Below are 57,671 nucleotides of genomic sequence, written 5' to 3' on the forward strand. Positions count from 1 at the left end.
CCTTAGTATCTGGCTTAGAAACAATCAACTTAGCTGCTGGGGTTTCAAGATCTTGTTCAACAACTCTTCTCAATGGACGAGCACCAAATTCCTTGTCATAACCCTTCTTAGCCAAGTACTTCTTAGCATCATCAGTAACATGAAGCTTAATGTTTCTCTTAGCAAGAGACTTCTCCATCTTTACTAAGTAAAGGTCTAAGATCTTGAGCATATCTTCACTAGTTAAAGAATTAAATGGAACAATTGCGTCAAGACGGTTTAAGAATTCTGGTCTGAAGTAAACTTCAAGAGCTTTACGTAAAGCATCTTGATCGTCACCCTTAAGTAACTTGTCAGAGTATCCAGCATTTGAAGTCATGATAATGATTGTATCTTTGAAGGAAATTGTTCTACCTTGTGCATCAGTTAAACGACCATCATCCATGATTTGAAGCAAAGCATTGAAGACTTGAGGATTTGCTTTTTCAATTTCATCAAGCAAAATCAATGAATATGGTTGGTGACGAATCTTTTCAGTTAATTGACCACCTTCGCCATAGCCAACATAACCAGGTGCTGAACCGATCAACTTATTAACAGCCATTTGGTCTTGATATTCTGACATATCCAAACGTACCAATGCATCTGCCTTACCAAATAACTTAATTGCTAATTGCTTAGCTAATTCAGTCTTACCAACACCAGTAGGACCAGTAAGTAAGAATGAACCAGTTGGACGGTTAGAATCCTTAAATACTTGCTTACGTGCAATTGCATCAGTAATGATGTCAATGGCCTTGTCTTGGTCAATAACAACTTTCTTCAAGTCAGAAGCTAAGTTAGCATTCTTTTGAGCTTCATTTGCATTAATTTCACTCATTGGAATACCAGTCTTAGTTTGAATTAAAGCATACATATCTTCTGGTGTAACTTTAAGTTCACTAGCTTTGCCGGCATTCTTAAGATCTTTCTTAAGGTCTTCAATCTCTTTCTTAATCTTAGCAGCTTCATCATATTTTTCCTTCTTAGCTGCTTCTGCCTTTTTACCTTCTAAGGCATGAATCTTGTTCTTAATTGAAGTTTCATCTTTTTGATCCATACCTAAGGACTTCTTAGCACCAGCTTCGTCCATTAAGTCAATGGCCTTATCTGGTAAGTGACGATCATTAATGTAACGATTTGAAAGTTCTGCAGCAAGCTTCAAAGCTTCTGGATCATATTTAACATTGTGGTATTTTTCATATCTTGGAGCTAATCCCTTCAAAATTTGAATAGCATCCTTGATAGTTGGTTCTGGAACTTGAACTGGTTGGAATCTTCTAGCTAAAGCAGGGTCTTTTTCGATTTGTTGGTATTCACTAGTAGTAGTTGCACCAATAACACGAATTTCACCGCTAGCTAATGCTGGCTTTAAGATATTAGCAGCATCCCCAGAATTATTTTCTGAATCAGTAGAACCTGCACCAACAATATTATGTAATTCATCGATAAAGAGAATAACATTCTTGTCACCCTTAGCCTTATCGATAATCTTCTTTAGTTTTTCTTCAAAACTACCACGAAGAGAAGTACCTGCAACTAATTCATTAATATTTAACTCAATAATATGAGCATTCTTTAGTTTTTCAGGAACGTCTCCATCAACAATTCTTTGAGCTAATCCTTCAACTACCGAGGTTTTACCAACACCAGCAGGACCAGTCAAAACAGGATTGTTCTTTTTACGTCTACTCAAAATTTCAATAACTTGATCAATAACAGCGGTACGTCCAATGACAGGATCATATTTACCCTTCTTAGCTTGTTCAGTTAAATCAACACCAATTGGCTTTTCCTTTTGTTGGCCATTTTGAGCGCCTTGTTGAGGTGCTTGACCAGCACTATATCTCATTGGTTGTTGACCACTAGTCATTCTTCCATCATTGAAAAAATCTCTGTTTAATTCATTAAACAAATCATCAAAATTATAGTTTCCATTGTCAAAGTATGCCATGCTTTACACACTCCTCATATTCTCAAAAATTTTAGCACTCATAAGTTATAAGTGCTAACTACTCACATTTCTTATTATAGCAGGTTATCCACAGAAAGCAAAATATTATTTTCTCTTTTTCCACAGATTATTTTAATTTGTGAGCAAAATAAGCGTAAAGTGCTTAATAAAGCATTTTACGCTTAAAAAGTTTGTGAATTAATATTATGACATAGTTCTAAAATTATTTATTTTTATTAATTTTCAAATAATTTAATCATTTATTATCTTTTTCTTTTTATGCTTGTCCTGTGGTCTTTGATTATTGCCAGGAATATTGTTTCCATTATTGTTTTCAAGCAAATACTGCTTAATTAACTGAACTACTTGTTTATTTTGCGGAAGAGAAGAATGTTGTGCATCCGATCCTGTAACTGTCATCGTCGTATAGTGCTTTACCTGATTTTGAAAAATATATTTTCCTGCTGCCACACTACTTTCAGGTACTAACCCATCCGACTCATAATTCTCTCCCCCTGATACTGAATATACATCTAAATTCTTAGGAATTTTCTTTCGATTTTTAATAAAATCATTCAGCATTTCGGTTTTATGGTCAACATTACTCTCATTAAAGTTATAGGGTGTCCCGAGGGTCATCAATTTCTTTATTTTGATTTCATCACTATAATCTGCATAGTATTTTTCTAGCCAATATGTCCAAATCAATCCACCATTTGAATGTCCAAATGCCTTAAAATTATTAAATTTATATTGCTGACTAAGCTGAGCAAAAGCCTCATCAAACCAACCTGCTTGTTTCTTAATATTGGCGTAACCATCATGATTATTTTCAAATCCTACTACAATAAACGGTTCATTATCATTACGATTAATTTTACCGCTATACTTCAATGTACCATCTTTCTTCACTTGAATTTTTAATAGACTATGCTTTTTCAGAGTATCTTTATTTAGCAGATTAACCAATTCATTAAAACGCTCAGTAGTTGCACTTGATCCTGGAATCATAATTACAGGAGACATTTGTGACTTTCGTCTTTCAGCTAAATCATGATTAGCACTTTTAATCCAAAAAAATGTTGGAATAGATAAAACTATCAAAAAGATGAAGGTACCTAGCAAAAGCAAACGATTTTTCGATATCCTATCTTTATTTAACATATTCATAGCCAGCCTCCTCATCATTTAACAAATCAATTTCGTCTTGAACATCCTTGGCCATCTTCACAATTGGAAGATATAACAAAATATCGAATGCAAACAGCAGCATTGAGAAAATTAGCGCTTGCCAGTTTCCATTTGTAGCAATAAAGGCATACAAAGGTCCCGGAGTTCCAGATAATACATTGTAGGCTGAAGCCGGAATTAAATGTATTGCAATCATACTTGCAGCTAAAAGCATATTTACAACTGGTAAAAATATATAAGGCAGTAAGAATAATGGGTTAAGGATAATAGGAATACCAATTAAAGCCCCCTGATTAGAGCCAAATAGAGTTGGAATAAAACTCCAACGGGCAACTCTAGCAATATCATTTTTCTTAATAAAAATTAAAATGCCAATCAATATCACTAAGGTTAGGCCGTTACCACCAAATTTTCCATAAGATTGATATAAAGAATTTCCCACATATGGATTAGGTACATTCCAACTTGAGCCATGTGTCAAAGCATAGTTTAAATTAGCAACATTAGTCGCACTATCACCACCAGCAGTAAGAGATACTAAAGGCTGGCCAATGCCACACCAGTTTAACAACAATGCTAGAAGTAATAAGGGAATAAAAATACCCAGATTTAAATTATTCTGTCCTTGACTTTGGAAAAATTGATAAAAGTTTGTGGCGATCATTCGTACATGGACTAAACTAGCTAAAATCCCAATTACTAATCCAATTAACCAAGTAGCAAGCATCGGACGAAATGAATTAAAAGCTCTTTGCTTTATTACTTGGGCACTTTCTGCATGGCGATGATGATAGTCAGTTCCAAGAAATCTAAAAATGAGTCCCGTTCCAAAACCGATCAAGAGAGCAAATAAAAAACTATTAATATTCAAAAAACGCCAGTTAAAAGATAGTTGGAAATCTCTAATATCTCTAAAACGATATGCACATAACAGCAAAGCTAGCATTCCTGAAACACCAGCCATCTGGGCATCTTTTTGATATAAACGTGCAGTATATTGTGCTGAAAAATATGCAGTAAATAGTCCAAAAGTTCCAAATATTACACTGGTAACGCCCTGACAGGCATACCAGGATGCATTAAAAATCTGATCAGGTAACCACTTATCAAAATAAAAGATATTAGATATTAAACTCGTTGGAGAGAAAACACTCTGCCATAAAAACTGAAAAATACTTCCTACAACAGCAAGTGGCATTAGCATCATCAGAGTTCGATCAGTTACTCTAAAAAATGCTAATCTACGAAGTCGCACAATAGTTTTAAAAATAATTTTTTCCATAATTTAATCCTTACCTCTAATAATCTATTTCCTAGTTTAAATTAAATATTGTAAGAAACCTATTCTTTTTTATTAAAATACAGCTTAAATCGGACAAGCTTCTTTAAACCCAGATTAGACAAAGAACATGCTATAATGATGAGGAAAATAAAAAGGAGAAAAATTATGGCTAAACGAAGTTTTTCGATTAATGATGAAACTGACCGTCTACTCAACTACTATTTAAATCATTCAGATAAAGAATGGGACTTAGTAATTAATGAAGCAATTAAAAGCTATGTATGTGATCATTTAACTCAAAAGCAAGTTCATGAAGCAGTTAAACATACCGGAAAAGATGCCTTTCCAGCTAATGAAGTTCTTCGTACTTTCAATAGTAGCTGGATCAATGGCGAGTCTTAATATTCATTGCATAAAGTCATACCTTCCGGCAAAATAAAGGTAGCAATTCTACAAAATAAGCTGACACTTGTCAGCTTATTTTTATACAACTATTCTTGATTAAAAGGAGGAAAATACATGCTAAAAAAACATGCGCTAGATCCAATTAAGTTAATCTGGTTATTTGCTGGTTCTTTAATAATTAATACTGGTGTTAGTTTTATTTGGCCACTAACTACCATTTATATTCATAATTATCTTCATGAGACGCTTACAGTAGCTGGGATTGTTTTATTCATAAATTCAGCTTTTACAATGGTTGGAAATGCAGTTGGAGGCCTTTTATTTGATAAATGGCATCCTTACCAAACCCTTTTAACTGGTGTCAGTATTTCCACCTTATCCACTTTCTTGCTAGTGTTATTTCATGGCTGGCCAGCCTATCCAATTTTGTTAATTACTTTAGGCTTAGGCAACGGTATTGTAGTAACTGGCTTAAATTCAATTGCTACTTTAATTCAAAGTCGGAATGCCTCTTATGTGTTTAATGTCTTGTATTTCACTCAAAATTTAGGTTTAGTATTTGGGTCCCTAATGGTGGGATTCATTTTACCCTTTGGTATTACTTATATTTTCTTACTTGCTTTTATTATGTTTGCCTTTTTAAGCATTGTAATCTTTTTTGAATATCGTGGTTTAAACCAGGCTCATGCCTCTACAAATAAAAAAACGACTACAGCTGCCCATCAAGAAAAAATTCCTTACGGCGCAAAAAGAGCTATTTTCTCTATCTTAATTTGTGTTCTAGCTGCTTGGATTGCTTATGAACAATGGAATTCTAATATTTCCTCCTACATGCTTGGCTTACACATGAGCGTTCGGTTATATAGTTTACTTTGGACTCTAAATGCTATTTTAATTGTCCTTATTCAACCGCTATTAACTTACTTTGATGACTGGCTAACTGCACATCTTCATGGACGATTATATATTGGTTTTAGTCTGTTTGGGCTAGCATTCTTACTACTAATTGGAGCAACCCACTACTTTAACTTTGTTTTAGCCATGGCCGTTCTAACATGCGGAGAAATTTTAGCATTTCCTGCTGTTTCAACTTTTGTTAATGATCGTGCTAGTAATAAAGACAAGGGAAAATACCAAGGAATTGTTCAATCAGTTACATCAGCTGGTCGAGCTCTAGGACCGCTAATTGGAGCTTTAGTAATTGATAATTTTTCCTATTTGACCTTATTTGTAGTTTGCACTGTTTTGGTTTTAATTTCTGTCCTTCTATTTTCAATCATTAATGCTTATAACAAGAAAAAAATCGCTGAATAGCGATTTTTTATTTTCTCTAATTTACAAAAAAAGCCTAATTCCACCAACATCGGAATCAGGCTCACACAGTGTTAGGTACCGCTATTCTGACCAAATAAAAGATACATTTTCGCTACCGTAGAAAATGCACCTTGCTACAACGGTACAGGTAAATCTTAGCACAGCAGCCCTACTTGCACAACCGCTTTTAAGGAAGTCAAAATCATAAAAAAAGAGATAGAAAATATTATTTCCTATCTCTATGAAGGCGATTTTATTAAATTTTCCATGAGATCGTTACATATCTCTCTCACCTTAAAATAGTCCTTAACTGGATAATTAGACTGAACTACTAATACATCGCGCGTGTCATTTGATATGCGGTAGTAAGTTGTATATCCATCGCCTGAACCATTTGAGGAATGAAAATCAGGGAAATTATAAAAACCAGCATTATATTTAGCAGGATCAGCTGGAGCATAAACCGTTTGTATTGATGAAGGTTTTATGATTTCTCCATTTAAAATCGCACTTGTAGCTCGATATAAGTCACTATTTGACATTACTAGGCTTCCAGCGCCCAAATCTCCACGTACTCTATCTACGGAAACACTATGTGGTACTAAATATCCCTGAGAGTTTTTAGTGTACGGTACTGCAACCTTAATATGCCTATTCTTAGGAATGTCCCAATAAAATTCTGTTTCGGAAAGCCCTAATTTTTTAATATAGGTATCTTTCACCAAACTTTCATAAGATTTATGGGTTACTTTTTCTAAAACACCAGATAATAAAATATAGTTAATTGACGAGTAAAAGCGTTGATTGTACTGTTTCTTATCGAAAACTATATTATGCTTAATATCATATTTAATTCCAGCTTGATTATTTTTAAAGACTGGCGTTCCATAGCTCGATTCATCTTTTCCTTGTAATCCGGCTTCCATAGTTAGAAGCTGCCCAATCGTAATTTGATTAGCATGGGATACTTGAGGATAGAATTTCGATAATTTGTCATTAAGTTTAAGCTTTTTCTGCTCAACTTGTTTCATAACGAGGGCACCAGTAAAAACCTTATTAACTGAATTAATAAAAAAAGCTGTTTTGGGTGTATTATGCTCTTTTTTACTAACATTTGCATAGCCTGTAGACTCATTAAGAATTACTTTATTATTCTTAATCGCCAGGATATTACCTGTGATACCTGCTTGTGCTAGTTTTTTTTTATGTCTACTGCCGCCTTACTTTTAACATTAGGCATCTTTACATTAGTTTTATTGCCCCATGCCTTAGTAAAGTAGTAACTATTTAGCTTATAGTTGACTGGATGATTCTTTTCTTCCATAAATGGTTTCACATATTGATCCACCTTTAACCATCCATTCCAACCAAGGTGGATAGTATCTTCCATGAAGAATTTCTTTCCACCGTCTTTTGATAAGTTAGCTATATTATTGAAACCTTGAGATGTAAGCTGCTTGGTAATCTTAGCAACGCATTCTTGATACATTGTCTGAGATAAACCAGTGTACTTAGCCCACTTTTCATTAACTGGTGGAATAATGAACAAGACATTAACATGTTCATGCGCAAGTTCATTTAATACCAATTCAAAGTCTGCATATTCTGGTGACTGAGTATAATCAAAATCTCTTTGAGAATTCTTTAGGTGCTTTAAGTGCTTATTGTTTAACTTTTTGTCAAAGAAACCATTAGAAATACCAAACTTATTATTTGTTGTTCCCTGTTGTCCCTGTTCATTAGCAAATTGACGTAAGTTGTCATAGGCATAAGTACCTGGCAGTTTACCTGCTTCTTTTTGAATCTTAGGAATGTTATTAGTCATCCCAATAGATGAGAAGAAATTATCTTCATTAGCTAACATTCGACGTCTAGCTTTCAAATACAAAGTTTGATACTTAGACAATTTTTGTCCTGAAGCTAAAGTCATTAATGCATACTTTGTTGTCTCACTAGCAGTTCCAGCTGGCATATCTAATAAGCGTCGAGCAGCATAACGAGTAGCTACACTGTCCTTAGCAGTCAAAATCCAATCAACTGCTTGAAGTTGAGAAAAATACATCCCAAAAGCTGCTGGATTTTGACCTTGCTTAGTAAACCACTGTGGAGAAATAATAAAAACTGCTTTTTTATTAGAAAGCTGATTTACTGTTTCCTGCATAGTGAAAAAGTGAGTTAAGGATTGACTTCCCGGTCCTCCTAGTAAGAAAGGTCGATAATTTCTTTTATATTTATAAGCTAAGACACTTGGGTGCAAGGCATCCATTCTTGATAATTCACTAGAACCATAAAATGGAACATAGTTTTTCTCAAAAGCAGCTTGCTTAATCGATTGACCTTTAAAGACAGTTTGAGATTGTGAAACTGAAGCTTTAAAGAGAGCATTATCTGACTTTTCACCATTTTGCCATGGAATTAAAAATAAAATTATTAGCAAAATGAAAGCACAGAGAACTGGGCCGAAAATCTGCCACAGTTTACGTTTATTACTCATTTCTTAAGCTTTCTACCTTTGCAATGATTTTGTTTGGAGTATCCCAATCTTCACGGTGAAATTCTGATACTGGTGCAGTTACATCACACTTGTCTTGTAATTCAAGTAACATTTGAACAGTTGCCATGGAATCTAACAAACCATTTTCAAAAATGTTTTCATCCATTTGGTCACTTAAATCTTCACCAGTTAATTCATTTAAAATATCTAAAACAGCTTGCTTTGTATCCATAATAAGAAAATCCTTTCAAAAATAATAAACTACTTCCAGCCAAACCATAATGTACTCAAGAAACCTGAGAAAATTAGGAAACTGAAACAAACAACATTAAATGTTAAGAAAATCGCAAACCACTTTGTAAATTTATTATGTGGGATTTGCTTGCGGTGCTTACGCTTAAATCTTAACCAAATATCATTAATGATAATTGCCAAAGCATGGTAAATACCATATACGATATAGTACCACGTTAAGCCGTGCCAGAAACCCATAATTAAGAAATCTACAAAATATGCTAATTGCGACAATCTGATTCTATTTTTCACCAATTTATGCTTCATTGCAAAGAATGTAAAACGCATAAAGATAAAATCACGGAACCAGAAGGATAGAGTCATGTGCCATCTATTCCAGAAATCTTTAATATTTTGAGAAATAAATGGTTTATTAAAGTTCATAGGAGTTCTAATTCCCATAAAATATGACGTACCTACCGCAAACAAGGAGTATCCTGCAAAGTCAAAGAATAAATACATACTGTAGCAGTACATATAACCAAGCAGAGCCCAAGATAAGCGTAATCCCCCATTAGCTTGCCCATAAAAAATTGCATCTTTAGCTAATTGAGGAAGCCATAAGGTACCAAATACATATCCAATAATAAATTTATATAAGAATCCTTGAAAAATATATCTTGTACCAAACTTTAAATTTTCAATATACTTATCTCTTTCAGGGGCTTTATCGTAATCTTCTTTAAATCTTCGATAGCGGTCAATAGGACCTGATGAAATAGTTGGGAAGAAAAGTAAAAACCTTGCATAAGTAATTGGATCAACTTTCTTAATTGTTTTATCACGAAGTTCCATAATAACTTGTACTGTTTTGAAAGTTAAATATGAAATTCCGAAAAATCCAATCAAATCAGCAGTTTTATTTGGTACTAATGGTGCAATCTTTACTGCCGCTAGTGGCAAAATTGCTAGGATAACTGCTAAACAAAAGACAGAGGTTTTATTCCTTCCAGAATTAACATATTTTTGATAAGCAAAAGTAACTATAAATTGGAAAATGATGTATCCAATTAATTGAACTCCCTGTAGCCAGTCTTTACCATTAAACATTAAAAACAAGAATAGTAAGGAAACGAAAGCTTCGTATGTTTTAAAGCGCCGTCCATGATATAAACCAATAATTAATGGCAAAAGCGCAATAAAAAGAATAACAAAGTAACGCGGATTACTATAGGGTTGAATATTGATCACGCGTTATTTACCTCCTTAATTACTTGTTTAATATCTACTTTACCGTTTTGAGAGATTGGCATTTCATCACGGTAGATAAAGCGTTGAGGAAGCATATATGGCATAATATCTTGACTTAATGATTCGCGTAATTTCTTAGTTAGTTCAGCATCAGTATACTTCTCACGTACACCGTCTGCTAATTCTACTACAGCAACTAGTTGTTGAACTTTATGATCCTTATTGTATTTTGGAGCAACAACGCCATAACGCACTAATGGATTCTTAGCAAGATAGAAGTTAATTTCTTCAAGTTCAATTCGATAACCATTAAACTTAACCTGAAAATCAATTCTTCCACGGTAGAAAAGCATGTCGCCATCTAAAAATCCTAAGTCACCAGTACGATAACTTCCATGTTCACTTTCTTTAAAGAAAGCAGCCTCAGTCTTTTCTGGATTATTTAAGTATCCCTTAGAGACACTTGGACCTTCAATAACAACTTCGCCTTGGTTATCTTCTTCACCCTTGGAAGTATCAATTGAAATCTTTGTGTCATCTTTAGAAACACCAATTGGCAATCGATCATACTTATTTAAAATTTCATCAGTAATTTCTACCTGAGTAACAGCAACAGTTGTTTCAGTAGGGCCATAGGTATTAAAGATATGGCTATCTGGGAATTTCATCTTAAGCATTTTAGCTGTCTTATGACTTAATTCTTCACCACAGAATAAGAAGTGAGTTAATTCAGGATGATGCTTAGCATCAAAAGTAGGATCTAAGAAACTCATTTCTACAAATGATGGAGTTGAAACCCAAACATTGAATTTTAATTGAGGTAAAGTTTTGAAAAGCTGCCCGATATTTTCAGTTACATCATGAGGTAAAACTACTAACTTACCACCGGCAGTTAAAGCAGGATATAAACTCATTACAGATAAGTCAAAAGAATATGGTGCTTGAGCTAAGAAGCTAGGATGTTCTGGAAGTGAAAAGTCATTTAACTCCCAATTTACAAAACTAAGCAGATTATCATGACTAATTTGTACACCCTTAGGCTTACCTGTTGTCCCTGAGGTAAAGATAATGTAAAAATTGTCATCCCCACTTACAAACTTACTTTGATCAATTTCTGGATGATTATCAGAAACTTCTTCAGGAGTTAAAACTTTGATATTATCCATTTCAATAGGAAGTTTATCAATTGCAATTACCAAAGGAGCTTCAGAAACTTCTTGAATCATCAATAAACGTTCGCTATTAGAATAACTAGCAATCGGAATGTAAGCATGTCCTGCTTTAACAGCACCAATAAAACTAGCAATCATTTCAAAGTTTTGACCACCCCAAATCATTACTGGAGCTTTTTCAGGAAGATCTAGTTCGTTGATCTTAGCTGCATATGCATCTGATCTAGCCTTTAGATCTCCATAAGTATTAGTTTCGCCAAGATAATCATAAGCGATCCGTTGTGGATCTTCAGTAGCAATTTGATCGATTGTCTTGATTACATCTTTAATCATTTAATGCGACCCTTTCAGTTCTAGAAATCTTTATAAATAAATTTTGCAGCCCCAATGCCACTATATGAGTACAAGTAAACTAGCACTACAAGCACTGCAAAGTAAAAGAGAGTTTTAGCAATAAACAAGCCTACCTCTTTTTTCTTTGTATTGCTTTGTTTATCTTTATCTTCTGCCATGCTTACACCTCGTAATCTTTTTTCTAAATTTTACAACAATGTTATAAAATAGGTTATGATTTTTACTATTTCTTAGAAAAATAGCATGAACTGAAGTAATTATACCAAAAATAGCCGTAGTTATGGATAGTTCACTAATGTTGGTTACGTTTTCTTTCGATAAAATAACCTATCCCTAAGAAAATTGTCGGTAGAATTGAAACAAATACCAACACTATTAAAATAACTCGTAAAAGCCAATCAGTATTTGTCCACCTTTTATCATTAGCAGTAGCAAGAGCATATGCTGAAAATAAGATAATTGTAATTAAATTTATTAAGAACATAATATTGTGTGTATATTGATACAAGACCAACACACTACTACCGGATATCAAACCACTCCAACCTGCTAATCGTACCCAAAAAGATATTTTCTTAATCATTTTTAACCCCCTAATAAGGCATTTATATTCGCCGATAGAATTCGGTCAACAATCATTATTTGATCACGCGCATATGCTTTTGATCCTGATTCAAATAACATCAGTAGCTGCCCATTTTGAACATAAATTTGTTCTAGATATGGCGGCATAATAACAACTTTTTCCGCATTTCCTTCATCTAAGTTATTCAAAGCTGAAATTGGGAAAAAATACAACTTAGAATCTTTGCTTCCATAGGATTGACTTAAAATAATCCAATTCTGATAAAATGCAATTCCTTGAATCTGTCGGTCCATTGAAGCACTTCCTGAACCTAAGGCCCAAGATACTTGGCCTGTTACTGCTTTGATTTGATCACTAGTAATTGTTCCTTTAAAATTTCCCGAACGAGCAATAGGATAGCTAGCAATTTGCCCTTGTCCATCAGTATTAAAAAAGCCAACAAATAATTGATTATCATAATAAGTTACACAAGATGCTCTTTCAATTGTTGGTAAAGAAATTACATTATCATATTTAATAGGTTGCTTTTTCTTATTATAACTATACTTTTCCAATTTCTTTAACGAAAAAGACATTAGTGCCGATGAATCATCTTGACTACCCGTTACCCAAATATTTTTAGCAATTGGATCATAAGCAACCCCTCCTAAATGAGGTGCTCCCGGAACTTGAATAGTCTTTAAATATTTTCCCGTTTTTTTATCTAAACAATAAATGACCGAGCGATGATTATGAGTTGAATCGTAAGCCGAAATTAATAAATATTTTCCCGCTACAGTTAGGCCTTGCGGAGTCATTGAATCTGCATCAGTAATCTTCTTTTTATTAAAATCATAACTTGGCGTTACAACTTGGCCTGGTATTACTACACTACTGCCAATTTTACTTGCACGTGGCGTTTCATAAGCTGCACTATAAACATCAGGATATTTTTCATTTAATTGTCGTTTGAAATAAGCCAAATTATGATGACCAGGACTAATACTTGTTCCATCTTTTGCTTTTTCTACATCAGGTCTAGAAGTAAAAGTAGCTTTTGCCTGCTCCCGTTTTTGGTATTGTTGATAACCATAATATCCTCCGTATGCCGCTCCTGCAGCAATTCCGAGAATCAAAACCAACTTAAATAAAATCTTTAAAAATTTCTTCATTAGCTTTCCCTACCTAATAAATAATTTTCTCAATTCGATATTATACCTGAATCCTTTCCTTGCTACCGAAAATAAAAAATGAGTATCTCTCTTATATTTCTTTTGGTTTTGTACTATAATATATAAATTGTAGTAGTGGATTACTTATGATCCATTGCTATTAGCATTAACATCCAACTTTTTATTTTCATTCTTACTCCTCCAAGTAGATTGAATAATAACAAGATCAGCTTAACGCTGATTATCTATCTTTGAAAGAACCTATGCACTTCCCAGCATAGGTTTTTTCTTTTGCAATAAAAACAAAAAAAAGGTTCCTTTCACATTTGGATACCTCTTTTAATTGTCTGTTCATTTATCCCCAATGGATAAAGTCTAATGCATTTTTATCTTGAGTATATCTAGCATAAACTGAATTTCTTAATTGATTCCAGATCTTGCTTTGAAAATCATTTAACTTAAATTCATTTAGTGCCATCGAATTTTCAACTAGACTAACAACATTAAATAGTTCGGAAGTCAAAGCAACTGCATGATATTTTCCTGTTTTTAAATTAGTAATTGTTTTGTTTATTTGCTCAATAACTTGAATTTTCTCAGGTGACTTATTATCAGCTAAACTTAGTTTAAATGCTTCAAGTAAGCTGATATATTCTTGGATACTCATTTAATTACCAAACACCAAATTGATTAATTAATTTAAATATTATTTCGTTTTTTTGCAAATTTTTATCCGTTGGATGCAAAAATAAATTCCATGCTTCAGATTGTTTTTTAGAAAAACGCAATCCTCTAAAAGCAAGAGCATCATTGATATAACTCATCGTTTTTCCGACTCGAATAGATAAAGTTATTCCCTCATACTTTTTATTTTGTAAATCAAATAATGTTTCATCAATGACTTGATATAGTTCAGTAAAATTAGTGAATGTATTCAAATCACCATATGGTTCATGTTTTAGTTGATATTCTAAGTTTTTAAGTAATACAATTGCTTGTTTAACTTCTGATTCCATACTATCTTGGCCATCCTCTACCACCACTAATAAATCCCGTAGCAACACTATTAGCCATATTATTAATAGTGCTACTTACTACACCGCCCCAGTTAACTCTACATTTACCATTTTTTAGTGTAGCTGGTCCATACGAGTAGCCCTTTCTGCATTCCACATTAGATCCCCACGGCATAGGATCATACCAGCCAGGAGTAGCAGCAGAAGCCGTATTACTACTAAAGTATAAGGCAGCTCCTGTCATAACAGGAATAAATGCTGTTGCTAAGAATAATTTACCCTTTTTCATGATGTTTACCTCCAAGTTTAGAAAAAAATTTTTATTTTTTTGGAAAGCGTCTTCATCTAATTAAATTTTATCATACCAATTATAAATTTCAATTATTTTTCCAAATATATCTTAGTATTCATACAGCTAATGCATAAGAAGTTTACGTGTTAAGATCACATTTTAATGTTAGTGGTATACCAATTTTATATTTTTCAAAAAAATTGTATAAAGTATGCTTCCATAATACGATTATCTTACAGAAAATCATTTCTAAATTTATCGAAAGATCCAGAAGGTGAAAAAGATGGTTTCTAAAGATGAAATTATTACAATAATGTCTGAGTTAGTTAACTCACTTAATAATACAAATCCTCATTCAGAATTTACTAACTTCCTTACAGATAGTCTAAACACAATTAAATCTAGCAATGGTGTTGCTTTCACAGGTCAACTGCAATATTTTTTTAATCACGCCCCTGTTGTAAAGTTTTCCGATAATATCACATTTACTTCGCAAGAAGAAAAACTATGGAATAAACTCCTCTCTCTAAACGAGCTAGAAAATAATCTTTGGGGTGCAAGTTTATAATTCATTTCCAACTTCTTAATCAAATTTAACTTTTTTAATAAAAAACGTCACAATTTGTTCACATTTTCATTCTAATATATAAACCATAGCAACGGGGAAGACAAAACCCCATCGCTATTAGCATTAACATCCAACTTTTTATTTTCATTCTTACTCCTCCAAGTAGATTGAATACATTTATCAGTCTTTGACTGATCCTATACTTATATATTTTGAAATCCGCGTCTTTCCCAGCGCGGATTTTTTTGTGGGCTTATTTTCGAGACTTTCATATAATGATAATAGAATACAAAGTAATAAATTCAATTAACTTAGGAAGGATTATTATGTTTTCACCAGTGATTCAGTCTTTGATTGCAGAAAAAGCAGGTTCATTTATTATTCCTGCTTCTAGGATTGCATTTGTGGAAGACGAAAACCCACTCTACCATGCTTTTTTAGTTCTTACTAAAATGAAATATTCAAAAATTCCAGTTTTGGATAAAGAGCAAAAAGTAGTTGGCTTAATCAGCTTATCGATGATTACAGACACGATGCTGACGCCTGATAATATTGTGATTGAACCTCTATCGGACTTAAAAGTTAAAGATGTAATACAGACAAAATTTGAAACAATTAACTTTGCCCGCACTAATCTTGAGACGCAGCTCCATCTTCTAGTTGATAATCCTTTTATTCCAGTTGTAAATGACAATAATATTTTTCAGGGATTGCTGACTAGGCGAGAATGGATTAAGGCCTTTAATTATGTAACTCATTCAATTGAGGAAAAATACAACATTACTAAGAAAACTTTACAGAAAGAAAACCCAATAACTTAAATTCAATAAGTTAAGTTGTATAATAGTAATGTTTTAGTATTATTGATTAAATTAGTTGGAGGGAAAGCTAATGAGAAATCAATGGAAATTTTTCACAATCCTTGGGATTGGTGTTGTTGCAGCAATCTTAGACTTCCTATGTGGAGCACCTAAGATTGGTGGGTGGCCAATTTCCGGTATCTTAATTGATATCTTCGGAATTTTTATGGCTATTACCATGCTTCGAGAAATGATTGAAACCCTTGAATCTGGTCGTTGGGGCGTAGATATCTTGGCAATCATCGCTGTTGTTTCAACAATGATTGTCGGCGATTACTGGGCTGCTTGGATGATTTTAATCATGTTGACTGGTGGTGAATCACTTGAAGATTACGCTACAAGTCAAGCTGATAAAGAATTACGCTCTTTACTAAAAAATTCTCCAAGAATTGCTGATAAGTTAGTCGACGGTAAAATTGTAGAGGTTAAAGTTGATGAGTTAAAAATTGGCGATATCGTTTTAATTAAGCCTGGTAGTCAGGTGCCTGTCGATGGAGAAATTATTAAGGGAAACTCTAGTTTTGACCAATCTTCTTTGACAGGTGAATCAGTTCCTGTTGATAAAAAAGTTGGCGATGATTTAATGTCAGGATCAATTAATGGGGATGCAGCTGTAGAAATGAAAGTTACTAAGGCTGCTAAAGATTCTGAATATCAGTCAATTGTTGCTTTGGTTAAATCTTCTGAAGCTAAACCAGCTAAATTTGTTAAAATGGCTGATCGCTACGCTGTACCATTCACTATTGTTTCTTTAATCATTGGTATTGCTGCTATGATTACCTCAGCTGTAACTAATCCAGCTCTTGGCTGGCAAGCACACTTTTTACGTTTTGCTCAAGTTATGGTTGTTGCCTCTCCTTGCCCATTGCTAATTGCGGCACCAGTAGCAATGGTTTCAGGAATGAGCTCAATGTCAAGAAGCCACATTATTGTTAAATCTGGTACCACTCTTGAAAAGTTATCCCGTACCTTAACTTTTGCTTTTGATAAAACTGGAACCTTAACTGAAAATCAACTAGTTATTGATCAAGTTGTTTTACCAGAAAATAGTTCTATTTCAAAAGAAGAGTTACAAAGCTTGGCAGCTAGCGTTGAACAACAATCGAGTCATGTTATTGCTACTTCATTAGTTAAAAGTACCAATAAGGATTTAATTAAGCCAGTTACCAACTTAAAAGAAGCTACTGCTAAAGGAGTTAGCGGTGAAGTAGACGGTAAATTAGTTAAAGTTGGTAAGCTTTCTTATGTTGATCCGGATCAAGAAAAAATCACTGTTCAATCAACTGCTGTCTTTGTTTCAATTGATAATAAGTTCGCTGGATATATTACTTTCCAAGATCAAATTAGAAAGAATACACCAGAAACAATTGCTCGTTTGCGTCGTCAAGGTGTAAAGCAAATCATGATGTTAACTGGGGACCGTAGATCTGTCGCTGATAAAGTTGCCAAAGAAGCTGGAATTAAAGAAAGCGAAGTTCATGCAGACTTACTTCCAGCTCAAAAGATTCAAGCCATTAGAGATGTTAAACCTGACTTAAGACCGGTTGCAATGGTGGGTGACGGTGTTAATGATGCACCAAGTTTAATGGCTGCTGATGTTGGTATCGCTATGGGTGCTAAAGGAGCAACTGCAGCTAGTGAAAGTGCGGATGCTGTTATTATGGTTAACGACATTTCTAAAGTTAATGATGCTGTTGCTATCTCTAAGCACACAATGAAAGTAGCACACGTTGATATTATTACGGCTATTTGTATTGTTATCTTGATTGAATTAATCGCCTTCACAGGTATAATTCCAGCATTTTGGGGAGCAATTTTACAAGAAGTAGTTGATTTAATCACCATTTTATTAGCTCTTCTTGCTAAAACTAAGCCAACTAATCCTAAACAAACAGGACTAGAAAAATAATAACTTAATTTGCAACTAACCATATTTTTAGCTAAACTAATTTTTAGTTAAATATTTTTATTAGTGGTTGGGTTTTATAAAAACTTTCAAGATTTGCTTATTTGGGTCAATAAGTGCTTGAAAGTTTTTTTATTTTGTCACAAAGTTATAGAAAGCTGGAAGAAAATGCACTTTTTAGGAGAATTAATTTTAATTCTGCTGGCTACAACGTTATTAGGACAATTATTTTCACGTCTTAATATGCCAGCAGTTATTGGACAATTATTATCAGGAATTTTACTCGGACCGGCAATTCTAGGCTGGGTTAAGCCAAATGAAATTGTCTCCCTCTTTTCAGAGTTTGGAGTAATTCTATTAATGTTTTTAGCTGGTTTAGAGAGTGATTTAGACTTATTAAAGAAGTATTTTAAATTAAGTTTTACTGTCGCTGGCATCGGGGTTGTTTTACCTGTATTTTTCACGGGGATAGCCAGTTACTTATTTGGGATGCAGTTCCTCGAAGCACTATTCATCGGAATTGTTTTTGCCGCTACTAGTGTTTCAATTTCCGTTGTAGTTTTACAAGAAGCTAACCAAATCCATACTCGTGCTGGTACTGCTATCTTAGGAGCAGCAGTTGTTGATGATATCTTAGCAGTTATTGTTTTAAGTTTATTTACTACTTTTAGTCATGAAGGTGGAAAAAGTGGTTTAACGAATAACTTTTTCCTCAATTTACTTATTGAAGTAATATACTTTGTTGCCGTTTGGGTTGTCTTCAAATTCATTGCACCACATTTTATGAAACTAGCTGAAAAAGTGGAAGTCGATTATGCAGTAGTTATAGGCTCCCTAGTTCTAGCCCTCTTAATGGCCTGGGCAGCAGATTTTGTAGGCTTAAGTGCTGTTGTTGGAGCATTCTTTGGTGGTTTAGCAATTAGACAAACTCCACAATATAAGGAAGTCCAATCTTCTGTTAGTGCAATTGGTTACTCCATTTTTATCCCTGTTTTCTTTGTAAATATTGGACTATCCATGACATTTGCTAGCTTTATCAAAGATATCTGGTTCATTATTGTTATGACTATCCTAGCCGTATTATCGAAATTCTGGGCTGGTAAATATTCAAGTGAATTATTTGGTTTTACCAAGAATGAAGGAAATATTGTCGGAGCAGGGATGGTATCACGTGGTGAAGTAGCGCTGATTGTAGCACAAATTGGAATTACTCATCACTTATTCCCAGAAGACATTTATTCAAGTTTGATTTTGGTAATTATTATTACCACAGTGCTTTCACCATTTATTTTGAACTACTATATTAAGCGTGAAGTAAAGAAGAACTAATAAAAACGAGGTCATCATGACCTCGTTTTTTTGTATTTAATTTACTTTAATACTTCCTAGAGATGTATTGGCTTCTAATACATTTTCAGTGTTACTGTTATTCTCAAAAGAATCTCCCCGCTTTTTGCCACCAACCGTAATTTTACCCAAAGAAGTATCTAAATCATATCCACTTGCATTACATTTATTAACCTCAATGTTTCCCTTAGCGGTATCAAAACTGACTCCTTTTCGTGTCTTTAATTCTTTAATAGAAATATTTCCATTGGCTAAATCAATATCTCCATTCTTAGTTGCCAAATAATCAGCACTGACATTGCCATTTGCACTCTCAATATTTAAATCAGTCAACTCTTCTTTTGGCATTTCAATTATAATTTTAGAATTTAACTGCTTAAGATTAAACACATTTACATGAACACCAACTTTAGAAAATGAAATCTTTAAATTTCCGTTCTTTACTTTAACGTCAGGAGCAATTTTTTCTAAGCCAGAATAACTAACACTATATTTACTACTAGTTTTAAAAATTATATCTCCTGTTGGAATATCTACACTTACCTTATTAAATTTATTAAAAGAATAAGCGTAATTCACTATTTTTTTATTTGTCCTATTAAACATTACTATCCCTCCGCCTACAATTACGGCAGTAATGATTATAATTAAAAATATTTTTTTCCAATTCATTAAATATAGTCCTCTAAATCTAATATTTTGTCGTATCTATTTAAATCATCTTTTTCATAATGATAAATCACTTCAATAAAAGTTAGGTTTGAATTTAATAAGTACTGATGAATAAGCTCAGACGTTTTTTTATCAAGAGAAGCATTAATCTCGTCAAGTAATAAAACAGGACGAGCCATCAAAATTGCCCTTGCTAATTCAATCCGCGCTAGCTGTCCACCCGACAATTTATCTGCTTCTTCACCCAATTGATAATTGAGTCCTTTTTCTTTAATGAGATTTTTCAAATCTAACTTATTGCAAATTTTCTCTACCTTTTCCCAGGAAATACTTTCTCCTAAAGTTAGATTAAACAACAAACTATCAGCAAAAATCACTGGTGCTTGACTTGCATATGAAAACAAGCCCGAAAAGTTACCTGCATTTGTCTTTTTGCCGTTTAGTTTAATTTCTTTTGCTTGTCCATATTTTCCATATAATAAAAATTGTAACAAGGTTGATTTTCCGGTTCCAGACGGTCCAATAATCGCAATCTTCTCTCCTGATTTAATCTCTATATTAACCCCAGTAGCTAACTGCTTTCCATCCCTCTTTAAAGTTAAATTTTCTATACTCAAATCCTGCAAACGTACTGTTTTGCTACCTTTATGATCTTTTTCATTATTTAAAAAGTGATCTACATTCTCAACTATTTTTTTAGTAGTAGCTAGCTTATTTCGATCATCTAAAATGTATAAAATTGGATTTACAAAAGAATTGGCAAGTTGCACAATAGCAAACAATGCTCCTAAAGTTGTTTGTCTTTTTACAACTAAATATATTCCAAATAAGAATGGCATCAAAAAAGTAATGATATGTGCAATAAAGTTGATCCATGAATTAGTATCAAGATTCAATAAATTCATTCTGCTTAATTCTTGTTCTAATCTTGCTACAGTTTGCTTATTCTTCAATACTGCTTGCCTTTGACCACCATATAGCTTTAGAGTTTCAACACCAGCCAAAAAATTCTTTGTTTGATTAACATATCTACTATTTGCCTTAGTCCACTTTTCAGAAGATTCTTGAATTGGTTTTTGAAAAATATTGGAAACAAACATCGGAACAAAAGAACCAAATAAGAATAAAAGAGTAATTAACCAATTAACAGCTAGAGCATATCCTAGGGCTAAGATCAAAGAAAAACTTTGCATAATAATTTCAATCTGCGCATCAAAACGATTAGTTTCTAGCAATTTAAAATCATTAGTTAGAAATCCTAAGCTATTATTATTTTTATCTTTGTCTTCTTCTAACATACCACCAAAAATACGAGTTCTAAGATAAATATTTACCTCTTTAATAATAGTTGTTTTTAAGCGATTAAATGATAAACTCGCAACTAATGTAACAGTTAAGGCGGTTACAATCACGACTAAAAACTGTGTAATCTTATCCCAGCTCTTATTGCTAGCAATATTAGTCAGAGTTTGAACAATGTTGGCCATAATAATATTTTGAAAACTGGCAATCAAACCTAAGACAATCATCAAGATAAACTTGAATTTATTTGAATACCTAAATAGCATTTAATTATCTCCCATCAATTAAATTTGTTGATAAGAGTATATGATGAGATAATACTTAAAAATAAATCTCTTGCAGATCTGCAAGTTAAATTTCGAGGTAAAAAATGTACGGTCATGAATTTAAAGAATTACGTTTAGAACAAGGTATTACACAAAAAGAAGCTTGCAAAGGTATTTGTTCCGAATCAAAATTATCTCGCTGGGAAAATGATCAAATTGAAGTTGCGTTCAGTACAGCAATGAGGTTATTGAACAGGATTCACATTACTAGTCATGAATTTATGGGATGGTCAAAATTTTCACCTCAACCTGAAACAGACAAAGAAGTAACTGAGGCCTGGCACAAAGAAGAGATTCCTTTGATTAAACATGTTGCTAAAAAGCAGCTCGATAAATACCACCAATCAAAAAATCCTTTTGATCTTTTATCAACCGTAGCTTTATTTAACCAGCTGGTAATTTTAGAAAATCATAATTATCTTCCCGAAGTTGATCAAATTAAATTAGCTAATATTTTTTCGAAGGTGGTAATTTGGTCAGAATATTATTTAGCACTTTTCGGGAGTTCAATCTTTCTTTTAACTCCCAAACAAGTATATGGAATTTCTAAACTAGTTTTAAAAGATGTTAGCCGAATTACTGAAGCTAATACAACCTATGACTTAGAGGTAATGCTTGGTGTTCTGGGGGACGCTACTATTAAATTAATTCTAAGTAATGATATTAAACATGCTACTTCACTAATTAAAGAGATCAAAAAAATTGAGCTTCCGCATTATATGATGTTTTTCACTCTAACATTTAATTATTTAGACAAGATTGCAAATTATGTTACCACGAAAAATGAACAACCTATTTTAAATTTGATCAATACGATGGTTCAAATAGGTTGCCCGATTCAAGCAGAAATATATTTAGATGTATTTAAACAAGTTAAAAACAATTTGGATAGAAAAACGAGGTCATGATGACCTCGTTTTTTACTATTCTACTTAAAAGTAACGGTATAAGTAACATGCTTCAATTATGAAGATAATTACTAAATACCCATACCACTCAAAACTTACAACTGGATTATTAAATTCCACCATACACATAAAACTACAAATTATAGTGCCTAATAGGCAATAGATAAAGGGAATTTCAGGCTTTACAATCTTTCGTTTTACCATTACGCATAGAAGAATGCCAATTAAACACAAACCTAGAAAAATCCAAATCATAAAAACCACCTATACTTTAGTGATTTGCTCCCTCAACGGCCTTAATATCGCCCTTACCATCACGTTCAACAATTGCACTAAGTGCAGCTGTTAATCCCTTAACAATATCACCAAGAGCCATCGATGGAGTATTAGGACGATTTACAACTTGTTCTGGCAAGAAAGGAATATGGATAAAGCCAGCCTTAATATTTGGAAATTCCTTGTCTCTCATATATTGAACTTGATACATAATGTGATTACATACATAAGTACCAGCTGTATTTGAAACACTAGCTGGCAAACCTGCATCCCTAATTGCTTTTGCTTCTGCCTTAATTGGCAATTGTGTAAAGTAGGCAGTTTCTCCATCTTCATGAATTGGTTCACCTAGTGGCTGATAGCCTTCATTATCAGGAATACGGCCATCATTAATATTAATTGCAACACGTTCAGGAGTTAATCCAAAACGACCACCAGCTTGCCCAACATTTAAAACATAGTCTGGCTTTTCTTTTTCAATTGCCTTTTTAACAACTTCAGCTGACTTATTAAAGACAGTCGGAATTTCCAATTTAATAATTTCAGCTCCATTAATTTCAGCTGGTAATCTCTTTACCGCTTCAATTGCAGGATTAATTTTATCTCCACCAAATGGATCAAAGCCTGTTACTAAAATTTTCATAATTTTATCCTTTCAATAATTAAAATGCTAAAAAGTACATTAAGCCAATTTGAACAATTAACAAGATAACGGCAATCGGAGCTTGTTGCTTAATAACACCCATCTGATCTTTCATCTCTAAAAGCGCTACGGGTAAAGTATTAAAGTTAGCAGCCATTGGAGTTACTAAAGTTCCACAATAACCTGAGGTCATTCCGATTGCTGCTACAACTACAGGATTAGCACCTTGTGCAATTACAAAAGGAATTCCAATTGCTGCAGTAATTACCGCAAAAGCAGCAAAAGCATTACCCATAATATAAGTAAATAAGGCCATCGCAATACAGTATAGCGCTACGCCTAAGAAGTGATTTCCAGCTGGGAAAACATGACTAATCATGTCGGCTGTTAACTTACCAACACCACAAGTCGTAAAAACAACCCCAAGCATGGCTAATAGTTGTGGTAAAACGCCAGGTGCTCCTACGCTTCTAACCATTCTCTGGGAATCCTTGAAAACTTGCTTTGCTGGCGCTTTAGTCAAGATAATGGCTAAGACTAGTGAAACAACTGCACCAATACCAATTCCCACCTGACCACCAAGTGGAGTAAATTGTGCAATTATAATAGATGTTAATGCCAAAACAATGCTTGGTAAAAATACCTTTGCTCCTAAACGTTTAGCATCTTCTTGAGCAGTTTTAGGATTTACAGTTGGCAATTTACCAACCTGGATTTGCTTAAACAAAGCTAAAATTCCGATTACTAAAACCATTGCACCGGACACTACGGCAGGAATCAAATCTCCAAAAGCAAAAATAATTGCTAAAAAGAACCAGAAAATTGCTGTTCCAATTCTTGCTTTATTAGTTTTGTCACGCAATGTTTCAATTCCAGCAATTGCCATACATAAACCAATTAATGCATAAAGAATGGCAAGTAAAAAGTTAATCGTATTTTGCATATTATTTTCCTTCCCATTTAGCCATTTGACGGTCAAAGTATAGGTTATAAGCAAAAACTAAAACGAAAGTAATAATCGCAATAGGAATCGTGTTAACAACAATTCCTACTGGATCAACCTTATAACCAAGTGATTTCATTGTTGAAGAAATCAAAAGTACACCACCAGATGCTACAAACAAGTTTTGGGCAAAAAAGTTACCAAAGTTGTCAATTGCTGCACTGCGTCCCTTTATTAGATCAATCTCTGATTCGCTTAGTTTCTTTTTATCTTGATCTTCTGCAGCAGCAATTACCATCGGTGCAATTAATGGACGAACAAATTGAACCTGTCCCTGCAAAGAAATCCCAAATACACCAGCAAGTTCACGAATTAAAAGATAGATATTTAAAATCTTTCCCGCAGTTAATTTTTTCAGTTTTTTATTGCATTAACCGTATAGTCTCTTAATCCATGTGATTCTACTAGCCCAATCATTGGCAAGGTTAGGAAAAACAAACTTACCATTCGATTTTCCACAAAACTCTTTCCAATTACTTCCAACAATTTAACAAAATCCATCCCAGAGAAAAGTCCTGTTACAATTGCTGCAATAACTACAACTGCAGTCGTGTCCCACTTCAAAACAAAGCCGACTACAATTATTAATATTCCTAACAGCTTTAAATATTCCATACTACCTATTCCTTAAATAAAAAATAAAAAAATACTATAAAAATATTATACAAAATGCAATAAAAAATACGAAAGGGAAAAACCATTCGTATTTCAATTTCTATTCAAATTAGTTAATCAACAAATAAGTAGCTGCCCCATCTTACTGGTTCTTCAACAGTAGGTAGCAATAAGAAAATAACTACAATAATCCAGCCAAATGGAATAATAATTAACCATAGCCACCAACCACTATAGTTCGCATCATGTAGTCTTCTTACTGCATAACCCAAAAGACCTAATTTTATCCAAACTAGTAAGATGAATAAAATTAATTCAATTAGCCAAGTTAAAAATGTAATATGTGATACAGCCCACGTCACATTATTTGGAGTAACAGAGAAAATTCCACTAGTACATAATGCTAGTATTGAAGCTATTCCAATTACAATTGTTAATAAGAACTGAATAACAAATGCAACCCAAAAAGCTTTTCGAGTACTACGCGCTGCCCAAGTGAACGGATAGAGAAATAATCCTTTAAAAATTTCCCCAACTGATGGATCTGGAATATCACTTTCTGGTGCATGATATTCTTGTTCATAATAAGGTTTATCAGACATAAAATTTACCTCATACTAATTTCTAATTATTTTCTGCTTTTGTAATTAGTTTATCAAAATTTTGATCCTGATGTTTTTTAGCTAGGTCAGGTGTCTTCCAGTAAACTTGATCCGTTATTTTCCCTTGGCCACTAGCTAAAATAACTACCGGATGACCGTCCAAGATTGTATAACCATAAGACGTTTGGTGTTCATCTTTAGCTGTCCAACCAATTAACGTAATATAATTGACCCCTTTTAAAGCTTCAGTATTATTAAAGACTTTAACCCAAGTATGAGTATCGTTCAGATAGTCATTAGAAAATTGTTGATGCTTTTCAAAATATTCTTTATCTGGGATATGAATCTCGTATTGATGATCTTCCGTTGTGAGCGTATGAGCACCAAATTCAATTTCTCTTAATTGATTATCATCTTTACTATGTGTACGACGATTATTATCCATACTGTACCACTCACCCTGCAGTTTTGCGGGGACAGCATATAGGCCTTTATCTCCAGCAATCTTTTTAGTTTTTACTCGCTGTCTTTCTTTCGTCTACTACTTTGACATTTTTAATGATCTTATTTACTTTATTACCGTCGTTATGATTGTTGAGGTACTTAATCATCATTTTAATATCAGATGAACCAACTTCTTTATTTTTGTGATAGAAGAAAATAGTTGGGTCATTCTTGGTGTAGTAGAAATATTTGTCTCCATTAACTGTGGCAATCTCATATGCAACATCACTGCCATTTTGCATATATGAAAAATCTTTCCGATTATGAAGGCGTACAGTCACAGTATTATTTTGAGCTTGCTTAAAAGTCTTCTTCCAAATATTTGGATATTTTTCACCAGCATATGCAATTGTAATTGCCGTTTGTTTTTTAGTATTCATATTAGTTGCTGTAAGCTTACTACTCTTCTTAACTGTTGTTGTCTTCTCAGTTGATGAACTAGAACTATTATTTTGTGAATTACTACATGCGGTTAACATCGTACAACTTAACAAACCAATTAAGCCAATTGAAACTAATTTTTTCATCATCGATACCTCCAAAATAAGTTACCTCTCATTGTCTATTAAAACACTCTGTTATTTATTTCCCAAGCAATATCTTCCTAATTATTAGACTTTGTTTTTCTTGTTTTTTATACTAAAAATATGGAACGAGAAAAGAGGCAATCAAATGCTAAATAACATCCATAATTTCTTTAATGCCTTTGGGGCAAGTGTCATTGTCCCTATTATGATTTTTATCATTTCTTTGTTTTTAAAGGTAAAACCAAAGAAAGCAATGATGTGTGCATTTTATGCTGGTGTAGGTCTAACTGGTTTTTCTTGGATTATTAATGAATTTACTCCAGTAGTTACTAAAATAGTCCGTCAAATGGTTAATAATACCGGCATAAAGCTACCAGTCGTTGATATCGGTTGGCAAGCTGGAGCATTAGCGAGTTTTAGCGCACCAATTGGATTAACTTTTTTTGTATTCGGACTAGTGGCTGAATTTGTTTTATTTGCTATTGGAATTACAAAAGTTTTTATGCCGTCAAATCTTTGGAACAACTTTGGTTTCATGATTTGGGGAACTCTTGCTTTTTATGTAACACATAATTGGTGGATTTCTTTAGGCTTATCTTTTTTTATGCTTCTCTATACATTACTGCTGGCCGAAATTCAGGCAGATCGTTGGTCTACGTATTATAAGATTGACAATACCACTGTCTGTGCACTTCAAAATATTGTTCAAACTATTCCAGCCATTTTGTTAGATCCACTTTGGAATTTACTTGGTTTTAATAAAGCTAATTTGACTCCAACTGCATTTAAAAATAAATTTGGTGTTTTTGGTGAAACAACGACTTTAGGAGCCATCTTAGGGCTTTTAATTGGAATATTAGGTAATATTAAAAATTTAGCCACAGTAGCAGCATGGGGACAAATTTTTCAATTCTCTATTCAGCTTTCAGCTGTCATGACGATTTTTCCTTTAGTTACAAAAGTCTTTAGTAAAGCATTCATTCCTTTAGCTAAACAAATTAACCAAGAACGTAAACAAAATAAAAATACAAAATCAGGAATTGACTTAATACAAGATAGTAAACGTTGGTTTTTAGCAGTTGATGATGGTGTCGGTTACGGAGAACCAGCTACAATTATTTCAGGAATTATTTTAATTCCAATCATGGTAGTCATTGCTTTTGTTTTACCGGGAAATAAAACTTTACCTGTTGTTGATTTAATTGCTCTCCCTTACATGGTTGAATCAATTGTCGCTATTACTAACGGTAATATTCTCAAAGTCATTGCAAATGGAGTTATTTGGTTTAGTTTAGGGCTTTATGCTTCAAGCTGGTTAGGTTCTATTTACACAAATACGATTTCTCACTACGGAGCTGCTATTCCAGCAGGCATCGTTTTAGTCACTAGCTTTAACTTAATGGCTCACCCCTTGAATGCAGCAGTGTTTGCCGCCTTCATCTCAAAAAATCCTTTTTGGATTAGTTTGTGCATTATTATTTACTTAGTACTGCTCATTGTATTAAGAAAATATCGTCCACAGATTTGGACCTACTTAAATAAAATGGCTGCTAAGAACGTGCAAGCAACATCAAGCCTTAAAGCCTCTACCAAAGAGTGAATTTGTTACAATAAAAAATGAAAGAACTAATTAAAAGGACGTGAAGTTTAATGTCAAAATTTAATTGGAAAAATGTATTAGTAGCTGGAACTGCTGCTGGTGTTATCTCGGGATTAGTTAAATTGGGCTGGGAAAACATTCTCCCTCCAAGAACACCAGAAAGAAATAAGACTAATCCTCCACAAAAATTACTAGAGCAAATGGGTGTTCCAGCCCACTTAACTCATGCAACTTATACTTATTCAGGAGAAAAACTACCTTGGGTTAGTTATCTTGTTCACTTTGGTTTTTCAATTTCTTTTGCTACTGCCTATGCGGCTCTTCTTGAAAAGAAAGTTAAGTGGTTAACAATAGATCAGGGCGTTCCATTTGGCTTAGGAGTTTGGATCGCTTTTCACCTAGTAATTATGCCATTAATGAAAACTGTCCCTTCTCCAAAGAACCAACCAATGGAAGAACATATTTCTGAGGCTTTAGGACATATAGCATGGATGTGGACTAATAACGAAATTGCTGAAATTGTTTTACAGCAATTAGGACAAAGAAAAAAAGAGCATTAATGCTCTTTTTATTTTGCTATAAAATTGACAGGATATTGTTTAACATATGAGTCAAAATCGAATATCTTACATCTTTTGTAGTGACGTACGTCCAAGCTAGGATCATTCCCATTACCCAATATAAATAAATAAATTTACTAAACATCGGATCATGTCCATAAGCAAAAATAAAACCACTTACTACAATTCCAACCCATTTATTAAATACATTTTCTACTGGGAAAAATGTGTTGAAAAATAGCGCTCTAAAGATAAATTCCTCACAGATTGGTGCCACTATCACTAATAAAACATTGAACATTGGCGAGGCAACTTTTCTAATTGCATCTAGTTCTTCTTGATTCTTTGAAATTGTATTACCACCAAATAATCGCACAAAGGCTATTTGGAAGATTACTAAAGTAAAGAAAGCCGCTACAGCAATAATAATTCTTTTTGTATCCCAGTGAGGCTTCGCATTGAAAAACCAATCATTTTCTTGTTTAAGTTCTCGTTTATAAATCCAATACATCCAATAAATTACTGCAACAGTTAAAACTGCCAAAATAACCGCAAACAATAGGTTAACTTTCTTTTGTGCATAACCTAATTGCAAAATTGTATAAAATACAAAAGCAATGATCACTGTTGCTAGATTTCCTAAAAAGCGTAAAAAAGTCTTCATCCGAACACTTCCTCTAATTGAAATTATTTATTTCTTTTCATTATAATTGTTTATTAAAAAGACATAAGGACATTTAATCATGCAATCACAACTCATGCAATCTCTGCATCAATTTTTTAACTTTATTGTTCATAATCAAGTAACGATTACCTCTTTGATTATGTTCGTATTTTTTATTTTATTTTTGCTTTCTTGGCTGATTGAACCACGTCGTTTAATCAATGGCCTTATTTTCACAATATTTGGGATTAGTTTTTTAGTATGGTCTGCTATTTTAATTATTTCTCAACACAATCCTTTACTAACCACCTCATTTTCTTTCCTTGCTTTGGCTATCTTATTTGGAATCTTTTTCTTAGTAACCTTTTCTTGGATTTTCTTTCTCTGGAATGCCTATTTTGTCTGGAAATATGAAAGCCATTCTCTGCCAAATCTTTTAACTTTGATTATTGGTTTATTTTTAGTAGGAATATGGACTTTAAATAGATTAGGTGTATTTCACCGCCTACCGGACTGGCTTCATTCTCTAGTTGCTGGAGCAACTTTGATTGCCTTTTATCTTCTATTTGTAATGTATAACTTTTTACTCAATTTAGTTCTGTATCAAATTACTCCTCGTCGCTACAAGCAAGATTACCTAATTGTTCTCGGCGCAGGATTAATTGATGGAAAGAAAGTATCACGCCTGTTAGGTGCACGAATCGACCGAGCTATTGCTTTTTCTAATAAACAATATGATAAAGGACATAAACGTCCCAAACTAATTATGTCAGGTGGACAAGGAAAAGACGAGGATCTCTCTGAAGCAGCCGCAATGAAAGATTACGCTGTTAAACATGGCTACGATCCTAACTTGATTTTATTAGAAGATAAATCAACTAATACCTACCAAAATATGCTCTACTCTAAAAAAGTAGCTACTAGTGATTGGGGAAATCCAAACTTTAAAGCTAAGTTTTTTACTAATAACTATCATCTTTTTAGAGCAGGCCTTTATGCAAAAATGGCTCATTTAAAGGCCAATGGTGTCGGAGCAACTACACGTTTTTATTTTTTACCTAATGCTACAATTCGTGAATTTGCTGGGGTCTTTATTATGCATAAGAAACGCCATTTTGTTATCATTGGTTTAATTGCAATTTTATTTATAATCCAAGCAATATTTGCAGTATTAGGCTGGGGCAAATATATAATTGCTTAGAAAGGAAAAAATATGCTACAACTCTTACACTTAAAAAAGACCTATCACGTAGGTGACACCGTCACACATGCATTAGATGACGTTACGATTAATTTTCGTAACAGTGAATTCGTTGCTATCTTAGGTCCTAGTGGGTCCGGTAAGACGACTCTTTTAAACGTAATTGGTGGATTAGATCATTACGATTCTGGAGACATTATCATCAATGGTAAGTCGACGAAAAATTTCTCTCAAACTGACTGGGATGCTTACCGCAATAATTCTGTCGGCTTTATTTTTCAAAGTTATAATCTTATTTCTCACCTTTCTATTATTGAAAATGTAGAGCTTGGTATGACGCTCTCAGGCGTAAGCAGTAATGAACGCCACGAGAAGGCAATTGCGGCGCTAAAGCGTGTTGGGCTAGGCGATCATTTAAAGAAGCGTCCTAATCAACTATCCGGAGGACAAATGCAACGAGTAGCTATTGCCCGGGCAATAGCTAATGATCCTGATATTCTTCTATGTGACGAGCCAACAGGAGCTTTAGATACTAAAACCAGTGAAAGTATTATGGAGCTAATCAAGGAACTCAGCCACGATAAATTAGTCATCATGGTTACACATAATCCTGAACTGGCTGAAGAATATGCAAGTAGAATTGTCCATTTCCAGGATGGAAAAATTCTTAGTGATTCAAATGCCTTTGAGCCTAAAAAAGAAGTAAAGGATACTTTTAAACTCAAAAAGACAAAAATGTCTTACTGGAATGCTCTAAAACTTAGTTTTACTAACATTATGACTAAGAAAGGTAGAACTTTTTTAACTGCCTTTGCTTCAAGTATCGGAATTATTGGTATTGCTATTGTTTTAGCTTTGTCACATGGTTTTCAAAAACAAATTAATGAAACGCAAAGTAAAACACTAGCTAAATTTCCAATTTCTATTTCTCAAACGGCAACAGATATGAACGCCGCTACAAGCCGAACTGAATCTGACAAAAATGTCAAAAATAAGGGATATCTCGTTGCCGCAAAACCAGACAATGAGAAAAATACGCATGAAAATAAGATTACTCAGTCTTATATCAATTATGTTAAGAAAATTAATCCTTCATATGCTAACAACATCTCCTTTATTCGAGGAACCCAGCTTAATCTTTTAACTAATGATAATGGCAAAATTAAGCATGTAGAATTTTCTAATGTTAACAACTCTGGTTCTGCTATTGCTAGTGCTCAACTTCAAGGAATGAATAGTGTAGGGATTAACACAAGTGTCTTTCCTAAAACACTTGATTCAAAGCAAGGAACTTTTTTAAAGGATAATTACCAACTACTTGCTGGTTCCTGGCCTAAGTCAAATAATGAAGTAGTTCTTGTTTTAAATAATAAAAATCAAGCTAATATTAACGCACTTAAGAATTTAGGTATTTCAATTAAAGATGGTCAAAAAATTGATCTAAACAAACTTGTCGGCCGTACTTTTAAGGTGATTAGTAACAACAATTACTATCAAGAATTGCCTACTGGAAATTTTGTTCCACAAAAAGCTTCTAAATCAATGTATGATTCTAGCAACTTAACCTTAAAGTTAAGTGCCGTTATTCGGGGTAAAAATAATAGTCAAATGGCCCTGCTAGATAACGGAATTGCTTACAGCGATGGCTTAACTCAAGAAATTATTAAGCAAAATGAAAATTCGAATATTGTTAAGGCACAAAAGAATAGTACTACCAATGTAATGACTAATCAGCCAATGAACCAAACTCAAAAAGAGCAATTTATTGCATCTCTTGGTGGTTCTAGCATCCCTAGCGGTATTCTTATCTATCCAAATTCATTTAAGTCTAAAGATAAAGTTCTCGATTACTTAGACAAATACAATAAAGGTAAAGCTAAAAAAGATCAGGTTATCTACACTGATATGTCAGGTACTGTTACTAAGTTAACTGGTGGTCTGCTTGACGGAATTACTGACGTTTTAGTTGCTTTTGCTGCTATTTCTTTAGTTACTTCCATGATTATGATTGGTATTTTAACTTATACTTCTGTTTTAGAGCGTACAAAGGAAATTGGTGTGCTAAAGGCTTTAGGTGCTAGAAAACGGGATATTACCCGTGTCTTTGATGCTGAAACCTTTATTCTCGGCCTCTTTTCTGGTATTTTAGGTATCTTAATTGCTTACTTATGCACTTTCCCAATCAATGCAGTATTATACGCAATTACTAATATGAGTAACGTTGCGCAACTCGACCCTATGCAAGCCTTAATTTTAGCAATTATTAGTACTGTTTTAACAATGCTTGGTGGTCATATACCAGCTCGAATGGCTGCTAAAAAGGACGCCGCAATTGCTTTAAGAAGTGAATAAATCTATAAGGATTTCAACATTGAAATCCTTATTTTTTTGCTCTAAACTTACCTAAGAAAAAAGTTATGAACTTATTCTTATATTTTATTGAAAACGGCATCAATAAAGTATATACTTAAGGTAACAGATGTTATATATGTGGAAATAGAAATAGGTGAATGAAAATGTTATCGGGTGTAACAATGTTAGATCTTGCCCGCTTCCAATTCGCAATGACTACAGTCTTCCACTTCTTCTTTGTTCCCTTCTCCATTGGGATGGGATTCATTGTATCAATCATGGAAACACTCTACGTCGTTAAAAAGGACGAAGTATATAAAAAGATGGCTCAATTCTGGGGAAAAATTTATCTATTGAGCTTTGCTGTCGGGGTAGTTACAGGAATTATTCAGGAATTTCAATTCGGAATGAACTGGTCCGACTACTCTCGTTTTATGGGTGATATTTTTGGTGCTCCATTGGCCATTGAAGCTTTGTTAGCTTTCTTTATGGAATCTACCTTCATTGGTTTATGGATGTTTACATGGAACAAGTTTAAGCCAGCATTGCACTGTGCCTTAGTTTGGATTTCTTTTATCGGTTCAATGCTAAGTGCAATCTGGATTTTAACTGCTAATGCCTTTATGCAACATCCAGTTGGCTATGTCATTAAAAATGGTAAGGCACAAATGGCTAGTTTTTGGGCTTTAATTGCCAATGAACAGCTTTTGGCTAGTTTCCCACACGTAGTAATCGGTGCTATTGTTACAGCTTCATTTGTAGTAATTGGGATGGCTGCTTTTGGCTTACTTAGAAAACGGGACGTTAACTTCCACAAAAAGTCCATGCGTATTGCTCTTTGGGTTGCCTTATTTGCCTCAATTGCTGAAATTGGTGCTGGTGACTATCAAACTCAAGTTGAAATTCACGAACAACCAATGAAGTTTGCAGCAACTGAAGGTGTTTATGAAACAACAGGCGATCACGCTCCATGGGATATAGTTGCTAATTTAAATACTAAAGAACATAAAAATGAAGGTGCAATTTCTATTCCTGATGTTCTAACCATTCTTACTTATCACAGTACTAGTGGTTCCATTAAAGGAATGAATCAAATCAATAAAGAATTGCATGCAAAATATGATAAAAAGTTTGGCAAAGACATGAGCTATTATGTTCCGGTTAAGACCTTATTCTATAGCTTTAGAATCATGGCCGGTTTTGGTGCATTATTTGCCTTGCTTGCAATTTTAGGCTTAATTTGGACTCGTCCAAAGAAGAATACAATTGAAAACAAGCGCTGGTTCTTATGGATTTTAGGTATTTCAACCTTCCTTCCATTTATTGCTAATACTTGTGGTTGGTTCATTACAGAACTTGGTCGTTTTCCATGGACTGTCTATGGCCTATTTACAATTGCAGATTCAATTTCTGCAAGTACAACCACTGGTGAGCTCTGGTTCACAAATATTATGTACTTCCTAATCTTCTCAACTCTTGGCGGAGTAATGATCTATTACTGTAAACGTCAACTTGATATGGGTGTAGCTGGTGCACTTGAAAGGGGTGCATACTAATGATCGATGGAATTGATTTTTTACAGTTGCTTTGGTTCCTATTAATTGGCCTTCTGTTCATGATCTTCTACTTTACTGAAGGTTTTGACTATGGTGTAGGAATGGCAACACAATTTTTAGCAAAAAATGATCAAGAAAAACATGTAATGATGGAAACCATTGGACCACACTGGGATGGAAATGAAGTATGGCTTATCACAGCTGGCGGTGCCATGTTTGCGTCATTCTCTGATTGGTATGCAAGTCTATTTAGTGGATATTACATCTTACTATTCTTTACCTTATTTGCCCTAATTATCAGAGGAGTATCCTTTGAATTTTCTGCTCATGCCGAAACTGAACATGGATTTAGAATTTGGACTAGTGCCCTATTTTGGGGTAGTTTATTAGCTCCATTTTTCCTTACAATGATGTTCGGTAGCCTAATTCAAGGTGTTCCAATCGATGCTCAAGGAAATATGAGTTTAAGTTTTTGGAATATTGTTAACCCATTATCAGTAGTTGCAGGAGTAGCAGGAGTGCTCCTTTGCTTAATTCATGGAATTAACTTCTTAAGATTAAGAATTGATGATCCAGAATTAAGTAAGCGTGCTGCTAACTTAAACGAGAAGCTCTATCTTGTAGCTTATTTAGGAGAAATTGTCTTTGCTTTATTGATTTTCTTCCAAACTGATTTCTTTAAGTTAAGACCAATCTCTTCAACAATTATCACTTTACTTATTGTTGTTCTAACTGCTTGGTCAGATATTGCCTTAATTAAAAATAAGCAAGCAGCAGCCTTTGTAACGAGTGGATTAACTTTAGTAGCTGTTGTTGGGCTTTTATTCAATGGACTCTTCCCTCGCGTATTAATCGCTACTGATCCAGCACACTCACTTTTAATTAAAAATGCAGCCAACTCTAAACTAACACTTGAGGTAATGACAATTGTTGCTCTAATCCTTTTGCCAATCGCTTTAGCTTATATCATCTGGTCATATGTAGTCTTTAGACACCGGATTAAGGTAAATCAAAACGCCTAATCTAGAACAGGAATGAAAATGATTGATAAACGACTTTTTAAATTACCAAAAGCCAAAATCATGCTCGCAATGCTTGCAGGACTAATGTTCTTGCAAGCATTTGCTATTTTAGGACAAGGTATTTTCCTTGCTCGAGCAATTGTCGGCTCTTGGAAACGACAGTCTTTTGCTAATATTGCAGAAGACGTTTTAACTTTTTTGATCTTCTATTTATTAAGACAGGGAATTAACTGGTTTCAAAAATGGTATATGAACCGTTACGCAAATCAGACAACTGCTCTCTTACGCCAGCAATTACTTAATAAAACCTATGATGGTGGAATTGCATTAGTCTCCAGAATTGGAACAGGAAACTTAGTTTCTACTCTCTTAGATGGAATGGATGAGATTTCCAACTATCTGTCGCTAATTTTTCCAAAATTAATTGCCCTAGCAATTGTTCCATGGGTGATTTTAATTTATATCTTTACTCTAAATGCCCTCTCTGGATGGATTTTACTCTTAGTTTTTCCTTTACTGATCTTATTTATGATTATTTTAGGAACTGCTGCTCAAAGTAAAGCTAGTAAACAGTATGCTGGATATATTAAATTGCAAAACCACTTTGTTGATGCTTTACGTGGCTTAAGCACCTTAAAAGTTTTGGGTCTTGCTAAAAAATACGGAAATATTGTTTATAAAAATAGTGAAAACTACCGTAAAAAGACAATGGGTGTCTTAAGAGTAGCAATCCTATCCACTTTTACGCTAGACTTCTTTACCACATTATCCATTGCGATGATTGCCATGTTTCTTGGAATCGGATTAATTAACGGAAATCTTCTTCTTTATCCTTCATTAGTGATTTTAATTTTATCACCAGAATACTTTTTACCAATTCGTGATTTTGGTAATGATTTCCATGCAACTTTAAATGGTAAAAATGCCTTAGGCCAAATTTTTGATATTCTGGCTTTTCCAACTACTCCTCAAGAAAACCAATTATCTAGTTTCACGTGGAACAAAGATAGCACCTTTATAGCTAATAATGTTTCTTTCAACTATAGTCATATCGATCAAGATCATTTTAGTGTTAATAAAAATGCAAAAATGAGTGCCGTAGTAAAAAAAGAACAAGCAAGTACAGATAAGACTCATACAGCTGATGAGTTACGTAATGTTAATCTAAATCTTACCGGATTTCAAAAAGTTGGCATTATTGGCCCAACAGGTGCTGGGAAAACAACATTAATGAGAATTTTAGCTGGCTTTCTTACTCCCCACCTTAAAGAAGATAATTTTACAATTAATGGGCAAAATCTTGCCCAATTAAATCAAAAGAATTGGCAAAATCAAATTACATATATTCCACAAGATCCTTTCATGTTCGCAACTAGCATTAAAGAAAATCTAACTTTTTATAATCCAAATGCTAGTCAAAAAGAAATTGATACCGCATTAAAAGCAACTGATTTGAATAATTTTGTTGCTAGTTTAAAAGATGGTTTAAACACTAGAATCGGTGAAAATGGACGCGGCATTTCTGGCGGACAAAAACAACGCATTGCATTAGCCCGCGCTTTCTTAGCAAAAGATCGAAAGATATTATTTTTCGACGAACCAACTGCTCACCTAGATATTGAGACTGAGTATGAATTAAAGGAACCGATGAAGAAATTAATGGAAAATCATTTGGTCTTCTTTACGACACACCGCTTGCACTGGCTAAATGACATGGATTGGTGCCTAGTCATTGAAAATGGAGAAATTGTAGAACAAGGTACCCCTAGTGACTTAGCTAAAAACGGAACTTTATTCAAAAAACTTACTCAGCCATTGAAAGAAGACCTACTATGATGAATAAAAAATTTTCTTGGAAACATGAACATTGGGTTAAACCTTACCTCGCAAAATATAAATGGAATTTTCTCTTAGCGATTTTTCTTGGCATCACTATGTTCTTTTGTGGTGGTGCGCTTATGTTTTATGCAGGCTATACAATTGACAAAGCGGCGACACGTCCAGAAAACATCTTAATGATTTATGTTCCAATCGTCTTAATGCGTGCTGTCGGAATTGGACGACCATTATTTAGATATTTAGAGCGCTTAGTCTCTCATAATTGGATTTTACGTGTCACAAGTTCTCTAAGGAGAAGACTTTTTTATATTGCTGAAAAAAATACTTCGGCGGTCGGATCAGCCTTTCAAACAGGAAGTATTCTTTCTCTCCTAACTGATGATATTGGACACTTACAAAATCTTTATTTGAGAACCATCTTTCCAGCCATTCTAAGTTACCTAGTAGGATTTATTGTTATAATTTTGATTGGTTTATTCTCATGGCCCTTAGCTGGTATTATCGCAATTTTATTGATTATGGAACTTATTCTCGTTCCATTCTTCTCACTTTTAAAACAAGCTAGTGTACGCAGTAAGGAAAAAAAAGAGAAGGCACAGCTTTATACAGAATTTACTGATCAAGTTTTAGGTGCTGGCGACTGGAAAATTTCTGGTCGCAAGGATGCATTTTTCAATCAAACTAAAACCACTTTAAAGTCTTTAGAAAAGCATGAAAAAAAATCCGGCAAGTTTGATTGGGCACGTGATTTTGTCCTTGAGTTTATCTTCGGTTTAATGGCTGTTGCTATTCTTTATTTCACTAACAAGAACCTCACCTATAATCAAGAAGCAGCAAATTACGTTGGTGCTGTTGTTTTAGCCTTGTTCCCTCTATCTGATGCTTTCATTCCCGTTGGACAAGGTATTGAGGAATGGCACACCTATAGCGATTCCGTAAAACATTTAAATGAATTAACAGTACCTGAAAACCATTTACCCCATCAAGAATATCTTGACCCAGTTTTTGCAGGAACTTTAAAAGCTACTGATATTTCATTCACTTATCCTGGAGAAGATTATCCAATTATTCAAAATTTCTCTCTCACATTAAAAAGAGGTCAAAAAGCTGCTCTAATTGGACCATCTGGGGCTGGAAAAAGTACTATCCTACAATTAATTCTTGGAGATTTAAAGCCAAATACAGGCACTGTCACTTTGGATAAGATTAATGTTTTGTCCTTACAAAAAGAGCGTTCAAAATTATTCTCTGTGCTGAACCAGGAACCATTTTTATTCAACACTACTATCTATGAAAATCTTAAAATGGCTAATCCAGATGCCACTGCTGACCAAATGATGGAAATTTTAGAAAAAGTACAGCTAGCTGATTTCATTAATTCCCTCCCTAAAAAACTGAATACAGAAGTCGCAGAAGCTGGCGCACGTTTTTCTGGCGGTCAAAAGGAACGTTTAGCATTAGCACGTGTACTTTTACAAGATACCCCCATTGTCCTCTTAGATGAACCAACAGTGGGTCTAGATCCGCTCACAGAACAAAAATTATTAAATTTAGTATTTGATGTTTTAAAGAAAAAGACAGTAGTTTGGGTAACTCACCACTTACAAGGTGTAAAATATATGAACGAAGTTCTCTTCTTTAAAGATGGAAAAGTGACCATGCAGGGCAATCCTTACGAACTATTTGAACACAATGAGCATTTTCATCAACTTTATTTAATGGATCAAGGACTAATTTAAAAATAGAAAGAAGTTTATTATGTCTGCTGAAGCAAAGCAAGGCTACTATGAATTAGTTGAACCACGTACCCTATTTAACTCCATAATTCCTGTCCTATTAGGAATCATGTACACAGAATATAATTTTCAGTTGTTTAGAATTTTTCCAACAATTGAAATGTGTATTGCCACAATTGTTCTACAAATTTTCATGAATGTGAATGATGGTTATTGGGATTATAAACGTGAAAAAGCTGCTAAAACTGGCGATCATAAAAAGAATCCGATTGGGAAGTACCATCTTAACCCCAAACATGTTTTAGTTCTTATTTGGATCCTATTTATCATTTCAGCTACGTGTGCTTTTATGATTGGTTTTCAAACTAATTTATATATTTGGATTCTAGGAATTATTTGTTACGCAATCGCTATTTCCTATTCAACAGGATCTCATACAATTTCTGCCGGACCTTTTGGAGAAATAGCTGCTTGTTTTGCAATGGGATTTGGAATTTTTCTAATTATGGTCTACATTAATGTGTATCCCCATGTACCATTTAACTGGAATTTTGTTTGGCCAATTATCCTTGCTGCCGGCATTCCTGAAATTTGTAACTTCACTTTAATGCTTGGAAATAATCTGTGTGATCATGATGCAGATATCGCAAATGGAAGACATACTTTAGTTTCTTATATTGGAATTAAGGGTGGACTTTACTTATTCGTATTTAACTACTTACTTGGATTCTTTTTAACAGGTTGGGCAATTTGGGTTGGAGTCCTTCCTTGGAGCGTCGCTTTAATTTTGATTTGTATTCCAACAATCTACAAAAACATGCGCTTTCTTTGGAAAATACAAACTAAGCCAAAATCTTTCCCTAAAGTAGTTCAAAATACCCAAGTTTTATTTGTGACCGAAGCCGTAGGTTTCTTTATCGGTTTGATGTTAAATCTTAGAATTAAATAACCTTTTGATCCAGATGTTAATCATCTGTATTTTTTATTGTTTTTAAATTCGTACTTTCGGTATGCAAAATTATTGATTTTACTAGTTTTATTTAATAAAACACGAACAATATTTTTGATATATTACAAAAATATACATGTTTTCTATTGAATTCACGCTCATAGTTTGCTATCTTTATATCGTCAACTTCATTAAATAGTTTCTGGAGGAAAAAATGAAGATAAAGAAATTTTTAATCGGCGCTGCTATGGTTTTACTTGCTGCATCAACTGCTGCATGTTCCAACAATAAGTCTGCTTCTAAAACAAGTGATGGCTATACTCCTAAAGAATTAAACGTTCAGTTTGTTCCTAGTGTCCAAGCTTCTAAACTTGAAGCTAAAGCTAAGCCATTACAAGGCTTGCTTGAAAAGCAATTGCATATGCCTGTTCATGTAACTGTTTCAACTGATAACTCAGCTTTAGTTGAAGCAATGGCATCAAAGAAAGTTGATGTCGGTTTCTTACCACCTGATGCTTATGTCTTAGCCCACAAACGTGGTGTTGCTGACGTTTTGCTCCAAGCACAACGCTATGGCTATGACGAAGCAAGCGGTAAGCAAAATCACAAATTAATGGATAGCTACCGTTCAATGATCGTAGTTAAAAAGGGCTCTAAGATCAAATCTTGGAAAGATCTAAAAGGTAAGACAATTGCCGTTCAAGATCCAACCTCTACTTCTGGTTACGTTCTTCCAATTGCGGAACTTCACAAGAAAGGTTTAAATGTACCAAAAGATTGTAAATTAGTTCAAGTTAAGGGCCACGATCAAGCTGTTTTATCAGTTTATAACGGTGATGCCGATGCTGCCTTTGTCTTCTCTGACGCTCGTCCTCTTGCTGCTAAAGATGCACCTGCTGTAATGAAGGATGTTGTTCCAATTTACTTTACTAAATACATTCCAAACGATACTGTTGCTGTTAGAAGCGGCATGTCTAAGTCATTTAGAAAGAAACTTGCTACTGCCTTTAAGGATATTGCTAAGACCAAGAAGGGTAAGAAGATCCTTGAAAATATTTACCAACACTATGGTTATGTAGATTCTAAAGATTCTAACTTCAATATTGTTCGTGAATACGAAGCTGAAGCTAAAAAGGCTGAAAAATAAATTTAATATTTTTAAAAGACCACCCTACTTTGACTTGTAGGATGGTCTTTTTCTCGTTTAAAATTAGAATAGATTTTTAATCGAGGTTTTCAAATGAAACTAAATAAAAAATTTAATCTATTATTGATCACAAGTGCTATCTTTTTAATAGCAAGTGCTTGTAGCAAGCCTAATCATGAGGAAACAATAAATAAAAAGACAGACAATCATATCGCTCTGATATCTGACATTAACGGCATTAAAGATAATTCTTTAAATCAATCTGTCTGGAATGGTTTAAAAGATTATGGTACTAAAAATGATCTTCCAGAAGGAAACAAAGGCTATAACTATTTTGTACCTAAAGATCCGAAAAACTATCAAACCACTATCAATGAAGCGTTAGATAAAAATTTCTCAACTATTATTGGTGTTGGCTATACTCTTAAGCCAAATATTATTAAAGCAGCTAAAAATAATCCGAAAAAAAATTTTGTTGTTATTGATGCCCATACTCCAAAACTAAAAAATTTAACCGGTATCTCCTTTAAGAATCAAGAAGGAGCATATTTAGCTGGTGTAGCAGCTGCTTACACGACTAAAAGTCAAATAGTTGGTTTAGTCTTAGGTCAAAATAGTAAAGAAATGGCCTCATTCAAAGCAGGTTTTATTCAAGGCGTAAGAACAACAAATCGTAAACTTCATAAACATATTAAAGTAGTAAGCCAGACAGTTGGAAACTTTTCGGATGCTAATAAAGCACACGATATTGCCCAGGAAATGTACAATAAAAAAGCTGACATCATTTTTCAAGCAGCAGGTAAAAGTGGACAAGGTGTATTCAAAGCAGCTCAGGAAATCAATCAAGCTCGACCTGTAGGGCAAAAAGTATGGGTTATAGGATCTGATGAAGATCAATCAAAATTGGGCGACTACCTTGCAAAAGGCGGACAACCATCTAATTTCACTCTTACTTCAGTTATCAAAAGTGCCGATCTTGCTGTTGAAGATATTGCTACCCAAACTGCTAGTGGGAAATTCCCAGGTGGTAAAACTCTGAAGTATGGTCTTAAAAACAAAGGTATTTCTTTAGTTCAAGGGAATTTATCCTATCATACCTGGATTAAAGTTCAAAAAGCTAAGCAAAAAATCATTGACGGGAAGATTAAGGTTGATACAGATTAATAGATTGAAAAAAGAGAGGTAGTTATTTACCTCTCTTTTTATTTTTATGAATTAAAGTCGTCTTATTAGAGCGTTTTAAGTTTTCAAACACCTTATCTGAACACCGTGAAATATAGGCAAATACTAAAACATCTACTACAAAGAGTTGACTTATCATCGATGTAGTAGCACCAGACCTAATTTTGGGCTCCCCAATATCTTGGGTAAGTAATACAAGATCAGCTTTTTTAGCTATTGCAGTTCTAGGCTGTGCTGTTAGTAACACAGTTTTTATACCAACTGATTTCCCCACTTCTAAAAGATCACTAATTTCAGTCGTCATTCCCTGATTACTGATTAAGATTAAAATATCATTAGGGGTAAAGTTTCCAATTTCTGTAGCTGCAATATGAAAATCAGTAGTATAGGTGATAGCTTTTCCTAAACGAAGAAATTTCTGGTATAGGTCATTAGCTACTAGACCGGATGCTCCAACACCATATGCTAAAATCCGTGAAGCCTGATTAATTTCTTTTACTAGTTTAGAAATTGTTTTTTCATCGATTCCACTTTTAGTTATGTCTATCACTGACTTAAACCTTGTGGCCATTTTATCCTTTATTGATGAAACATCTTCTCCAATATCTATTTCATCATATTCAGCAGGTTCTTTGGGTAACTGTAGTGCAGCTAGTTCTAATTTTAATTCACTAAATCCATCAACCCCAATTTCTTGGCAGAATCGAACAATCGTTGCTGTACTAATACCAGTATCTTTAGATAATTTTTGAATAGAAGACTTTATAACTGTTTTAATGTTATTACTTATGTACTCTGCTAAAAATTGTTCTTTTTTTGGCATCTGAGCCTTCTTAGAATGAATGATATTTAAAATATCTGCCATTTTTACTCCTTCATGGTACGAAGTAAGATAAATTCCTGGCTAGGCTTTATCAAATTAATCAAAGGTATATCTTTTTCTATAATTTTTCCTACTATATTTACTTTTTCACTAGCTGGTAAATTTACCTTAAGTATTTGAATTTCTCCCATATACCGTTGGTACTTATCATTATTGATTGTAATATCTCCAATATATCTTTTGCCAGTATTATTTTTCTTAATTACCGGTACCGGATGTAATCTCGAATCTTCACATCTCACTACATATTCAGCTGGATCAGGCCGCTGATTATGTTTTCCTAATACATAATCATATAAATCTTTATCTCCATTTTCGCATTTTTTTGTATGAAGTAATATTTGTTTTTTATTTTTATAAGTATCTATTTGCTTTAACGAATCTTCACTAATTCCCCCATCCCCGACATAAACTAAATCTACTCCCATATTTTGTAATTCTAAAATACTAGCTAACGGACTATAATACCGCTGCTTTTCAAGAGTTGGCAGTCCCTCGTATAAAGGACCTCTTAAATTTTCATCCCCAGCAAAAAATGCCTGAGTAGTAAAGCCATATTTTTTAAACATACGAACTTGCTGCTCTAAAAACTGCTGACTAATTCCTGTATCAGGAGAAGGGTAAAAATTGAACCATGCTTGCACGTTTTCTCTTTTTACATTTAACAAAAGCAATTCTTTTAACTCTTCTTCACTAAAAGTACTAGCATTTATCCCAATTTCTATTAAGTTAGACAACTCAGCAATTTTTTTAATTGGCAATTTATCATCTATTCGCAAACCAGTTATACCGGCTTTCTTCAAGTTAGGGATTGTATCCATTGATATTTTTAATTTTTTCAAACTACTTTGATCAATATCAACCATTACACTAAGATTCTGTTCTTTTGCTATTTTTCCTAATTCTTGTAGATTTTGTTTATAGCTAGTTATATCTTCTTCGGGAATATGAATCGACGTAAAGATTCCTTCAAAGCCATTATCCTTCATTTTCCTAATATATTCTCGAGTCTCAGCATCAATTTTTTTATTTAAATATACAGAAAAGCCTAACATTTATTCACTCTTTCCAAAAGAAGGCCAAAAAGCATATTACTTTTTGACCTCCTTCTTTAATAATTATTAACTACCGAACTAATATTACCGTTACATTCTTTCAAAATATCCATTGCTTTTTCTTTATCAACACCTGTTTTCAACATAGTAATAGCAACTGCAACGTTCATATCTGCTTTTTCTAATGTATCGCTTGCTACTGACTCTGAAACACCTGTCGCAACTTCTATAATTCTACATGCTCGATCTACTAGCTTAGAATTTGTTGGCATAACATCTACCATTACGTTTTCATAAACCTTACCTTGTTTGATCATAACGCCTGTTGATATCATATTCAGAATCATTTTTTGAGCTGTACCAGCCTTCATTCTTGTTGACCCAGTTATTACTTCCGGACCTACTACAGCTTCAATTGCTATATCAGCATATTTTCCAATTTCTGATTTTTTTACACATGCTATTGAAATAGTAAGAGCTTTTACCTGATTTGCATATTTCAAACATCCTATTACATAAGGTGTACGTCCACTAGCTGCAAGCCCAATTACAATATCTTTCTCATTTAATTTAAGGTCCTTTAAATCTTTCTCTCCTAGTTGTGGATCGTCCTCGGCACCTTCTACAGCGCGGAACATAGCACTTTGGCCACCGGCAATTAATCCAATCGCTCTTTCAGGATTGATTCTATAAGTGGGAACTAATTCAACTGCATCTAATATTCCTAATCTTCCGCTAGTTCCTGCTCCAACATAAATTAATCTCCCACCCTCTCTATATCTTTTTGATGCATATTCAATGGCTTTGGCAATTTCTTTATCTTGAGTACCAACTGCATCTGCGATTTTTTTATCTTCTTGGTTTATTATTTTAACTATTTCAAGAGGAGTGGCGCTATCAATGTGTAGAGACTTTGGATTTCGTTGTTCCGTTGTTAAATCTTTAATATTCATTTTTATCCTCACTTACTAGTTATCTTTAATACGGGCATATCGGCCTTAACGGTACCTGTAGCAATTAGCTTAAAATTAGAAACATCATCCATGTTAGTAATAGTCATAATTACGATTGGATCCTTTCCAGCTTCTTTTATTTTTCCAATATCCATTTGTGCAACAGGTTGTCCGGCTTTTACTATGTCATTTTCTTTTACTTTGATATCAAAAGGACGGCCCTTTAGTTCTACAGTATCCAAACCCATATGCAATAAGATCTCCAAATTTCCTTTAGTTGATTTTAAAGTTAAGGCATGTTTTGTAGACATTACACTAACTACTTTTCCATCAACAGGAGCAACAATTTTCCCATCTTTTGGAATAATAGCAAATCCTTCTCCAAGCATTTTTTGTGAAAATACTTGGTCTTCAACTTCATCTAACTCTTCAATTTGTCCATCTACTGGAGCAACAATTTCTTGTGTTGTTAATTTAGCGTTATCTTTTACCTCATTTTCACCTGAAGTAGACATATTCAAATTATATGCTTGCTCCTCAGCTTCTCTTCGTTCTTTAACTTCAGCATCAGCCTCATCTGCAGGAAGCATAGCCTCTTTCGGAACACCCCAGAAGTAAGTAGCAATAAAACCACCAACATAAGAAGCTAACAAACCTAATATATAAGCCCACCACATGTTATGAGCAATTAATGGAATCAAGGCTACACCTGAAGGCCCGATAGCTATTGAGCCAACTTGACCAAAAGCAGCAACTACAGCACCACCAATACCACCACCAACACAAGCAGTAATAAATGGACGTCCTAATGGTAATGTAACACCATAGATTAATGGCTCTCCGACGCCTAAGATACCAACTGGTAAGGCACCTTTAATCATATTTACTAATTGTTTATTTTTACGACACTTTACCCATAAAGCAATTGCAGCTCCTACTTGACCACCTCCGGCCATAGCTAAGATAGGGAGAAGAGGAGTAAATCCAAGTTTTTGAATCATTTCTAGATGGATAGGGGTTAAAATTTGATGTAAACCTAGCATTACCATAGGAAGGAAGAATAATCCTAAAATAAATCCTGAGATTGGTCCACCAACTTTTAACACCCAATTAATTCCACCTACAAGAGAATTAGAAAACCATCCTGCCAAGGGCATAATTACAAAAATTGTAAATAATCCCATTATTAGTATTGTTAAAAATGGTGTAAAAATAATATCTACAGAGTCAGCAATATGCTTATGGAAAAATTTTTCAACATAAGATAATAGCCAAACGCCTAATAGGACACCGATAATACCACCCTGACCAGCAGCTAGAGGTTTTCCATCAAAAATATTAGGAATGCTTACTGGAGCAACAATCCCAGGTAAGTAAACAATACCACCAATGATACCACCCAAGCCTGGAGTAGCCCCAAATTCTTTTGCTGTATTAATACCTACATAAATATTCAAATATGCAAATAAAGCACTAGAAATCATTGCTAATACTGTTACGCCAAGATTCCAGGACATCGGCAATACTTTAGCAGTTAACAAGTTTCTCAGAATTCCCGCAACACCGGAAATTAGTCCGGCACCTACAAATGCAGGTATTAATGGTACAAAAATTGCCGAAATATGTTGAAGAGCTGACCGCCACCAGGTCTTTTTTAAAGAAGCTTTGTGAGCTGCATGCACTTCAGCTGCTTTCTTTTCAACTTCACTTTTATTAGATTGATATGAATTTGTTTCAGGAAAAGTTTCTCCTTCCTTTACGCCAGCCTCATTATTCATTATCGTGGCAACCTTAGTATTAACGCCTGGTCCTAAAACAATTTCCAGTGTATCAGCTTCAACTACTCCTAATACACCATTTATCTTTTTCAATTTTTCCATATTTACTTTAGACATATCTCTGATTTTAATTCTGAGTCTTGTCATACAATGGATCAATGATTCAACATTATTTATACCACCAATTTCTTGGTAGATTTCATCGCTTAGAATTTGATACTTATCCTTTGACATGATGAATCTCCTTATATAAATGTAAAAATGTTTCATTTAAATATGTAAAAATTTATCACAGTAATTAATGTAATCGCTTTCTACATCTAAAATATTAGATCCTATTAGTATTTATGTCAATAATTTATCCTTAATAAACCAAATATATTTAATCTATAGTTTTATGTAAAAATAAAATATTGTTACATTTATTAAAAATGCTTATTTACTAATCTTAAAGATATTACCCTTCAAGATTACTCCTACTTGCTAACTAAACGTAAGGGGCTTATAATACCTACCATTGTAATGTTTAAATCTACAAGGAGAGGTGAATTCATGGGTCCTTTTTTCTTATTCGTTTATTTAATTTTGGGTGGGATCTTAGGAGGTTTGCTATCAACCATTGCTAGCATGGCTTCGCTAGCAACTTACCCAATACTTTTATCAGTTGGAATTCCGCCCGTATATGCCAATACAACCAATGATGCTGCTTTAATTTGGACTGGAGTTGGTTCAACTGCATCATCCCTGAAAGAATTAAAAGGACATTGGAAAGAAGTAATTTTCTATTCAATCTTTACAATTGTTGGATCAGCTTTAGGATGTATGCTTTTAATACAATTTCCCGGGAAAATATTCGAAAAAATTGTTCCGTTTTGTATCGCTTTTTCTGGTCTAATGATTTTATTCAGTGGTGAAATTCATCTGGAAAAAGATGGTAATAACCGCCTTCTTCAGATTATATCTTTACTTTGCTTAGTGATTACTGGTATCTATGCAGGATATTTCGGAGCAGCAAGTGGCGTTTTAATGCTCGTTATCTTGAACGCCATTAGTGATGATGATTTTTTGACAGTTAATGCTATGAAAAATATAATTGGGGCTCTTTCAAACTTAGTTGCCCTAATCATCTATATGTTTACTGCAAAAATTTATTGGGATTCCGCCATTCCATTGGCTATTGGTGCCTTAATTGGGAGTTATTTCGGTCCTCGAATCATGCTGCACATTTCCGTTAAAGTTATTCGCTTAGGAATTGCCGTTTTAGCTCTTATTCAAGCAGCTTACTTTGCTTATACTGCATATAGGTAAAACATTTGTAATACGTAAAAAGCTCTACCTGCGTAAAGGTAGAGCTTTTTCAGTTACTTTTAAATAATTTTCTTTCATTTCAGTTTATATCATCGCAAGCGGCATTTTTTCAGTCGGCTGCGGAAAGTCATTATCAATTAATTTTATTTCATCGGGAGTCAATTTAATATCCTTAGCAGCAATATTTTCTTTCATGTGTTTAACATTGCCTGCTTTTGGAATAGATAAAATATTACCCTTTCTCAAAGTCCAAGCAAGCATCACTTGATGCGGCGTTACATGGTGAGCGCGAGCAACAATCTTAAGATTATTAGTAATTCTGATTGAATCACCCTTACCTGAATTAAATGGAGAATATCCAATAAAGCCAACGCCGTGCTTTTCTTGCCAAGGTAAGACGGCGTACTCTACCCCTCGCTCAGAGAGATTATATAGATCTTCATTAGCAAAGCAGTCTTTTCCGCCAGGAACGCTAAATAATTCTTCTAAATCAGCCACATCAAAATTTGACACACCCCAATGACGAATTAGTCCTTCTTTTTGTAATTCTTTAAGTCCACGAACCGTTTCAGATAAACGCTTGTCTCCGCGCCAGTGGAGTAAATATAAATCTAAATAATCAGTTCCTAGTCTTTTTAAACTTTTTTCTAAGCTTTGCCGCTCTAATTCTGGAGAAGCATGATATGGATAAAATTTCGAAATTAAAAAGATTTTACTCCGGTCATATCCTCTAATTGCCTCGCCAATTAGCTTTTCACTTTTTCCTTCACCATACATTTCCGCAGTATCGATTACTTTAATTCCATGATCCAAACCATAGCGAAGGGCAGCAAGTTCATCTTTTTTTTTTGAAGCGTCTTCGCCGATTCCCCAAGTTCCCATACCTAAACCTGATAGATTACTTTCCTGAAAACTCTTCTCCATCTCTTCTCACCTCACCTAAATTTTACCGCAGAAAAAAATAAAATTAAAAATGTTAGCGGTTTAATTTGACTAGACCGATTTTATATTTTATAATGGACTAGACCAATGAATGAGGAGGTATATATTATGAAAATCATCGTAACTAAAGATAATATTGAAGGCGGCACTAAGGCATTTGAAATTATTAAAAAGGGAATGGAAGATGGCGATAAAGTTTTAGGTTTAGCTACTGGCTCTTCTCCAATTCCACTATATGACGATATGTGCGACAGCGACTTAAACTTCTCTGATATGACTAGTATTAACTTAGATGAATACTATGGCTTAAATCCAGATAATGATCAAAGTTATCATTACTTCATGCAAAAGCACTTATTTGATAAGAAGCCATTTAAGCATTCTTATATTCCAAACGGAATGGCAAAGGATATTGATGAAGAAGTTGATCGTTATAACGACATTATTGCTGCTAATCCTATTGATATCCAAATCCTAGGTATCGGTAGAAACGGCCATATCGCTTTTAACGAACCAGGTACTCCATTTGGCAGTTTAACTCATAAAGTTCAATTAACTGAGAGCACCATTAAGGCCAATTCACGTTTCTTTGATAACGAAGATGAAGTTCCTCGTCAAGCCATTTGTATGGGAATTAAATCCATTATGCAAAGTAAAAAGATTGTTTTACTTGCATTTGGCGAATCAAAACAAGATGCAGTTAAAGCCTTAGTTGAAGGCCCTGTTACTGAAGAGGTACCAGCATCTATCTTACAAGATCACCCAGATGTAACAGTTATTTGTGATGAAGTTGCTGCCGCAAAACTTGATCCAAAATATAGAAATTAATCCTCATTAATCAGACCGTTTACTTGAACGAATTAATCTTTTTAGATTAGTTCGTTTTTTATTTGGTAGAATTCTTTTACCTTTAATCTACATTTTTTCAGATCTACTCTTGACTTTTTCACTTAACTCTTTTTTCAAAAATAGCTTGCCTACCTACCAGATATTGAATTACACTATTAAAGCAAACTATATATTGTAGAAAGAACGTGATGACAGTTATTGTATTGAGCGGGCCCATTGGAGCCGGAAAATCCAGTTTAACCAGTCTTCTTGCCGAACATTTAGGCACTCAAGCCTTTTATGAGGGTGTAGATAACAATCCAATTTTGCCACTTTATTATAAAGATATGGCTCACTATACTTTTCTTTTAAACACTTATCTTTTAAACCATCGTTTGGCTCAAATTAACCAAGCTATTCGCGATCATAACAGCGTGTCTGATCGTTCCATTTATGAAGATGCCCTATTTTTCAAAATGAATGTTGATAGTGGTATTGCTGATCCTACAGAATTCAAGATTTATGATAGTTTACTTGAGAATATGATGGAGCAAGCACCTGGTAATCCAAGTAAGAAACCAGATCTTTTAATTTACATTCATGTTTCTCTTGATACTATGCTTCACCGAATTCAAAAACGTGGTCGTAAGTTTGAACAATTATCAACCGATCCAAGTTTAAAAGATTACTATGCTCGCCTTTTATCATATTACGAGCCTTGGTATGAAAAGTATAATGCATCCCCTAAGATGATGATTGATGGTGATAAATACGACTTTGTTGCCAATGAAGACGCAAGAAGGAAAGTTATTAACGCAATTGATCAAAAACTTATTGATATAGGGAATTTAAACTAGTTAACGAATAGAAGGAACGTGATGACAGTTATTGTATTAAGCGGGCCCATTGGAGCCGGAAAATCCAGTCTAACAGGTATCTTATCTAAATATTTGGGTACTAATCCCTTTTATGAAAGTGTAGATGACAATCCTGTTTTGCCATTATTCTATGAAAACCCTAAAAAGTATGCCTTTTTACTGCAAGTTTATTTCTTAAATACTCGTTTTCGGAGTATTAAGTCAGCCTTAACTGATGATAATAATGTACTTGACCGTTCTATCTACGAAGATGCTCTTTTCTTCCAAATGAATGCAGATATTGGGCGTGCTACTCCAGAAGAAGTCGATACTTACTATGAGCTCTTGCACAATATGATGAGTGAACTAGATCGGATGCCTAAGAAGAATCCTGATCTCCTGGTTCATATCGATGTCTCATATGATACAATGCTCAAGAGAATTCAAAAACGTGGTCGTAACTATGAACAATTGAGTTATGATCCGACTCTAGAAGATTACTACAAGCGTCTACTTCGTTATTACAAACCTTGGTATGAGAAGTATGACTATTCACCAAAAATGACTATTGATGGTGATAAACTTGATTTCATGGCAAGTGAAGAAGATCGTCAAGAAGTCCTAAATCAAATTGTGGCTAAGCTCAAAGAAATGGGTAAACTTGAAGACGACTGGAAACCTAATTTAGTTAAATAAAGCAAAACTGCGGTCCAATATGGATCGCAGTTTTTATTTTTTAATCCTAACAATCAATGTCTTGATGCACCACTTACAGCATCAGCTGCTTCACCTGTTAACTGATTTTCCTTAGTAACAGGATATGGTTTCATCACACTTCTGCTCGTTGAAGAAATGCCCCAGTCAGCACTGTAATTAATATGATCAATCTTAGCATGTTTAATATCTTCAATTGTCTTACAGCCGGTTAATTGCATATCAATCAATAATTCCTTATTTAATTGCTCAATAACTGATTGAACACCTTGTGCACCACCAAGTGCTAAGCCATATAAGAATGGGCGGCCAATACCGACTAAGTCTGCACCTAATGCTAATGCTTTAAAGACATGAGAGCCGCGACGAACGCCGCCATCAAGAATAATTGGAACACGATGATTTGAGCTTCTTACTGCCTTAGCAATTTCAGGTAAAACATCAATCGTCGCAGGAGCGCCATCTACTTCACGTCCGCCATGATTAGAAACTACGATCCCATCTGCTCCAGCCCCAATAGCAAGCATAGCATCTTCAGCACATTCAACTCCTTTAACAATTACAGGAACATCAGCAATTTCCTTTATTTTACGAATATCATCTGGTCCAATATTTTGAGCCGATGAAGCATACATTTGTGCAACGCTTTGTCCTTCACCCTTTCCACCGTTCCATTCATTAAAGAAAGCCAACGGTACCGGATAAGTAAAGTTAGTTCGTAAGTTAGCTTCACGATAGCCACTAACTAAAGCATCTACTGTTAGGAAAAATCCCGTAAAACCTGCTTTAACTGATTCTTCAATTACCATCTTATTAAAGTCCCAGTTTTTGCTTAAATATAGTTGCATAAATCTAGGAGAATCCCCTACTGCACTTTGTACTTCTTGTACACTCTTATTTGCATAGGTACTCATCGCAAATAAGGCCCCAGCAGCTTTTGCACCTTTTGCAGTATCAATTTCTGCTTCAGCGTTTGCAATACCGTGGCATGCAATTGGACAAATCATAACCGGGGTCTTTAACTTCATCCCTAAAAACTCAGTATTAAGTTCAGGGTTTTGCATTCCAGTCAAAGCTCGAGGAACTATTTGAAAATGATTAAATGCTTGAGTGTTATTTCGCCAAGTCCATTCATTTTCAGCACCACTAGCTACATAGTAATAAGCAGCTTCTGGCATCACATATTTTGCCTCATTTTCCAGTTCATCTAAGTTAACCATATGTAACTTTTCTTCTCTTGTACTTTGTGGAAAGCCCTTATAGTAAGTTGTCATCGTACATTCCTCCAAATTTTATAACGCATGTTTCTTTACACTTTAATTTTAAGACTATTTTTTTAAATGAGTAACTAATAGCCCTTACGAAATAATTCACTATCTCTTATAAGATTTACTTTCAGAAAGTTTTTACAACCTTTCATCGCTAAAATTCGCGTTTACATTTATTTATGGGAATGCTACACTATAAAAGTTGCTTATTTAAAGCTTAAAAACGAACATTATGTCTGGAGGACAAAATGAATTTTATAAAAAACTACTTTCATTTAGAAAAGTTAGGAACTAATGTTAGAACTGAATTTATTGCTGGGTTAACTACTTTTATTAGTATGTCATATATTCTTTTCGTTAACCCTAGCGTTCTTGGTGCTAGTGGAATGAATACCGGCGCTGTCTTTACCGCTACTGCTTTAGCAGCTGCTCTTGGTACAGCAATCATGGGAATTGTTGCCAACTACCCGATCGGTGAAGCACCTGCCTTAGGTATTAACGCGTTCTTTGCTTACACAGTATGTATTGGCATGAAAGTATCCTGGGAAACTGCTTTGGCCAGTGTTTTTGTTGCATCAATTATCTTTATTTTAATTACCTTATTTAAGCTAAGAGAAAAGATTATTGATTCAATTCCTTCAGACTTAAAATTTGCCATTTCTTCTGGTATTGGTTTATTTATCGCCTTTCTTGGATTACAAAACGGTGGCTTAATCGTTGCTAATAAATCAACTTTAGTTGGTTTAGGATCACTTCATAATCCACTCGTTTGGATTACTATTTTTGGTTTAATTGTTACGGTAATCTTGATGATCTTAGGCGTTCCAGGTGCTATTTTTATTGGAATGATTGCCGCATCAATCTTTGGAATTTGTACCGGTCAAATTGCCGTTCCTCATAAGTTTATCTCTTTAGCACCAAGCTTAGCTCCAACTTTTGGTCAAGCAATCTTCCACGTTAAAGATATTAACTCTTTGCAGATGTGGGTTGTTGTTTTAACTTTCTTACTTGTTACATTCTTTGATACTGCCGGTACTTTAATCGGTCTTGCTCAACAAGCTGGCTTTATGAAAAATAATAAAATGCCACGTGTCGGTAAAGCATTAGCTGCTGACTCAACTGCTATGATGTTTGGTTCAATCTTCGGTACTTCACCAGTTGGTGCCTTTGTTGAATCAAGTGCTGGTATTGCTGTTGGTGGTCGTTCTGGTTTAACTGCTGTCTTTGTAGCCATTTTCTTCTTGATCTCAATGATTTTTAGTCCACTACTTGGTGTCTTTACTACACAAGTAACTGCTCCTGCGTTAATTATCGTCGGAGTTTTAATGGCACAAAATACCGCACATATTCACTGGAACAAGTTAGAAATTGCCGTACCTGCATTTTTAATCTTACTTGGTATGCCTCTTACTTACTCAATTTCCGACGGTTTGGCATTAGGAATGATTACTTACCCAATTTGTATGGTTTCTGCAAAGCGTGGTAAAGAAGTTAGCCCAATGATGTGGGTACTGTTTGTAGTATTTATCATCTTCTTATGGGTATTGAATTTTAAATAGATTGAAACTCAAGAGAAAAGCTCGTGCTGATGCACGGGCTTTTTTGGTTAATCAAAAAATTTTCTGTCAATTTTAAATATTGTTTTTACTCTCTACTAATTTCCAAACAATAAGATCTTTTACCGCATTTTGGACAAGTCAATTTTCTAAACTTAGGCGTATGCGGGGCTAAATTAAATGCCAGGAACGATGGAATAAATACATCTCCGCAATTAGGACAAACATATTCAACATGGTCATAGTAATATCGCGACAATCCCAATGCCATCATAAAAATAATAACTACTAGTGCAAGAACTTCAATTACAAAGCTAGTTATCTGGTTTAGATGATATAAATAAAATGCTATGCCGATCCCTAATATTTCAATTATTGACAAAAGCCCTCCAAAAACTAACATCTTATCTCTTAAAGCTGAAAGTCTATTTTCTTTTCTCGTAATATCTGTAATGCCAGAGTGATTGGTTAATACAGCACGCGACAACTTTATTTTTTGCAAATGTTTTATTTGTGCTTGTTTCTTACTTATCTCCTCAATTTTCCGCTGATTCTCCTGGTATTGTTCTTTAAGCAATAACTCCACTGACTGATTCCCATGCTCATCTTGAATGAGCATTTTTATCTGCTTCAATGAAAATCCCAATTCTTTTAGAAAAAGAATTAATTCAAGTTGTCTTATCTGATCTTTTTCATAAAAACGATAGCCATTTTCTTCAGTATAAGCTGGCCTCACTAGATCTTTTTCCTCATAAAACCTTAAAGTCCGTGTACTCACTTGTAATTTCTTTGCTGCTTCTCCGATGGTATATCTCTCTGACATTACTTTCACCTCCCAGCTTTAAGATATCAATTGACGTAAGGTTAAAGTCAACTTCTAAATTATAAAATATTCTATTTCCTTGGAAATATTGTTCGGCTTTTAAACCAATTTTCTTATTTTTGTACCTATTATTTTATATTTTTTTGATTTAATCGAATAATTATAGTTTTTATTCTTGAAATAGTTAATAATTTAGATATAATTTTAGTTGAAGATTCGCTTTTAAATGATTAAACACATAAATTAATCATTTAAAATTATATTTTCCCTTAAAATCCGAACATTACCATTCTTGGAGGGCTACATGAATTCAATTGGTAAATTTTTCCATTTAAATGAAAACCATACTTCATTTAAAACTGAGTTTTTAGCTGGATTAACTACTTTTGTAAGTATGTCTTATATTCTTTTTGTTAACCCAGCTGTTTTAGGAGCAAGTGGCATGAACAAGGGAGCGCTATTTACCGCTACTGCCTTATCTGCTGCTTTCACTTGTATTGTAATGGGAGTAATTGCCAATTATCCTATTGCCTCTGCACCAACTTTAGGACTGAATGCATTCTTTACTTATACGGTCTGCTTAGGGATGCATGTAAAATGGCAGACTGCTTTAGCTGCCGTTTTCGTTGCTTCAATTCTTTTCATCTTACTGACCGTATTTAAAGTACGTGAGATGATTATTGATGCTATTCCTAGTGATATCAAATATGCTATTTCTGCTGGTATTGGTTTATTTATTGCCTTCATTGGTCTTCAAGGTGGTAATTTAATTAGTAAAAGTGATTCAACTTTAGTTACTGTTGGTTCCTTAAATAATCCACTTGTTTGGATTACAATCTTTGGTTTAGTAGTAACGATTTTCTTAATGATTGCCAAGGTTCCTGGTGCAATCTTTATCGGAATGATTGTTGCGGCTATTTTCGGTATTATAATTGGTCAAATTCCAATGCCAAAAGCATTTATTTCAGGCATTCCAAGTCTTTCACCAATTTTTGGCCAAGCTATTTTTCATATTAGTGATATCAATACAGTTCAAATGTGGATTGTCGTCTTTACATTTTTACTAGTCACTTTCTTTGATACTACTGGTACTCTAATCGGTCTTGTTCAACAAGCTGGCCTTATGAAAGATAACAAAATGCCACGTGCTGGTGAAGCTTTAGCCGCTGACTCATCCGGTATGTTAGTAGGATCTGTTCTTGGTACTTCCCCAGTTGGTGCCTTTGTTGAATCAAGTGCTGGTATTGCAGTCGGTGGTAGAACTGGTTTAACCGCTGTTTGGGTTGGTATTTTCTTCTTGATTTCTACTATTTTTAGTCCAATCTTGAGTGTCTTCACTACTCAAGTAACTGCTCCTGCTTTGATAATCGTTGGAGTATTAATGGCTGAAAACTTGGCGCACGTTCACTGGACTGATCTTGAAATCGCAATTCCATGTTTCTTAATTGCTCTTGGTATGCCACTTACCTACTCCATTTCAGATGGACTTGGCTGGGGACTAATCATTTACCCAGTATCTATGCTAGCAGCTAAGAGATTTAAAGAAATTACGCCAATGATGTGGATCCTGTTCTTTATTTTTGTTATTTACTTCGTTGTTCTGAATGTTAAATAGTATACGCAGGTAAACCAATCAGCTCTAGTAGCTGATTGGTTTTTTATTTCCTAGGAAATTCTCTGGCTTATTTGCCTATCTACTGAATTTCTGCTAGAATACTTAACAATCAAGTTATCTATATATCGTCGAAATAAGGTCGACAGTATCTACCCTGAGCCATAAATTCAGGACTATAGGTATCAGACGTCATAAATTGCTTTAAAGGACATCTTTTACCCGTGGCTCTTGGGTAAACTGTGTCCTTTTTTCATTTTTATTTTATGTTGGAGAAATGATGCAATTTTTAGACAAAATCTTTCATTTAGAGGATGCTCATACTAATGTCAAACGTGAATTAATTGCAGCCTTAACCACGTTTGTTTCATTGTCATACATCCTTTTTGTTAACCCGAATATTTTAAGTGCAGCTGGTATTAATAAAGGAGCTGCCTTTACTGTTACTGCTATTGCAACAGCAATTGGTTGTTTCTTAATGGGATTTATTGCGAATTATCCTATTGCCTTAGC

General features: G+C 34.1%; 54 protein-coding genes, 1 pseudogene, 1 riboswitch and 1 other annotated feature (2 of these 57 running past the window's edge). Of the genes and pseudogenes, 25 read left to right on the forward strand and 30 right to left on the reverse strand.

Translation table 11 applies throughout. The features are described from left to right. The 3 genes from H0I41_RS08895 to H0I41_RS08905 all read right to left on the reverse strand — a co-directional run. Positions 1–1,972, reverse strand: partial view of an ATP-dependent Clp protease ATP-binding subunit gene (locus H0I41_RS08895; protein WP_011162560.1) — the 5' portion only. 143 nt of this gene lie to the left of the window's left edge; 1,972 of the gene's 2,115 nt are visible here — the first part of the coding sequence; the start codon lies at positions 1,970–1,972; its stop codon lies off the left edge, out of view. Positions 1,973–2,224: 252 nt separating this feature from the next. Next, the gene (locus H0I41_RS08900; protein WP_011162561.1) at positions 2,225–3,136 is read right to left on the reverse strand and encodes an alpha/beta hydrolase; all 912 of its coding nucleotides are present in this window, start codon (positions 3,134–3,136) and stop codon (positions 2,225–2,227) included. Continuing rightward, positions 3,126–4,445: a PTS transporter subunit EIIC gene (locus tag H0I41_RS08905; RefSeq protein WP_127795763.1), complete on the reverse strand. Its 1,320-nt coding sequence runs from the start codon at positions 4,443–4,445 to the stop codon at positions 3,126–3,128. Before H0I41_RS08905 ends, H0I41_RS08900 begins: the two co-directional genes overlap by 11 nt. A 165-nt stretch (positions 4,446–4,610) precedes the next feature. Between H0I41_RS08905 and H0I41_RS08910 the strand changes: the two genes are divergently transcribed. Beyond that, positions 4,611–4,847 (forward strand): hypothetical protein, encoded by a 237-nt coding sequence (locus tag H0I41_RS08910; protein ID WP_004898124.1) that lies wholly within the window; start codon positions 4,611–4,613, stop codon positions 4,845–4,847. A gap of 117 nt (positions 4,848–4,964) precedes the next feature. Next, positions 4,965–6,164, forward strand: coding sequence for an MFS transporter (locus tag H0I41_RS08915; RefSeq protein ID WP_127795762.1), 1,200 nt, complete (start codon positions 4,965–4,967; stop codon positions 6,162–6,164). A 239-nt stretch (positions 6,165–6,403) separates the two neighbouring features. Here the strand turns inward: H0I41_RS08915 and H0I41_RS08920 are convergent, their stop codons facing one another. The 11 genes from H0I41_RS08920 to H0I41_RS08970 all read right to left on the reverse strand — a co-directional run bounded on the left by H0I41_RS08920 (position 6,404) and on the right by H0I41_RS08970 (position 14,711). Continuing rightward, entirely contained in the window at positions 6,404–7,330 is a 927-nt protein-coding gene (locus H0I41_RS08920) for a serine hydrolase domain-containing protein (protein ID WP_086875219.1), read from the reverse strand. Between the two features lie 26 nt (positions 7,331–7,356). Beyond that, on the reverse strand, positions 7,357–8,658 hold the full coding sequence (dltD, locus tag H0I41_RS08925) for a D-alanyl-lipoteichoic acid biosynthesis protein DltD (protein WP_011162565.1): 1,302 nt from the start codon (positions 8,656–8,658) through the stop codon (positions 7,357–7,359). Further along, complete coding sequence (dltC, locus tag H0I41_RS08930) at positions 8,651–8,890, reverse strand: D-alanine--poly(phosphoribitol) ligase subunit DltC (protein WP_004896464.1); 240 nt, start codon at positions 8,888–8,890, stop codon at positions 8,651–8,653. Before dltC ends, dltD begins: the two co-directional genes overlap by 8 nt. A 29-nt stretch (positions 8,891–8,919) precedes the next feature. Next, on the reverse strand, positions 8,920–10,143 hold the full coding sequence (gene dltB, locus H0I41_RS08935) for a D-alanyl-lipoteichoic acid biosynthesis protein DltB (RefSeq protein WP_053107103.1): 1,224 nt from the start codon (positions 10,141–10,143) through the stop codon (positions 8,920–8,922). After that, positions 10,140–11,648: a D-alanine--poly(phosphoribitol) ligase subunit DltA gene (gene dltA / locus H0I41_RS08940; RefSeq protein ID WP_011162567.1), complete on the reverse strand. Its 1,509-nt coding sequence runs from the start codon at positions 11,646–11,648 to the stop codon at positions 10,140–10,142. Before dltA ends, dltB begins: the two co-directional genes overlap by 4 nt. Positions 11,649–11,668: 20 nt before the next feature. Next, positions 11,669–11,827: a teichoic acid D-Ala incorporation-associated protein DltX gene (locus H0I41_RS08945; RefSeq protein ID WP_023600048.1), complete on the reverse strand. Its 159-nt coding sequence runs from the start codon at positions 11,825–11,827 to the stop codon at positions 11,669–11,671. A gap of 134 nt (positions 11,828–11,961) precedes the next feature. Further along, positions 11,962–12,252, reverse strand: coding sequence for a hypothetical protein (locus tag H0I41_RS08950; protein WP_011162568.1), 291 nt, complete (start codon positions 12,250–12,252; stop codon positions 11,962–11,964). A 2-nt stretch (positions 12,253–12,254) separates the two neighbouring features. After that, positions 12,255–13,406 carry a YncE family protein gene (locus H0I41_RS08955; protein ID WP_011162569.1) on the reverse strand — a complete coding sequence of 384 codons (1,152 nt, stop codon included), beginning with the start codon at positions 13,404–13,406 and terminating at the stop codon, positions 12,255–12,257. Between the two features lie 355 nt (positions 13,407–13,761). Continuing rightward, the gene (locus H0I41_RS08960; protein ID WP_011162570.1) at positions 13,762–14,073 is read right to left on the reverse strand and encodes a hypothetical protein; all 312 of its coding nucleotides are present in this window, start codon (positions 14,071–14,073) and stop codon (positions 13,762–13,764) included. Positions 14,074–14,077: 4 nt separating this feature from the next. Beyond that, positions 14,078–14,422: a hypothetical protein gene (locus H0I41_RS08965; protein WP_011162571.1), complete on the reverse strand. Its 345-nt coding sequence runs from the start codon at positions 14,420–14,422 to the stop codon at positions 14,078–14,080. A gap of 1 nt (position 14,423) precedes the next feature. Then, the gene (locus H0I41_RS08970; RefSeq protein ID WP_004898144.1) at positions 14,424–14,711 is read right to left on the reverse strand and encodes a hypothetical protein; all 288 of its coding nucleotides are present in this window, start codon (positions 14,709–14,711) and stop codon (positions 14,424–14,426) included. Between the two features lie 286 nt (positions 14,712–14,997). Between H0I41_RS08970 and H0I41_RS08975 the strand changes: the two genes are divergently transcribed. From H0I41_RS08975 to H0I41_RS08990, 4 genes are all read left to right on the forward strand, one after another. Beyond that, complete coding sequence (locus H0I41_RS08975; protein ID WP_004898147.1) at positions 14,998–15,282, forward strand: hypothetical protein; 285 nt, start codon at positions 14,998–15,000, stop codon at positions 15,280–15,282. A 326-nt stretch (positions 15,283–15,608) separates the two neighbouring features. Beyond that, on the forward strand, positions 15,609–16,103 hold the full coding sequence (gene cbpB, locus H0I41_RS08980) for a cyclic-di-AMP-binding protein CbpB (RefSeq protein WP_011162572.1): 495 nt from the start codon (positions 15,609–15,611) through the stop codon (positions 16,101–16,103). A gap of 70 nt (positions 16,104–16,173) precedes the next feature. After that, on the forward strand, positions 16,174–18,051 hold the full coding sequence (locus H0I41_RS08985; RefSeq protein ID WP_053106802.1) for a heavy metal translocating P-type ATPase: 1,878 nt from the start codon (positions 16,174–16,176) through the stop codon (positions 18,049–18,051). Between the two features lie 65 nt (positions 18,052–18,116). Beyond that, positions 18,117–18,166, forward strand: a sequence feature (sodium ion sensor (DUF1646 type); this cis-regulatory element may regulate processes involved in with the transportation of sodium ions). A 50-nt stretch (positions 18,167–18,216) separates the two neighbouring features. Beyond that, the gene (locus H0I41_RS08990; RefSeq protein ID WP_011162574.1) at positions 18,217–19,377 is read left to right on the forward strand and encodes a cation:proton antiporter; all 1,161 of its coding nucleotides are present in this window, start codon (positions 18,217–18,219) and stop codon (positions 19,375–19,377) included. A 36-nt stretch (positions 19,378–19,413) separates the two neighbouring features. Here the strand turns inward: H0I41_RS08990 and H0I41_RS08995 are convergent, their stop codons facing one another. Continuing rightward, entirely contained in the window at positions 19,414–20,067 is a 654-nt protein-coding gene (locus H0I41_RS08995) for a DUF4097 family beta strand repeat-containing protein (protein ID WP_011162575.1), read from the reverse strand. Continuing rightward, positions 20,067–21,635 (reverse strand): ATP-binding cassette domain-containing protein, encoded by a 1,569-nt coding sequence (locus tag H0I41_RS09000; protein ID WP_127795760.1) that lies wholly within the window; start codon positions 21,633–21,635, stop codon positions 20,067–20,069. The genes H0I41_RS08995 and H0I41_RS09000 overlap by 1 nt, the downstream gene beginning before the upstream one ends. 104 nt (positions 21,636–21,739) lie before the next feature. On the opposite strand from H0I41_RS09000, the gene H0I41_RS09005 reads away from it, so the two are divergent. Beyond that, positions 21,740–22,603 carry an Rgg/GadR/MutR family transcriptional regulator gene (locus tag H0I41_RS09005; protein ID WP_011162577.1) on the forward strand — a complete coding sequence of 288 codons (864 nt, stop codon included), beginning with the start codon at positions 21,740–21,742 and terminating at the stop codon, positions 22,601–22,603. Between the two features lie 271 nt (positions 22,604–22,874). Here H0I41_RS09005 and pcp read toward each other — a convergent pair whose 3' ends face one another. The 6 genes and pseudogenes from pcp to H0I41_RS09035 all read right to left on the reverse strand — a co-directional run bounded on the left by pcp (position 22,875) and on the right by H0I41_RS09035 (position 26,773). Continuing rightward, positions 22,875–23,522, reverse strand: coding sequence for a pyroglutamyl-peptidase I (gene pcp, locus H0I41_RS09010; protein ID WP_011162579.1), 648 nt, complete (start codon positions 23,520–23,522; stop codon positions 22,875–22,877). Positions 23,523–23,541: 19 nt separating this feature from the next. Next, positions 23,542–24,465: a DUF979 domain-containing protein gene (locus tag H0I41_RS09015; RefSeq protein ID WP_011162580.1), complete on the reverse strand. Its 924-nt coding sequence runs from the start codon at positions 24,463–24,465 to the stop codon at positions 23,542–23,544. A gap of 1 nt (position 24,466) precedes the next feature. Then, positions 24,467–25,140 (reverse strand): annotated as a pseudogene (locus tag H0I41_RS09020) (DUF969 domain-containing protein). Between the two features lie 113 nt (positions 25,141–25,253). Further along, positions 25,254–25,742: a DUF805 domain-containing protein gene (locus tag H0I41_RS09025; RefSeq protein WP_011162582.1), complete on the reverse strand. Its 489-nt coding sequence runs from the start codon at positions 25,740–25,742 to the stop codon at positions 25,254–25,256. 22 nt (positions 25,743–25,764) lie between these two features. Continuing rightward, positions 25,765–26,187, reverse strand: coding sequence for a hypothetical protein (locus tag H0I41_RS09030; RefSeq protein WP_004898164.1), 423 nt, complete (start codon positions 26,185–26,187; stop codon positions 25,765–25,767). 64 nt (positions 26,188–26,251) lie between these two features. Continuing rightward, positions 26,252–26,773, reverse strand: a complete 522-nt coding sequence (locus H0I41_RS09035; protein WP_228099731.1) for a hypothetical protein — start codon at positions 26,771–26,773, stop codon at positions 26,252–26,254. Between the two features lie 145 nt (positions 26,774–26,918). Between H0I41_RS09035 and H0I41_RS09040 the strand changes: the two genes are divergently transcribed. Together H0I41_RS09040 and H0I41_RS09045 are read left to right on the forward strand one after the other, a co-directional pair. Continuing rightward, positions 26,919–28,373 (forward strand): PTS galactitol transporter subunit IIC, encoded by a 1,455-nt coding sequence (locus tag H0I41_RS09040; RefSeq protein ID WP_162222208.1) that lies wholly within the window; start codon positions 26,919–26,921, stop codon positions 28,371–28,373. Positions 28,374–28,423: 50 nt separating this feature from the next. Next, positions 28,424–28,933: a DUF1440 domain-containing protein gene (locus tag H0I41_RS09045; protein WP_011162585.1), complete on the forward strand. Its 510-nt coding sequence runs from the start codon at positions 28,424–28,426 to the stop codon at positions 28,931–28,933. 16 nt (positions 28,934–28,949) lie between these two features. Here H0I41_RS09045 and H0I41_RS09050 read toward each other — a convergent pair whose 3' ends face one another. Next, positions 28,950–29,597, reverse strand: coding sequence for a CPBP family intramembrane glutamic endopeptidase (locus H0I41_RS09050; protein ID WP_011162586.1), 648 nt, complete (start codon positions 29,595–29,597; stop codon positions 28,950–28,952). A gap of 79 nt (positions 29,598–29,676) precedes the next feature. On the opposite strand from H0I41_RS09050, the gene H0I41_RS09055 reads away from it, so the two are divergent. From H0I41_RS09055 to H0I41_RS09095, 9 genes are all read left to right on the forward strand, one after another. Beyond that, positions 29,677–30,798: a YdcF family protein gene (locus H0I41_RS09055; protein ID WP_011162587.1), complete on the forward strand. Its 1,122-nt coding sequence runs from the start codon at positions 29,677–29,679 to the stop codon at positions 30,796–30,798. Positions 30,799–30,810: 12 nt separating this feature from the next. Beyond that, entirely contained in the window at positions 30,811–33,150 is a 2,340-nt protein-coding gene (locus H0I41_RS09060) for an ABC transporter ATP-binding protein/permease (protein ID WP_135014373.1), read from the forward strand. Between the two features lie 164 nt (positions 33,151–33,314). Then, positions 33,315–34,706, forward strand: coding sequence for a cytochrome ubiquinol oxidase subunit I (locus tag H0I41_RS09065; RefSeq protein ID WP_135014377.1), 1,392 nt, complete (start codon positions 33,315–33,317; stop codon positions 34,704–34,706). Then, positions 34,706–35,728, forward strand: a complete 1,023-nt coding sequence (cydB, locus tag H0I41_RS09070; protein WP_004898180.1) for a cytochrome d ubiquinol oxidase subunit II — start codon at positions 34,706–34,708, stop codon at positions 35,726–35,728. Before H0I41_RS09065 ends, cydB begins: the two co-directional genes overlap by 1 nt. A gap of 18 nt (positions 35,729–35,746) precedes the next feature. Continuing rightward, the gene (gene cydD / locus H0I41_RS09075) at positions 35,747–37,564 is read left to right on the forward strand and encodes a thiol reductant ABC exporter subunit CydD (RefSeq protein WP_011162590.1); all 1,818 of its coding nucleotides are present in this window, start codon (positions 35,747–35,749) and stop codon (positions 37,562–37,564) included. Further along, complete coding sequence (gene cydC / locus H0I41_RS09080; protein ID WP_011162591.1) at positions 37,561–39,306, forward strand: thiol reductant ABC exporter subunit CydC; 1,746 nt, start codon at positions 37,561–37,563, stop codon at positions 39,304–39,306. Before cydD ends, cydC begins: the two co-directional genes overlap by 4 nt. Before the next feature lie 19 nt (positions 39,307–39,325). Beyond that, the gene (locus H0I41_RS09085; protein WP_044496771.1) at positions 39,326–40,252 is read left to right on the forward strand and encodes a prenyltransferase; all 927 of its coding nucleotides are present in this window, start codon (positions 39,326–39,328) and stop codon (positions 40,250–40,252) included. Positions 40,253–40,466: 214 nt separating this feature from the next. Then, positions 40,467–41,399, forward strand: a complete 933-nt coding sequence (phnD, locus tag H0I41_RS09090) for a phosphate/phosphite/phosphonate ABC transporter substrate-binding protein (RefSeq protein ID WP_127795757.1) — start codon at positions 40,467–40,469, stop codon at positions 41,397–41,399. A 93-nt stretch (positions 41,400–41,492) separates the two neighbouring features. Next, the gene (locus tag H0I41_RS09095) at positions 41,493–42,563 is read left to right on the forward strand and encodes a BMP family ABC transporter substrate-binding protein (RefSeq protein WP_011162594.1); all 1,071 of its coding nucleotides are present in this window, start codon (positions 41,493–41,495) and stop codon (positions 42,561–42,563) included. A 22-nt stretch (positions 42,564–42,585) separates the two neighbouring features. Here H0I41_RS09095 and H0I41_RS09100 read toward each other — a convergent pair whose 3' ends face one another. The 4 genes from H0I41_RS09100 to H0I41_RS09115 are packed head-to-tail and all read right to left on the reverse strand — an operon-like array spanning position 42,586 to position 47,484. Then, positions 42,586–43,446, reverse strand: coding sequence for a MurR/RpiR family transcriptional regulator (locus tag H0I41_RS09100; protein WP_011162595.1), 861 nt, complete (start codon positions 43,444–43,446; stop codon positions 42,586–42,588). 2 nt (positions 43,447–43,448) lie between these two features. Then, positions 43,449–44,519, reverse strand: coding sequence for a MupG family TIM beta-alpha barrel fold protein (locus H0I41_RS09105; protein ID WP_011162596.1), 1,071 nt, complete (start codon positions 44,517–44,519; stop codon positions 43,449–43,451). A 56-nt stretch (positions 44,520–44,575) separates the two neighbouring features. Next, positions 44,576–45,472, reverse strand: a complete 897-nt coding sequence (gene murQ / locus H0I41_RS09110) for an N-acetylmuramic acid 6-phosphate etherase (RefSeq protein WP_023600073.1) — start codon at positions 45,470–45,472, stop codon at positions 44,576–44,578. An 8-nt stretch (positions 45,473–45,480) separates the two neighbouring features. Beyond that, positions 45,481–47,484 (reverse strand): glucose PTS transporter subunit IIA, encoded by a 2,004-nt coding sequence (locus H0I41_RS09115; RefSeq protein WP_127795756.1) that lies wholly within the window; start codon positions 47,482–47,484, stop codon positions 45,481–45,483. 318 nt (positions 47,485–47,802) lie between these two features. On the opposite strand from H0I41_RS09115, the gene H0I41_RS09120 reads away from it, so the two are divergent. Continuing rightward, positions 47,803–48,558 carry a sulfite exporter TauE/SafE family protein gene (locus tag H0I41_RS09120; RefSeq protein WP_127795755.1) on the forward strand — a complete coding sequence of 252 codons (756 nt, stop codon included), beginning with the start codon at positions 47,803–47,805 and terminating at the stop codon, positions 48,556–48,558. Positions 48,559–48,642: 84 nt separating this feature from the next. On the opposite strand, the gene H0I41_RS09125 is transcribed toward H0I41_RS09120, so the two are convergent. Beyond that, on the reverse strand, positions 48,643–49,482 hold the full coding sequence (locus H0I41_RS09125) for an aldo/keto reductase (protein ID WP_011162600.1): 840 nt from the start codon (positions 49,480–49,482) through the stop codon (positions 48,643–48,645). A gap of 126 nt (positions 49,483–49,608) precedes the next feature. On the opposite strand from H0I41_RS09125, the gene H0I41_RS09130 reads away from it, so the two are divergent. The 3 genes from H0I41_RS09130 to H0I41_RS09140 all read left to right on the forward strand — a co-directional run bounded on the left by H0I41_RS09130 (position 49,609) and on the right by H0I41_RS09140 (position 51,881). Further along, positions 49,609–50,328: a glucosamine-6-phosphate deaminase gene (locus H0I41_RS09130; RefSeq protein WP_127795754.1), complete on the forward strand. Its 720-nt coding sequence runs from the start codon at positions 49,609–49,611 to the stop codon at positions 50,326–50,328. A gap of 206 nt (positions 50,329–50,534) precedes the next feature. Beyond that, the gene (locus H0I41_RS09135; RefSeq protein WP_041818540.1) at positions 50,535–51,185 is read left to right on the forward strand and encodes a deoxynucleoside kinase; all 651 of its coding nucleotides are present in this window, start codon (positions 50,535–50,537) and stop codon (positions 51,183–51,185) included. Positions 51,186–51,206: 21 nt separating this feature from the next. Continuing rightward, positions 51,207–51,881 carry a deoxynucleoside kinase gene (locus H0I41_RS09140; RefSeq protein ID WP_023600078.1) on the forward strand — a complete coding sequence of 225 codons (675 nt, stop codon included), beginning with the start codon at positions 51,207–51,209 and terminating at the stop codon, positions 51,879–51,881. Between the two features lie 53 nt (positions 51,882–51,934). On the opposite strand, the gene H0I41_RS09145 is transcribed toward H0I41_RS09140, so the two are convergent. Next, a complete protein-coding gene (locus H0I41_RS09145) occupies positions 51,935–53,173 on the reverse strand; it encodes an alpha-hydroxy-acid oxidizing protein (RefSeq protein ID WP_011162603.1) in 1,239 nt (412 codons plus the stop codon). Between the two features lie 242 nt (positions 53,174–53,415). On the opposite strand from H0I41_RS09145, the gene H0I41_RS09150 reads away from it, so the two are divergent. Continuing rightward, complete coding sequence (locus H0I41_RS09150; RefSeq protein WP_004898217.1) at positions 53,416–54,726, forward strand: NCS2 family permease; 1,311 nt, start codon at positions 53,416–53,418, stop codon at positions 54,724–54,726. Positions 54,727–54,811: 85 nt separating this feature from the next. Here the strand turns inward: H0I41_RS09150 and H0I41_RS09155 are convergent, their stop codons facing one another. After that, entirely contained in the window at positions 54,812–55,546 is a 735-nt protein-coding gene (locus H0I41_RS09155) for a MerR family transcriptional regulator (RefSeq protein WP_127795752.1), read from the reverse strand. 304 nt (positions 55,547–55,850) lie between these two features. Here H0I41_RS09155 and H0I41_RS09160 point away from each other — a divergent pair, with 304 nt between their 5' ends. Both H0I41_RS09160 and H0I41_RS09165 read left to right on the forward strand, forming a co-directional pair. After that, the gene (locus H0I41_RS09160) at positions 55,851–57,161 is read left to right on the forward strand and encodes an NCS2 family permease (protein ID WP_127795751.1); all 1,311 of its coding nucleotides are present in this window, start codon (positions 55,851–55,853) and stop codon (positions 57,159–57,161) included. 98 nt (positions 57,162–57,259) lie between these two features. Further along, positions 57,260–57,357: riboswitch (purine riboswitch) on the forward strand. Positions 57,358–57,438: 81 nt separating this feature from the next. Continuing rightward, positions 57,439–57,671: the 5' portion of an NCS2 family permease gene (locus H0I41_RS09165; protein ID WP_127795799.1), read on the forward strand. Its footprint extends 1,081 nt past the window's final position; only the first 233 of its 1,314 coding nucleotides appear in the window; the start codon lies at positions 57,439–57,441; its stop codon lies beyond the right edge, outside the window.

Source organism: Lactobacillus johnsonii, assembly GCF_014058685.1.
Taxonomy (GTDB): Bacteria; Bacillota; Bacilli; order Lactobacillales; family Lactobacillaceae; genus Lactobacillus.

Coding starts and splice junctions, on each gene's coding strand:
- H0I41_RS08905 (WP_127795763.1), bottom strand. CDS start 4,445: ATGGAAAAAATTATTTTTAAAACTATTGTGCGACTTCGTAGATTAGCA.
- H0I41_RS08975 (WP_004898147.1), top strand. CDS start 14,998: ATGGTTTCTAAAGATGAAATTATTACAATAATGTCTGAGTTAGTTAAC.
- H0I41_RS09050 (WP_011162586.1), bottom strand. CDS start 29,597: ATGAAGACTTTTTTACGCTTTTTAGGAAATCTAGCAACAGTGATCATT.
- H0I41_RS08970 (WP_004898144.1), bottom strand. CDS start 14,711: ATGAAAAAGGGTAAATTATTCTTAGCAACAGCATTTATTCCTGTTATG.
- H0I41_RS09100 (WP_011162595.1), bottom strand. CDS start 43,446: ATGGCAGATATTTTAAATATCATTCATTCTAAGAAGGCTCAGATGCCA.
- H0I41_RS09040 (WP_162222208.1), top strand. CDS start 26,919: ATGCTAAATAACATCCATAATTTCTTTAATGCCTTTGGGGCAAGTGTC.
- H0I41_RS09160 (WP_127795751.1), top strand. CDS start 55,851: ATGAATTCAATTGGTAAATTTTTCCATTTAAATGAAAACCATACTTCA.
- H0I41_RS09085 (WP_044496771.1), top strand. CDS start 39,326: ATGTCTGCTGAAGCAAAGCAAGGCTACTATGAATTAGTTGAACCACGT.
- phnD (WP_127795757.1), top strand. CDS start 40,467: ATGAAGATAAAGAAATTTTTAATCGGCGCTGCTATGGTTTTACTTGCT.
- H0I41_RS08960 (WP_011162570.1), bottom strand. CDS start 14,073: ATGAGTATCCAAGAATATATCAGCTTACTTGAAGCATTTAAACTAAGT.
- H0I41_RS08910 (WP_004898124.1), top strand. CDS start 4,611: ATGGCTAAACGAAGTTTTTCGATTAATGATGAAACTGACCGTCTACTC.
- H0I41_RS09035 (WP_228099731.1), bottom strand. CDS start 26,773: ATGAAAAAATTAGTTTCAATTGGCTTAATTGGTTTGTTAAGTTGTACG.
- H0I41_RS09130 (WP_127795754.1), top strand. CDS start 49,609: ATGAAAATCATCGTAACTAAAGATAATATTGAAGGCGGCACTAAGGCA.
- H0I41_RS08990 (WP_011162574.1), top strand. CDS start 18,217: ATGCACTTTTTAGGAGAATTAATTTTAATTCTGCTGGCTACAACGTTA.
- H0I41_RS08995 (WP_011162575.1), bottom strand. CDS start 20,067: ATGAATTGGAAAAAAATATTTTTAATTATAATCATTACTGCCGTAATT.
- H0I41_RS09015 (WP_011162580.1), bottom strand. CDS start 24,465: ATGCAAAATACGATTAACTTTTTACTTGCCATTCTTTATGCATTAATT.
- H0I41_RS08950 (WP_011162568.1), bottom strand. CDS start 12,252: ATGATTAAGAAAATATCTTTTTGGGTACGATTAGCAGGTTGGAGTGGT.
- H0I41_RS09150 (WP_004898217.1), top strand. CDS start 53,416: ATGAATTTTATAAAAAACTACTTTCATTTAGAAAAGTTAGGAACTAAT.
- pcp (WP_011162579.1), bottom strand. CDS start 23,522: ATGAAAATTTTAGTAACAGGCTTTGATCCATTTGGTGGAGATAAAATT.
- H0I41_RS08945 (WP_023600048.1), bottom strand. CDS start 11,827: ATGGCAGAAGATAAAGATAAACAAAGCAATACAAAGAAAAAAGAGGTA.
- H0I41_RS09065 (WP_135014377.1), top strand. CDS start 33,315: ATGTTATCGGGTGTAACAATGTTAGATCTTGCCCGCTTCCAATTCGCA.
- dltC (WP_004896464.1), bottom strand. CDS start 8,890: ATGGATACAAAGCAAGCTGTTTTAGATATTTTAAATGAATTAACTGGT.
- H0I41_RS08915 (WP_127795762.1), top strand. CDS start 4,965: ATGCTAAAAAAACATGCGCTAGATCCAATTAAGTTAATCTGGTTATTT.
- H0I41_RS09115 (WP_127795756.1), bottom strand. CDS start 47,484: ATGTCAAAGGATAAGTATCAAATTCTAAGCGATGAAATCTACCAAGAA.
- H0I41_RS09105 (WP_011162596.1), bottom strand. CDS start 44,519: ATGTTAGGCTTTTCTGTATATTTAAATAAAAAAATTGATGCTGAGACT.
- H0I41_RS09045 (WP_011162585.1), top strand. CDS start 28,424: ATGTCAAAATTTAATTGGAAAAATGTATTAGTAGCTGGAACTGCTGCT.
- cbpB (WP_011162572.1), top strand. CDS start 15,609: ATGTTTTCACCAGTGATTCAGTCTTTGATTGCAGAAAAAGCAGGTTCA.
- H0I41_RS08985 (WP_053106802.1), top strand. CDS start 16,174: ATGAGAAATCAATGGAAATTTTTCACAATCCTTGGGATTGGTGTTGTT.
- dltA (WP_011162567.1), bottom strand. CDS start 11,648: ATGATTAAAGATGTAATCAAGACAATCGATCAAATTGCTACTGAAGAT.
- H0I41_RS09125 (WP_011162600.1), bottom strand. CDS start 49,482: ATGGAGAAGAGTTTTCAGGAAAGTAATCTATCAGGTTTAGGTATGGGA.
- cydC (WP_011162591.1), top strand. CDS start 37,561: ATGATGAATAAAAAATTTTCTTGGAAACATGAACATTGGGTTAAACCT.
- H0I41_RS09000 (WP_127795760.1), bottom strand. CDS start 21,635: ATGCTATTTAGGTATTCAAATAAATTCAAGTTTATCTTGATGATTGTC.
- H0I41_RS09145 (WP_011162603.1), bottom strand. CDS start 53,173: ATGACAACTTACTATAAGGGCTTTCCACAAAGTACAAGAGAAGAAAAG.
- H0I41_RS09140 (WP_023600078.1), top strand. CDS start 51,207: ATGACAGTTATTGTATTAAGCGGGCCCATTGGAGCCGGAAAATCCAGT.
- H0I41_RS09095 (WP_011162594.1), top strand. CDS start 41,493: ATGAAACTAAATAAAAAATTTAATCTATTATTGATCACAAGTGCTATC.
- H0I41_RS08900 (WP_011162561.1), bottom strand. CDS start 3,136: ATGTTAAATAAAGATAGGATATCGAAAAATCGTTTGCTTTTGCTAGGT.
- H0I41_RS09155 (WP_127795752.1), bottom strand. CDS start 55,546: ATGTCAGAGAGATATACCATCGGAGAAGCAGCAAAGAAATTACAAGTG.
- H0I41_RS08965 (WP_011162571.1), bottom strand. CDS start 14,422: ATGGAATCAGAAGTTAAACAAGCAATTGTATTACTTAAAAACTTAGAA.
- H0I41_RS09005 (WP_011162577.1), top strand. CDS start 21,740: ATGTACGGTCATGAATTTAAAGAATTACGTTTAGAACAAGGTATTACA.
- dltD (WP_011162565.1), bottom strand. CDS start 8,658: ATGAGTAATAAACGTAAACTGTGGCAGATTTTCGGCCCAGTTCTCTGT.
- murQ (WP_023600073.1), bottom strand. CDS start 45,472: ATGAATATTAAAGATTTAACAACGGAACAACGAAATCCAAAGTCTCTA.
- cydB (WP_004898180.1), top strand. CDS start 34,706: ATGATCGATGGAATTGATTTTTTACAGTTGCTTTGGTTCCTATTAATT.
- H0I41_RS09055 (WP_011162587.1), top strand. CDS start 29,677: ATGCAATCACAACTCATGCAATCTCTGCATCAATTTTTTAACTTTATT.
- H0I41_RS09030 (WP_004898164.1), bottom strand. CDS start 26,187: ATGGATAATAATCGTCGTACACATAGTAAAGATGATAATCAATTAAGA.
- H0I41_RS08955 (WP_011162569.1), bottom strand. CDS start 13,406: ATGAAGAAATTTTTAAAGATTTTATTTAAGTTGGTTTTGATTCTCGGA.
- H0I41_RS09060 (WP_135014373.1), top strand. CDS start 30,811: ATGCTACAACTCTTACACTTAAAAAAGACCTATCACGTAGGTGACACC.
- cydD (WP_011162590.1), top strand. CDS start 35,747: ATGATTGATAAACGACTTTTTAAATTACCAAAAGCCAAAATCATGCTC.
- H0I41_RS09025 (WP_011162582.1), bottom strand. CDS start 25,742: ATGTCTGATAAACCTTATTATGAACAAGAATATCATGCACCAGAAAGT.
- H0I41_RS09120 (WP_127795755.1), top strand. CDS start 47,803: ATGGGTCCTTTTTTCTTATTCGTTTATTTAATTTTGGGTGGGATCTTA.